This window comes from Sphingomonas sp. (assembly GCF_050725575.1).
Taxonomy (GTDB): Bacteria; Pseudomonadota; Alphaproteobacteria; order Sphingomonadales; family Sphingomonadaceae; genus Sphingomonas.
In genome coordinates, this window is sequence record NZ_JBOHHW010000023.1 from 1 (window position 1) to 54,135 (window position 54,135).

The window sequence follows — 54,135 nt, forward strand, 5'->3', positions numbered from 1 at the left end:
AGGCGGTGCGCGTCTACCACCCGGTTGCCAGCGAAGCGCCGGTGATCGTGCGCTACAAGCGCGAAGTGCGCCCCGACATCACCGCCGCGCTGCAATGGATGCGCGCGCGGCGCCCCGGACGCTGGGCACGGCCTACCCCGCCGCCTGAGAAGGATCATAAGTCCGCTGCGGACATCCTCAAGGCGATGGATCGTGTCGGCGACCTGGCATTGCCCGAATATCGCGAGGTGCTGCGCAGCCATGCACGGGAATAGTCTCGCGATCGGCGCGCATATGCGTGCCTTCACGCGCAATCCGCTCGCCCATGCCCGCTTCACCTATCGCTGGGGAGAAGGCGCGCTGAAGGGCGTCCTTGGCCCGCGCGAGTGGCAGCGCGAGGTGATGGAGGTGATCGGGAAACATCTCGACAACCCGGAGACCCGCCACACACCCTGCCGCATCGCCCGAGCCTCGGGCCACGGCATCGGCAAGTCCGCGCTGATCGCGATGCTGATCAAATGGGGCCTCGATACCGGCGTGGACACCCGCGTCGTCATCACCGCCAACACCGAGACCCAGCTCGAGAAGAAACAGCATATGAAAGCGCGCGGGCTCGCCTCGCCCGACGATGCCGATGCACTGGCGCTGACCTTCGCCGAACCGGTCATGCCGCGCGAGGAATGGCCCGAAATCTACCGCCAGGTGCGCGAACTCACCGAGGAGGAGGAAGCCGCGGAGCTGTACGCCGAGTTATTTCCCGATCGCTGGCGGTAACAAACTCCTCCCCGGCACGGGGAGGTGGCGCGCGAAGCGCGACGGAGGGGGTGCGCCGGTAGCGTTACGCTTGTGGAGAGCCCCCTCCACCACGCCGCTTCGCGTCGCGGTCCCCCTCCCCGTCCCGGGGAGGAGCTCAGGACCGCGCCGGAGAAACTCTCCGCGTCTCCGCGCATCCGCGTGAACCCCCTTCTGACTGCCTCAACGCAAACGCCATGACAGTCGATCCGACCGGATCAAACACCCTCTCAGCGCTCAAAAGCGACCTCCCACACCCCCTTTACGCTGCACCGCAATATTTTTCTCGCTCGACCACTGGATTATATAAGGAAGCTTATTATATGCGCAGTCATGAGCGATACACTCGGATTCCTGATCAGCGACGTTTCGCGCCTGATGCGGCGGCGTTTCGATGAACGCGCACGCATGATCGGCGTGACGCGCGCGCAGTGGCGCACCCTGTTCACCGTGTCGCGCAACGAAGGCGCCAATCAGGGCGGGCTGGCCGACATCCTCGAAGTCGAGCCGATCACCTTGTGCCGGATGATCGACCGGCTGGAGGAATCCGGCCTGGTCGAACGCCGCCGCGATCCCGCCGACCGCCGCGCCTGGCAAATCTTCCTCACCCCCAAGGCGCTGCCGCTGCTCGGCCAGTTGCGCACGATCGGCGAAGACATGTTCGCGCATGCGCTTGAAGGCGTCACCCCGGAAGCACGCGACCAATTGGTCGCCGCGCTGACCCTGATCCAGAATAATTTGAACGACGCCCCCCGGGGCAAGGAGGCCAGCCATGGCTGATGCAGACCCAGTGATCGACCGCAACGCGGCCACCGAAATCGAGATTTCCGCAATCGAGCCCGTCATCGAGCCGGCGCCGGCCAAGCGCCGCAACCGTCTGCGCCCGTTGCTGATGTTCAGCGTACCGCTGCTGATCCTCGCGATCGGCGGCTATTTCTGGCTGACCTCGGGCCGCTATGTCTCGACCGACAATGCCTATGTGAAGCAGGACATGGTTTCGATCAGCCCGGACGTGTCGGGCCGCATCGTGCAGGTCGCGGTGGCGGAGAACCAGCGCGTCAAGGCCGGCGACCTGCTGTTCCGCATCGATCCGGAGCCCTATCGCATCGCGCTGGCACAGGCCGACGCGGCGATCGCCAATGCCCGGGTCCAGGTCAGCACCATGTCGACCGATGTCGGCGGCGCCGATGCCGATATCGAAAGCGCGCGCGCCGACATCATCCTCTCCCAGGCCACTTATGATCGCCAGGTCGCGCTGATGAAGCAGGGCTTCACCACCCGCGCCAGCCTCGACGCGGCGTCGCATGAGCTCGCCGCGAGCCGGGCCAAGCTCGCCACGGCGCAGGCCGCGGTCGCGCGAGCCCGCAGCCAGCTCGGCAGCGGTACCGCCGCAACCGGCGCGCCGGCCGCGATCCAGGCCGCCATGGCGCAGCGCGACCAGGCCGCGCTCAACCTCGCCCGCACTGAAGTCCGCGCGCCCAGCGACGGCATCGTCAGCCAGACCGGCCGCCTGCAGGTCGGCAACATCACGCCGAGCGGCGTGCCCGCGCTGAGCATCGTGGTCAATCAGGGCACCTGGGTCGAGGCGAACTTCAAGGAAACCGACCTCAACCACATGGCGGTCGGCCAGCCGGCCGAGATCAGCCTCGACGCCTATCCCGGGCTCAAGGTCAAAGGCCATGTCGCCAGCATCGGCGCCGGCACCGGATCGCAATTCTCGGTCCTCCCGGCACAGAATGCCACCGGCAACTGGGTCAAGGTCACGCAGCGCGTGCCGGTGCGCGTCGCGATCGACGGCAACCCGGCGCGGGCGATGATCGCCGGGCTCAGCGCCGACGTGTCGATCGACACCAAGACCCATGGCTGAGACCGTGCCCGGTACGCCGCTGCTGCCCGTCCGGCAGCGCGGCCTGCTGACCGTTGGCGTGATGGGGGCGATGATCATGCAGATCCTCGACACCACCATCGCCAATGTCGCCTTGCCGCATATGCAGACCAGCCTTGGCGCGACCGTCGATACCGTCACCTGGGTGCTGACCAGCTATATCGTCGCCTCGGCGATCGCCATTCCGGCGACCGGCTGGCTCTCCGGCCGGTTCGGCTCGCGCAACCTGTTCCTGTTCGCGGTCGGCGGCTTCATCGTCGCGTCGATGCTGTGCGGCACCGCCGTCAGCCTGGAGGAGATGGTCGCGTTCCGCATCCTCCAGGGCATCACCGCGGCCTTTATTGGCCCGCTGTCGCAAACCGCGATGCTCGACATCAACGCGCCCGAGAACCAGGCCAAGGCGATGTCGGTCTGGGGCATGGGCGTGATGGTCGGCCCCATCATGGGCCCCGTGATCGGCGGCTGGCTGACCGAAAGCTATAATTGGCGCTGGGTGTTCTACGTCAATCTGCCGATCGGCATCGCGACGTTTGCGATCCTCTGGTTCCTCCTGCCCTCGCGCCCGCGCGAAACCCGCTCGTTCGATATTACCGGCTTCGCGCTGATCGGCATCGCCGTCGCCAGCTTCCAGCTGATGCTTGACCGCGGCCAGCAGGAGGACTGGTTCTCCAGCTGGGAAATCATCGTCGAGGGCGGCGTCGCGATGGCCGCGCTGTGGATGGGCATCGTCCACCTCGCGACCGCGAACAAGCCCTTGTTCGACCGTGCGCTGTTCAAGAACCGCAACCTGATCGTCGGCATGTTCTTCATGGTGGTGATCGGCATCTCGACCATGGCGCCGATGGCGCTGCTCCCGCCGATGCTGCAATCGCTGTTCGGCTATCCGGTGATCGATACCGGCCTGATGCTGGCGCCGCGCGGGGTCGGCGTGCTGCTCTCGATGGCGCTGGCCGCGCGGTTGATGGGCAAGGTCGATACGCGCATCGTGATTGCGGTCGGGCTGGTCATCTTCGCCTTCTCGCTCAGGCAAATGGCGGGCTGGTCGCTGGAAATGGATTTCTGGCCGGTGATCACCAGCGGCTTCATCCAGGGGATCGGCATGGGCCTCGTGTTCATGCCGCTCAACTCGCTCGCCTTCGCCACGCTCAGCGGCGCGTACCGCACCGACGGCGCCAGCCTGCTCAACCTGATGCGCAGCATCGGCCAGTCGGCGGGCATTTCGATGGTCACCACCCTGCTCGCGCGCAACATCCAGCAAAGCCATGCCGATTTGAGCAGCCATATCACCGCGACGACCATTCCAGCACTCGATCTCGGCGCGCTCGACCGCTTCGGCAGCTTGTCCGACGCCGTGTTCGGCTTCGCCGACGGCATGATCAACCAGCAGGCGGCGATGGTCGCCTATATCGACGATTTCTACCTGATGGCCGGGATTTCGATCGCCGTGGTGCCGCTCGTCTTCCTGCTGTCCAAGCCGAAGGGCAAGATGGAAGCGGTCCACGCGGAATAGACGGCTTGCGAGGGGCACGCGAGCCATTCGATTCAACCATGGCACGGGATCGAGCATGTCATCCCTTGCCGGACTTGAGCCGGCGCGCTCTTTCTCAGTGTCGGAACCAGTATGCAGGGCGCAACCTTCGCACTCCCCCTTCCGTTCGCCCTGAGCTTGTCGAAGGGCCGTTCCTCCTTCTCTTATGTGGCTGAAGAAGAACGGTGCTTCGACAAGCTCAGCACGAACGGAAGAGAGGTGCGTCCACCTAATCCAAAACCGCTCAGCCCAGCATCGTCGCAATGAACGCCGCGATCGGCGGCGATTCCTCAAAGGTCGGGACGTCGTCGGCGATCACCACCCAGGGCTGCTTGCGCTTGACCCACATATGCAGGCGCGGGCTGAGCCGGTTGCTCTCGTCCAGCGTGCCGGCGCGCAAGACGACCAGCCCCGGCCGCGCGCTGTTGGTGTTGAAGATGCGCGTATGACAGGTGCCGCACAGCCGCTGATGCGATTCATGCCCGCTCGGATTGATGAAGCGATACTCGATCACCGGCCCGGTGACGCTGATCGCGCCGTCCGGCAACAGCGCACTCTGGGTGAACGCGCCGCCCGCCCAGCTCTGGCAGAGCAGGCAATGGCAGCAATAGATCGCCGGCGCCGCATCGACCGCCAGCACATAGCGAACCGCACCGCAATGACATCCGCCTTCCACCGTCATGTCGAGCCCCTCACTGCCCCGCTCACCTGCCCGGCTCGGCCCGCCACTGCCAGATCATCGCCAGCACCGAACCGAACAGCGCGATCGCCATATCCTTCTGGGCATCCCACATATCGCCCTGCTGGCCATTATACTCATTGGCCAGATCGGACGCGACGATGATGGTCAGCAGCCATTCGAAAATCTCGTACAGCGCACTGACCGCGCCGACGAACAGGAACGCATTCCACAGCGCCGCCCGCCAGCGCGCGCCGGTGTAGCGCCAGCTGATCTCGGCATAGAGCGGGACGGCGCACAGGCCGAAGGTCAGGTGCACCAGCCGGTCGAAATTGTTGCGCGTCATCCCGAATACGTCGCTGACGCTGTGCCCGGTCAGCGCCATCGCCCAGCGATCATAAGGAACATTCGAATAGGCGTAGCGGCCCGCCAATGTGTGCAGCAGGAAAAACGCGACCACCGCCAGCACCGCGCGATTGGACAGCGGCCAGCGCGACAGCAGGGCCGGCGCGGCGAGGATCAGCAATATGGTCGGAATATGCTGAAGCGGCGCGATCCCCGGATAGGGCTGGTTGATGTTCGCCAGCACCACCGCCGCGGCCAGCAGCAGGACCATGCGGAGCTGCGGCCGCGGCAGCGACCGCCAGCGCGCCGCATAGCCCGGCAATCAGGCCGCCTTCTTCAAATGCCGCCGCCCGAGCAGCTCCGCGATCTGCACCGCGTTGAGCGCGGCCCCTTTGCGCAGATTGTCGCTGACGCACCACAGGGTCAGGCCGTTCTCGACCGTCGAATCCTCGCGTACGCGGCTGACAAAGGTGGCGAATTCACCGACGCATTCGATCGGCGTGATATAGCCGCCATCTTCGCGCTTATCGATCAGCATCACGCCCGGCGCCTCGCGCAGGATGCCTTGCGCCTGCTCGGCCGACATCTCGTCCTCGAACTCGATATTGATCGCTTCGCTATGGCCGACGAACACCGGCACGCGCACGCAGGTCGCGACCAGCCTGATCTTCGGATCGAGGATCTTCTTGGTCTCGACCACCATCTTCCACTCTTCCTTGGTCGACCCGTCGTCGAGGAAGCTGTCGATGTGCGGGATCACGTTGAACGCGATCTGCTTGGTGAATTTATGCGGCTCGGCCGGATCGCCGACAAAGATGTTGCGGCTCTGCTCGAACAGCTCGTCCATGCCCTGCTTGCCCGCGCCGGAGACCGACTGATAGGTCGCGACGACGACGCGCTTGATCCGCGCCACATCGTGCAACGGCTTCAGCACCACGACCATCTGCGCGGTCGAGCAGTTCGGGTTGGCGATGATGTTTTTGCGCAGATAGCCGTCGATCGCTTCCGGATTCACTTCCGGCACGATCAGCGGCACATCGGGGTCCATGCGGTAGAGCGACGAATTGTCGATCACCGTGCAGCCCGCCTTGGCCGCGATCGGCGCATAGACCGCGGTCGCTTCCGATCCGATCGCGAACAGCGCCATGTCCCAGCCATTCCAGTCGAAATGCTCGATATTCTGGACCTTGAACTGCTTTCCGGTGTCGCCGTAATCGACCATCAGCCCCTGGCTGCGCGACGACGCCACGACGGCGATCTCATCCGCCGGAAACTCGCGCTCCGCGAGGATGTTGAGCATCTCGCGCCCGACATTCCCCGTCGCGCCTGCGACTACTACCCGGTAACCCATATTCGCTCCAATCCATCAGCACGGGCGCGGTACTCCCGCTACCCCCGGCACGCAAGCAAGCAGCGCATCCCTTGCTCCTCCCCGGCACGGGGAGGATTAGCGCTTGTTCTTCACTTCACGATCAAGGAACTTCAGGATCGTCGTCCACACATGAATATCCCGCCCGGCGCTATGCGTCTTGCCGGGATAGAGCATCATCTCGAACGGCACATTCTCCGCCTGCATCTTCGCGGCAAAGGCGGTTGTGTTGTCGAGCACGACATTGTCGTCGGCCATGCCGTGGATCAGCAGCAGCGGATCGGTGATCTTCGCCGCATCGTCGATCGCATCCGATTTCGCATAGGCTTTCGCGTCCTTGATCGGATCGCCCATATAGCGTTCGGTATAATGCGTGTCGTACAATTCCCATTTGGTCACCGGCGCGCCGGACACGCCCGCGGCATAGACGCCCGGATTGGCCTCGAGCATCTTGAGCGTCATGTACCCGCCATACGACCAGCCATAGGTCGCGATCTTGCCGGCATCGACGAACGGCTGCTGCTTCAGCCACGTCGCGCCGGTCAGCTGATCCTCGACCTCGACCGATCCCATGGCGCGGAAGATCTGGTCTTCGAACGCGGTGCCGCGATTGGCCGATCCGCGATTGTCGATCTGGAACACGATCCAGCCCTGCGACACGAGATACTGGTGCAGCGGCGTGCCCCAGTTGCGGCTGACGGTCTGCGCGTGCGGGCCGCCATAATGTTCGAAGAACACGGGATATTTCCGGCCCGGTTCAAGCACCGGGGTCAGCATCTCATAATGAAGATCGCTGCCGTCGGCTGCCTTCAGCGTCCCGAAGGTCGGCACGCGGTGCTGCTGGAGGAACGGGAAATAGGGATGCCCGGCAACGATCGGATTCTCGTTGATCCATGACAGCAGCAGTCCCTCGGGATTGGCGAGATAAGTCTGGGTCGGCTGGCTGGGATTGGAGCGCGACACGATCATGCGTGTGGCACCCACATCCATCGTCGCGCTGTGCCACCAGCCCGGATTGGTGCGCCGCGAGATGAAATTCGGACGCGCGATATCGACCGTATAGACGTGCTGTTCGAGCACGTCGTCCTTGTTGCCGGTAAAGAAGATACGCCCCTTCGCCTCGTCAAACCCGATCAGGCCGGTGACGACCCAGGGCCCCTTGGTCAGCTGAGTCCATGTGCCGCCCTTGAAGAGATAGAGATGCGCATAGCCGTCGCGCTCCGAGGTCCAGATCAGGCCGCCATCCTTGAGCGGGCGATAGCCGTCGCTGAGGTTGACCCAGCTCCTCGGCCCCGATTTTTCGCTGAACAGCACGGTCGACTTGCCCGTCGCGGGATCGACCCGAAGCATGTCGAGCACGGTCTGGTCACGGTTCTGGCGCTGCACCAGCAACGACCGGCCATCCGGGGTCCAGTCGACCCGCGCGAGGTAGATGTCGGTTTCCGCGCCAAGATCGACCTTCACCCGGCCCGACCCGTCGGCGTTCATCACGTACAGCTCGACCAGCACGTTCGGCGTGCCCGCGGCGGGATAGCGCTGGTCGAACACCTTGGTGCCGTTCGCGCCGATCGCGGCGCGCGTGACCACGCCGACCGGCGCCTCGTCGAACTTCTCGACCGCAAGGCGCTTGTCGCCCGGCGACCACCAATAACCGGTGCGGCGGCCGATTTCTTCCTGGGCGACGAACTCCGCCTCGCCCCAATGCACCGTGCCGGCGCCATCATGGGTCAGCGCCAGCTCCCTGCCCGTCGCCGAGCCCCCAAGCGGCTGAACGAACAGATTCTGGTCGCGCACGAAGCTGACAAAGCCGCCCGCGGGGCTGATCTTCGGGTTGAGCTCGCCGCCTGCCGTGGCGGTCAGCCGGGTGACCTGGCCGTCGAGGCTGGCGAGGTAGAGATCGCCATCGAGCGGCACGAGGATCGACTTGCCGTCGGGCGACCATTCATAGGCGACAATCCCTTTCGCGGCGCCGATCCGCGCGCGTTCGCGCTGCATCTTCTCGGCCTCGGACAGTTCCGCGCCGGTGCCGAATTTCTTCGAATCGACCAGCATCCATTCCTTGCCCGTGCGCGTATCGCGCGCCCACAGGTCGTACCGATCCTTCTCGGCCGGCCGCGGGCGCAGCGAGGTCAGCAGGCCTCCGTCGGGCGAGAGCTTGAGCAGCTTGGGCTGCGATCCCGCCAGGTCGGGCGACGCAAAGACGCGCTCCAGCGTCAGCTTCTGCGCCATAACCGCCTCCGCTGCGGCCGGTGCCGTGGGCTCAGCGGCCATGGCGGGGACAGCCATCGCGGCAAGCATGACGCCGGCGAGCGTCCATGGTTTCGGCATCATCCATCTCCAGTCCCGATTTCTCTGCGCCGGCGCGAATGGCGGCGGATGCGGCGTTATTACGAGCGCCGGACGTTGCGTAAAGGGACCTGTGAGGCACTCAGGCGGCGAGCGCCTTGCGGCGCACCGGCAGCAAGCGCCGCGAGATGATCGATCGCCACGCCCATTCGACCGGCGCAATCACATGGTCGCGCAAATACCAGTTGGCCGCCCACAGCAGCAGCGCATTCACCGCCAGCGCCGTCAGCATCAGCGCCATCCAGCCTTGCTTTCCATACAGCCCAAGCGCGAACGGCGGATAGATCACCCACAGGCAAATCACGCTCTGCAGGATATAGAGGGTTAGCGCCGTCCGCCCCGCCGCCTCGAACGGCCTGAGCAGCTTCATGCCGGAAGCCGTGCCAAGCAGCAGATGGACCAGCCCGATATGGCCAAGCGTGGTCGCCAGCCGGGTCACTTCGCTGGTGGCAACGATCGGGTGCGGATAGGCGTCGAACTGAACCTCCCAATAGGCCGCGATGGCGCGGCCGGTCAGGCCGATCGCATAAGCGGCCAGCGTCATCACCAGGTAGAAACGGCGTGATCTCTGGCCCTGGATGATGCCCCATTTGAACAGGGCGGCGCCAATCAGCATCGTGCCGGCCGCCTCCCACACGAACAACGGCTCCAGAAACTCTCCCCGGCCGATGCCATCGGACATGCCCCACAGGAACAGCATCGTGGCCCACGCGCTCGTCGCCCAGGTCATGAAAGTACCGGTCGCGTCCGCGCGCCTCTTATCTTCCAGCGCGACGCGCGCGCGCTCTTCCGCCCTGCCCTTCGCCAGCGCGGCGTCGTTGCTGGCCTGGCTGGCAACCTGCCTGGCTTGCTCGGCGGTCAGTGTCTGCCCGGCATCCCGCTTGGCCTGCAGCTGGACGACCTCGATCCGCGACTGCTGCTCCGCGTACAGGCTGCCTCCCCCGAAAATGAGCAGGCCGAACGCCATGACCAGGCCGAAGCCGAGCAACGCTGCCGGGGGCAGGCGACGAAACAGAAAGGCGACCATCGCCGCGATGCCATAGGTGTGAAGGATGTCGCCGGGCCAGAGCAGGATGAAGATATGCACCAGGCCAAACAGGAACAGGACGAAATTGCGCAGATAATAGCGCCGCATCACGATACCGTCGCCGAACAGCACGCGGCCCGCGGTGCGAAACACGCCTCCGGATCCGGTGACGGACGCATCGATCGCGGTCGCGGCCCGGTCGGTCAGGATCACCATGCCGACCCCGAACAGCATCTCGAGCATGCAGCGCGCCGTCCCGTCGGCGAAGATCTCGCGCAACCACCACGCGACCTGATCCGCGCCGCTCCAGCCGAGATGACGGAAATCGCCGAACGACGCCCACAGCGACCCGCCCATATCGTTGATGTTCATGAACAGGATGCCGAGGATCGCGATCCCGCGCAGGATATCCAGGCTCGCGACGCGCGGCGCGCCATCAGGCTCGGCTGCGGTGGTCATCGTCGCTTCGCTCATCGCTGTTCCCCGCACCATCCCCGCCGGATAGGCGAACCCGACGGTGTATTGCAAACGCAAAGCAGTGCGTGATCGCCTGCGCCGCCCGGTGTCGTACGAGAGGTTGAAACCGGCGCCGTCCGGGCTAAGGTCGGGCGATGGATTACCCCGATGAACCGGAAAACCGCACCTGGGTCGATACGCTGCGGGAGAAATGGATCTACGGCTTCGGCATTCTGTTCCTGCTGACCTGGATCGCCATGCTCTATTTCATGTTCCACGACGTGATGTAGCGCGCACCTCAGCCGTGGCGGCGGAAACAGTCCGCCAGATGGTCGTCGACCACACCCACCGCCTGCATCCAGGCATAGACGATCACTGGCCCGACAAACTTGAACCCCCGCTTCTTGAGCGCCTTTGACATCTCCTCCGACAGCGGCGTCTTGGTCGGCACATGCACGCCGTCACCGATGATCGGTTCGCCGCCCGCCATGTCCCAGACAAAGTCGGAGAAATCCTCGCCCGCCTCGCGCATCGCCAGATAGGCGCGCGCATTGCCGATCGTCGCGACGATCTTGGACCGCGATCGGATGATGCGCGGGTCGACCACCAGCCGCTCGATATCCGCCTCGCCGAAACGCGCGACGATGTCGGGATCGAAGCCCTGGAACAGCTCGCGAAACGCATCGCGCTTGCGCAGGATGATGCTCCAGGACAGCCCGGCCTGGAATCCGTCGAGCATCAGCTTTTCCCACAAGGCGCGGCTGTCGCGCTCCGGCACGCCCCATTCCTCGTCATGATAGGCGCGCATCATCGGGTCGTTATCGGCCCAGGGGCAACGATGGGGCATGGGCAGTCCTGAGTTGATGGCCTGAGGTTGATGGCCTGACAGTGATGGCAACTCGCCGCGCCGTTCCGGCTGGCCGACGGATCGGATTGGCGCGGCTTGACGGCATTGCTTAGTGGGCCGAGCAACGTCCAGCAATATCGATGGGGGAAGTCCGTGGCATCATGGTCCCGACGCAGTGCGCCGGCCGCCTTTTTATCCGCATTGGTCATCATGGCCGGCGCGGCGGCAACCGCCTGCGCCTATTGGCCGGGATTGATGACCTGGGACGCGATCCGCCAATATGACCAGGCGACCAGCGGCGCGTTCGACGACTGGCATCCACCGGCAATGGAGTGGCTGTGGCGGCAACTCGTGCCGATCCATGACGGGCCGGCGCCAATGCTGGTCCTCCAGCTGCTGCTGTTCTGGGGTGGCCTGACGCTGTTCGCCCGCTGGGCCTTGAAGCAGCGGCGGCCCGGACTGGCGGTGGCTTTGGCGGCATGCGGGTTGCTGCCGATCTCGCTCGCCCTGACAGGTGCGGTGCTGAAGGACTGCCTGATGGCGGGGGCCTTGATATCCGCCACCGGCCTGTTGGCCTGGCAGCCTTATGCAACGCGCCCCGCCCTGCGCGTGCTGGTGCCCGTCCTCGGCATCCTGCTGTTGCTGTTCGCCTCGATGCTGCGCTTCAACGCGTTCCTCGCCACGGTACCGATCTTCGTCGCGCTCATGCCTCAGGCCGCGCGCGCAGGCCGGCTGCGGTTCGCCGGCACGACGGTGATCGCGGCGTTGCTGATGATTGCAGCCCTGCCAGTCGCCAACCGCCTGATCGGTGCGCAGTCGAGCGGGGTCGAAATGTCGCTGGTCATCTTCGACCTCGGCGGCATTACGGAACATGCCGGCGTCGACGCCTTTCCGCCGGTCGGCGTGATCGATCCGGTGGCGGTCAACCATTATTGCTATTCGCCGGTCAAATGGGACCCTTATTCCTGGTGGGTCGACGAACCCTGCGCGATCGGCTTCGCCGACGTACGCGCAGCGATCGCCGCACGGCACGAAAGCCCTTATGGATTCCTCGCCAAGGCGATCCTGGCGCATCCCGTCGCCTATGCGCAGCACCGCCTGGCCCATTTCAACATCAACACGCGCTTCCTCGTCCATGACGAGATCGAGCGACCGGTGCAGGTCGACTCCGCTCCCAATGACTGGGGCTACAGGGTCCACCCCAGCCCACTCCTGTCGGCAATCGACGGCATCGTCCTGGTCAGCGCGCATACGCCGCTGGATTGGCCGATCGTCTGGCTGGCGCTGGCGTTCGGCGTCCTGACCATCGCGAGCCGGCTGCCGTCGCGCGGTATCGTCATCCCGGTTGCGCTGTCCGCCCTGCTCTATGGGCTGGGCTATGGCGTGTTCAGCGTCGCAGCGGAGCTGCGTTATCATCTGTGGACCATGCTCGCGACCGCCATTGCGCTGGCGATCACGAGCGCCGATCTGACGCGCGGGAACGCCAGCGTGTCGCGTCAGCGGCTGTTCTGGGGGTTCTTGCCCGCCCTGCTCGTCACTGCGCTGTGCATTGCCTGGCGCTTGGTCCCCGCCCTGTAACGCGAACGGGGCGCGGAAGCTTTCGCTTCCACGCCCCGCGTGATGTCTGAGACTGTCGCGCCAGATTACTCGGCGGCGACGGTGCCCTTGGCCGGACGCGTGTCGCGACGCTCGGCGATACGCGCCGACTTGCCGGTGCGGCCACGCAGATAATAGAGCTTCGCACGACGCACGGCGCCCTTGCGGACGACTTCGATCGAATCGATGTTCGGCGAATAGAGCGGGAAGACGCGCTCGACGCCCTCACCGAATGAAATCTTACGCACGGTGAAGTTCGACCCCATGCCCTTGTTCGAGCGCGCGATGCACACGCCCTCATAGTTCTGAACGCGGGTGCGTTCGCCTTCGACCACCTTCACGCCGACCTTCAGCGTATCGCCGGGGCGGAATTCAGGGATTTTCTTCGCCTCGAGGAACTTGGCGATATTCTCGGCTTCGATCGTCTGGATGAGATTCATCTCATTCGTCCTTCGTCTTCGCGTGCGCGCCAGAGGGCGACTGAACCCGAGCACCGATATGGCGCTCCCAAAGGTCCGGCCGCCTTAGCCGTGTCTCGGTCTCGGCCATCGACTTTCGCCAGGCCGCGATCCTCGCATGATCCCCCGATCGCAGCACTTCGGGGATCGTGCGCCCTTCCCACATCGGTGGTCGGGTGTAATGCGGGTATTCAAGCAGCCCCGTTTCGAAGCTCTCGTCCACACCGCTGGAAGCCGCGCCCATTACGCCGGGAAGCAGCCGAATGCAAGCGTCGAGCAACACCAGCGCCCCCATCTCCCCGCCCGACAGGATATAGTCGCCGATCGACACCTCCTCGACGCCGCGCGCGTCGAAGATACGCTCGTCAAATCCCTCGAACCGCCCGCACAGGATCGTGACGCCGGGGCCCTCGGCGAGCTGCCGGACCCGCGCCTGGCTGAGCGGCGCACCGCGCGGGGTCATGGCGAGGATCGGCCGGTCGCGAGGCACGCTGTCGATCGCCGCGGCGAGCACATCGACCCGCAGCACCATCCCTGCCCCGCCCCCGGCCGGCGTGTCGTCCACGGTACGATGCTTGTCGATCGCGAAGTCGCGGATATTGACCGCGTCGAGCGTCCATTTGCCCTCGCCCAGCGCGCGGCCGGCCAGCGACAGGCCAAGCGGTCCGGGAAACATTTCCGGATAGAGCGTCAGAATGGTTGCAGCGAAGGTCATGCGTCTTTCCAGGCTCTGACGATGGCGCGCGATATCAGCCAGGCGACCGGAACGCCGATCGGAATCGCGAGATAAAAGACGAATAGCATGAACACGCCACCCAGTTCACCGCTACAGGACAATTGGTGCGGATCGCAAGGCGCCCGGAACAGCACATCACGGCAAAACATATAGCCAAACGGCAGCATCGCCACCGCCGATGCCGCGAGCGTCACGAGCCAGAACCGCGCGCACAGTCCAAACAGGCACAAGATCAGCGTAGCCATCGCGGCAATGATCACCGACGGGATCGCAATAAAAGCGACCACGATGGCGAGGAGCAGGACCAGCATTTTGTTACGCCTATCGAGGAACCTTCGCTCTCGCCAGCACTTGAATAGAATAATGGACGATTGCATCATCATCGGCGCGGGCCCGGCGGGGCTGACCGCGGCGATCTACCTCGCCCGATTCCACCTTTCGACCCGGCTGTTCGACTGCGGCAGCAGCCGGGCCGCATTGATTCCCCGCACGCAAAACCATGCGGGCTATCCAGGCGGCATCAAGGGCAGCGACCTGCTCACGCTGATGCTGGAACAGGCGGAGAGCTTCGGTGCGCGGCGCGAGACTGCCGCAGTGACCGCGATCGTGCCGATTGCCGACGGATTCGAAGTCTTGGTCGATGATACCATCTTCCGCGCGCGCAGCGTGTTGCTGGCAACCGGCGTGGTGAACCATCGACCCGATATGCCCATCGCCGCGCATGACGATGCGCTGGCGCGCGGCCTGCTGCGCTATTGCCCGATCTGCGATGGCTATGAAGTGACGGACAAGCGTGTCGGCGTGATCGGCACCGGCGATCACGGCATGCGCGAAGCCCTGTTCCTGCGTGGCTTCACCACTGACGTGATGCTGATCGCGCCGGGTGCAACGCATGATCTGGACCAGCAATGCCGCGCAAGGCTGGATGCCGCGGGCATCGCTTATGTTGATGGCCCCTGCGCGCCGATCCGCATCGCGGGCGACGAGATCATCGTGACAACGGCTGCAGGCGAGCAGGTCTTCGACAGCATCTACCCCGCGCTCGGTTCGCATATCCGGTCGGAACTGGCGGTGGCGGCAGGGGCTCGTGCCTCGAAGGACGGGTGCCTGGAGGTCGATGCACATCAACGCACCAGCGTCCCGGGCCTGTTCGCGGCCGGCGATGTGGTGAAAGGGCTGGACCAGATCAGCCATGCGATGGGCGAGGCTGGCGTCGCGGCAACCACGATCCGCAACCTGCTCGACGAACAGCGCCCGATCAGGCGCTGAGGCGCCCCCTACTCAGCGCCTGGGCCCAGTCTTCGCGTCCTTCGCGCGCCGCCTTGGCTGCGGCGGCTTCATGGTCATAGTCGACCGCAACGAACTCGATTCCGCCATGCTCGATAATCGCATAGCGTGCCCGCGGGTCGCCGACCTCGACACGGTACGGCCAGGGGCGGTCGTCATCGAATGCCTGCAGGCCGACGCTGCCGGGATTGGCGACGATCCGCCCGTCGGCAAGCGTGACGGCACGCGGCAAATGGGTATGACCGCAGAGCAGGAAGGCCTCAGGGCGCGCGCCAGTTCGCGTAACGATCTCGTCGTCGTCGGCCTCGCGCATCCCGGCCGGCCCGACGCTGTGCAGGAAATGCTCGATATCGCTGGCGGGCGTGCCGTGACACATGAAAATCTCGGGCGACCAGGCCAGCGTCGCGGGCTGGGCGGCGATCCAGGTCATATGCCGCTCACTCAGCACATCGTGCGCATGAAGGTCGCTTGCGCCCATTCGTTCGCGCTTGAGCGTCAGCAACTGCCGTTCGTGATTGCCGGCGATGGTCGACCAATCCTTGCGCATCAACCGCTCGGCGGTCTCAACCGGCCAGAGCGGCCCCGACAGGCTATCGCCAAGGTTGAGGAACACATCGCACCCGCGCCGCTCGGCAGCCGCAATCACCGCCTCAAGCGCGGGCAGATTGCCATGAATGTCGGACAGGACGGCAATGCGGCTCAGGAGATGAAGTCCTCGGCCACGACCAGCCGCGCGCCATCCCATTCGGGCACGGCATCGACGTTCATCGGCACCATGAAGCGCTTGCCGCCATCACGCTCGATCTCGATCACGTCGCCAGCGCCGAAATCGTCGATCGCCACAACCGTGCCGAGCGCCTCACCGCCAGCGGAAAATGCCGGCAGGCCGAGCAGGTCGGCATGATAATATTCACCCTCGGCGAGCGGCGGCAGCGCCGAGCGCGGGACGGTGAGTTCGGTCCCACGCATCGCCTCGGCGGCATTGCGATCGGTCACCTCGGCGATGCGCGCGATCGTGCCGTTGCTGCCATGGCGCGTCGACTTGAGCGTCAGCGCGCCATTGTTGAAGCTTTTGTACGACGTCAGGTCCTCGGTGAAGACTTTCAGCCGCACCTCCCCCGTCACGCCGTGTGCGCCGATGATGACGGCAAGCGTGACGGGGCGGTCGGTGGACATCAGCCCTCGGCAGGCTTCTGTGCGGATTCACCCTCGACGGCATCGACGCTGTCACCGGCGTCGCTGTTCGGCGTCGCCTCGTTGACGGCAGCCGGTGCTTCTTCAGCAGCAGGCGCCTCTTCGGCGGCCGGTGCTTCAACCGCAGGAGCTTCTTCCGCGGTCGCTTCAACCACGGCTTCGGCTTCCGGCGTCGGCTCTTCGGTCGCGGCTTCGACCTCAGCGGCGATCACTGCCTCGGCTTCTTCATTGCTGTCGGCAACTGGTGCTGCCTCGGGCTCAGGAGCCGGCGCCGGAGCGGCGGCTGCCGCTGCTGCGGCTTCCTCGGCTTCTGCTGCCTTGGTCGCACGCTCTTCGGCGCGCTCGGTGGCCTTCTCGCCCGGCTTCGCTTTGTTCGGGTTGTTGCGTGCAGGGCGCTCGCGCACGCCGGCGACGTCGAGGAAGCGCGCAACGCGATCGGTCGGCTGTGCGCCGACGCTCAGCCAATGCTTCGCACGGTCGGCGTCGAGCTTGACGCGCTCGGGCGAATCCTTCGCAAGCAGCGGGTTGTAGGTGCCGAGCTTCTCGATGAAGCGGCCGTCACGCGGGCTGCGCGCATCGGCTACGATGATCTTGTAATAAGGGCGCTTCTTGGAGCCGCCACGCGACAGACGAATGCTGAGTGCCATTGTAATTGTCTTCCTTGATTGATCGAATGTTGATCGGGTTATTTTTTCTTGTTGAGCAGATTTTCAAAACCGGGAGGCAGCTTGGCCTGACCGCCGCCAAGGCCGGGGAGCCCGCCACCGCCAGCGCCGCCGAGCATGTTGCCGAGGCCGCCCAGGCCACCGGCACCACCGGCGCCACCCATGCCGCCGCCGCCCATGCCGCCTTTGCCGAACATCGCCGCCATGCCCTTCAAGCCGCCCATCTTGCGGATCTTCTTCATCGCGGTGGACATTTCGAGATGCATTTTCAGCAGCTTGTTGACGTCCTGCACAGTCGTCCCGCTGCCCTTGGCGATGCGGATCTTGCGCTTGGCGTTGATCACCTCCGGCTTGGTGCGCTCTTTTTGCGTCATCGACGTGATCATTGCGTCCATGCGCAGCAGGATACGTTCATCGACCGCGCCCGAGGTCATCGCCGCCTGGGCTTTTTTCATGCCGGGGATCATGCCAGCGAGCGCGCCGAGGCCGCCCATGCGGCGCATCTGTGCGAGCTGATTACGCAGATCGTCCATGTCGAACTGGCCCTTGGCCAGTTTCGCCGCCATCTTCTCGGCGTCTTCCTGCTGGATGACTTCCGCCGCGCGCTCGACCAGGCCGACCACGTCGCCCATGCCGAGAATGCGGCCGGCGACCCGGCTGGGATGGAATGCCTCAAGCGCGTCGAGCTTTTCGCCCATGCCGGCGAACTTGATCGGCTTGCCGGTAACCGCGCGCATCGACAGCGCCGCACCGCCGCGCGCGTCGCCGTCCATGCGGGTCAGCACCACGCCGGTCAGCGGCACCTGGTCGGAGAAGCTCTTCGCGACGTTGACCGCGTCCTGGCCGGTCAGCGCATCGACGACGAGCAGGATTTCGGCTGGCTTCGCGACGTCAGCGACGGCGCGCATCTCGTCCATCAGCGCCTGATCGACGTGGAGGCGGCCCGCAGTATCGAGCATCAGGACGTCATAGCCCTGCAGCTTGGCGGCCTGCAGTGCGCGCCGCGCGATATCGACCGGCTGCTGGCCCTGCACGATCGGCAGCGTCGCGACCTCGGCCTGAGTGCCAAGCGTCGCAAGCTGTTCCTGTGCATTCGGGCGATTGACGTCGAGCGACGCCATCAGCACTTTCTTGCGCTCGCGGCCCGCCAGACGCTTGGCGATCTTCGCTGTGGTGGTGGTCTTGCCCGAGCCCTGCAGGCCGACCATCATGATCACTGCCGGCGGGGTGACCCCCAGTTCCAGCTCGGACGAATCCGAGCCGAGCATCTCGACCAGCGCATCATTGACGATCTTGACGACCTGCTGCCCCGGCGTGACCGAGCGCAGCACATTCTGGCCGACCGCGAGTTCAGTGACCTTGTCGACGAAATCGCGCGCCACTGGCAGCGCGACATCAGCCTCGAGCAGGGCAACGCGAACCTCGCGCATCGCTGCGCGCACGTCCGCCTCGGTCAGCGCACCGCGCCCCCGCAGTCGATCGAACACACCGCCAAGGCGGTCGCTCAGGCTTTCAAACATCAACAAACTCCGTTGCCGATCGCGGCCATCCCCGGCAAAACGCAAGAAACGCCGGCGGACGAAACCTCGTCAGCCAGCGTATGACCGTCCCTAATGGTGGACGGTGCCCCTGCGTCAGTGCGGGAACGGGTGGGCCTATACGCGGCGCTGCCCGCAAAGGCAACCCATGCACATTGGCCATGCACATTGGCCATGCACATTGGCCATAGGCGCCAGCCCCAGCTTAACGTCTTCTACACCCGATCCGTGACATGAGAATGCCCTGCAGGAACATGAATTGGGGCACACCGGCATGGCGCTGGATTCAAGCGAAGAGATTACCGAAACGCCGATTTCGGCCCGGCGCGAATTGCTGAGCGGCGCAATCACGGTTGCCGCGATCCTGCTGTTCGTCGGCACCGGCAGCGCCGTGCTGTCGAGCACTCTGAAGCATTATTTCGCCGGCGGCGGCGGCACTGATCAGACCCTGGTCATCGCCCTGCTGCTGAATGTCGCCCTGATCCTGTTCGGCTGGCGGCGCCACCGTGAGCTGAGCATCGAGGTGACAATCCGCGCCGCCGCCGAAGAACGCGCACAGCAACTCGCCTCAAAGGACCCGCTGACCGGCTTCCTCAACCGCCGCAGCCTCGCCGAGGAAGGCGCCGCCATGTTCGTGCGCGCCGAACGCCGGCAAAAGGCGATGGCGATGCTGATGCTCGACCTCGACCATTTCAAGACGGTCAACGACATGCACGGCCACGCCATCGGCGATGCGCTGCTGCGCCAGGTCGCGGTCGAGATCGCCTCGGCAATGCCCTCGATCGCGCTCACCGCGCGCTTCGGCGGCGACGAATTCGCCTGCGCCTTCCTGTTCGATCCGGCGCATCCCGACACGGTCGAGCGGATCGCCGAAAAACTGATCAGCCGCCTCGCCCAGCCTTTCCATGCCGAGGGCCTGCAGCTCCATATCAGCGCCTCGGTCGGCGTCGCGCGGTCGGATTTCGATTGCGCCAGCATCGATGCACTGATGCGCTCCGCCGATATCGCAATGTATGCGGCGAAGAATTCGGGCCGCAACCGCTATGCCTGGTTCGACCTGTCGATGGAGCGCGAACTACAGGCGCGCAACGAGCTGGAAAGCGGCCTGCGCGCCGCGATTCCACGGCTGGAAATCGTGCCTTATTTCGAACAGCAGATCGACCTGACCACCGGCCGGCTCGGCGGGTTCGAGGTGCTTGCGCGCTGGGAACACCCGACCCGCGGCCTGATCGTGCCCGACAAGTTCATCCCGATCGCCGAGGAAACCGGCATGATCGCCGATCTGTCGCTGTCGATCATGCGCCAGGCGTTCGTCGCGGCGAAGGACTGGGATCCCGGCCTGTCGCTGTCGGTCAACATCTCGCCCTGGCAGCTCAAGGATGCCTGGCTGGCGCAGAAGATCATCAAGGTGCTGACCGAAACCGGCTTCCCGGCCAGCCGGCTGGAGATCGAGATCACCGAAAGCTCGCTGTTCGACAATCTCGCTTTGGCGCAGTCGATTGTGGGTTCATTGAAGAATCAGGGCATTCGCCTCGCGCTCGACGATTTCGGTACCGGCTATTCCTCGCTCGCGCATCTACGCGCCCTGCCGTTCGACCGGATCAAGATCGACAAGAGCTTCGTGATGTCGATCAACGACAATTCGGAAAGCGCCGCGATCGTCAATGCGATCACCCGGCTCGGCGACAGCCTCAACCTGCCGATTACCGCAGAAGGGATTGAGGATGCCTCGATCGAGGAGCGGCTGCGCGCGCTGGGCTGCTCAAAGGGCCAGGGCTATCTTTATGGCCGGCCGCTGAGTGTCGCCAATGTGCGGCGACTGCTGGCCGAGAAAAGGCTGCTGCGTCATGCCTTGCCACTTGAGACCAAACCCGCCGCGGTCACCAACCAGCGTCTGGCTGGCTGAGATAGTCCAGTTCCTCGGGCGTCGACTCGCGCCCGAGCGCGGCATTGCGTGACGGGAAGCGGCCGAAGCGGGCGATCACCGCTTCATGTTCGCGCGCATAGGTCAAATTCTCCTCATCCCCCAGCCGTTCGAACCACATGAGGCTCTTGGCCTGAACCGCCCGATCCTCGCTGTGCATCATCGGCATGTAGAGAAAGGCGCGGCGCTCGACCGGCAACCCATCGTCCCAGGCAAGGATGATCGCGCGTTTGGTCAGTTTGAGTGCCAGCGCATCGGCCGCAAACGCCCCCGCCGTGCCGCGGTGAATGTTACGGGAGAATTGATCGAGCAGGATGATGGCGGCAAGCAGCGTGTCCGGATCGTTGCCCCAGCCCGCCGCGTCGCTCGCCACCACCCGCTCGCGCAAGGCGCCGAACCGCTCGGCAATAGTGCGATCGAGCGCCTCGTCCCGGGCGAAACGCTTCTCGGGCGGCACGTCTTCGAACCAGAAGCGGAGCACGTCGTGAGCCGCGTCGTGGACTTCGCCCGGCTTCGCACCTAGATCACCGCTCATGTCCCATCTCCCCGGCCCCGTGGCTGAACCCCATATTGTCAGTCTGGGCTGCCGCTTGAACATAGCGGAGAGCGAAACGATCCGTGCATTGGTCGACGGGCGCGATATGGTCGTCGTCAACAGCTGCGCCGTGACCAACACTGCGGTGCGACAGACGCGCAACGCGATCCGCCGCGCGCGTCGTGATCGACCCGGTGCGCAGATCGTCGTCACCGGCTGCGCCGCGCAGATCGACCCGGCGGGATTTGCCGCCATGCCCGAGGTCGACCGGGTAATCGGCAATGCCGAGAAACTCTCAGCGGAAGCTTGGCAAGCCTACGATCCGGTGGTGGTGGGCGACATCATGCAGGTGCGCGAGACCGCCCCTCACCTCGGCACCGGGTTTGCCGCCCATGCCCGCGCCTTTGTCGAGGTGCAGAATGGCTGCGACCATCGCTGTACCTTCTGTGCGATCCCCTATGGCCGCGGCAATAGCCGCTCAGTGCCGGCGGGCGCAGTGATCGACCGGATCGCCGGGCTGGTCGACGCCGGTCACCGCGAGGTCGTGCTGACCGGGGTCGATCTCACCAGCTATGGCCCCGACCTGCCCGGCGCGCCGAGCCTCGGCCTGCTGGTCGAGCGCATCCTGCGCCATGTCCCCGCGCTTGAGCGGCTCCGTTTGTCGTCGCTCGACTCGATCGAGATCGACGACCGGCTGTTCGAGCTGATCACTGGCGAGGCGCGGATCATGCCGCATGTGCATCTCTCCTTTCAGGCAGGTGACGACATGATCCTCAAGCGGATGAAGCGCCGTCACAATCGCGCGCAATCGGTGGCGGCGGTCGCGCGGCTCAAGGCGGCGCGTCCCGAGATCGCGATCGGCGCTGACCTGATCGCCGGCTTCCCGACTGAAACCGAGGCGATGTTCGCCAATACATTGGCGCTGATCGACGATTGCGACGTGGTTCATGCGCACATCTTCCCCTATTCGCCGCGCACGGGCACGCCGGCGGCCAGGATGCCGCAGGTCACCGCCGATGTGCGCAAGGCACGCGCGGCGTTGTTGAGAGCGGCTGGTGAGCGACGCCGTTCGGCATGGCTCCAGGGGCTGGTCGGAACGACGCAGACGGTGCTGGTGGAACGCCCCGGCGATCGCGGGCATTCGCCACATTTCGCAGAAATACGCTTTCCCCTCCCCGTTCGCACTGCGGTGGGACGTGTGGCTTCGATCCTCATCACAGCAAGCGATGGCAAGACATTGACCGGAATTCCCGCATGAGCACCAATAGCTGGCACGAAAAACTGCTTGGCGGCTTCAAACGCACCTCGGACCGCCTGCTCGGCAATCTCGCCGGGCTCGGCGCGGCGCGGCTCGACGACGCGACGCTCGACGATATCGAGGAAGCGCTGATCGCCTCCGACCTCGGTCCCGAAACGTCAGCACGAATCCGCGCCCGCCTCACTGAGGGGCAGTATGAGCGCAATATGGAGGAGCTCGGCATCCGCCTGGTTGTCGCCGAGGAAATCGAGAAGGTGCTGGCCAGAGTCGCCAAGCCGCTCGAGATCGAGGCGTTCCCGCGCCCGCAGGTGATCCTGGTCATCGGCGTCAACGGATCGGGCAAGACAACCACCATCGCTAAGCTCGCGCATCTGCTGATGGAGCAGGATTATGGCGTGATGCTCGCCGCCGGCGACACGTTCCGGGCCGCCGCGATCGGCCAGCTTGCGACCTGGGCCGAACGTGTCGGCGTGCCGATCATCAGCGGCAAGGAAGGCGGCGACGCGGCTGGGATCGTCTATGAGGCGGTCAAGCAGGCGACCGCGACCGGCATCGACGTGCTGATCGTCGACACCGCCGGGCGGCTGCAGAACAAGCGCGAGCTGATGGACGAACTGTCCAAGATCCGCCGCGTGCTTGGTCGGCTCAACCCGGCGGCGCCGCATGACGTGGTGCTGGTGCTCGACGCGACGACCGGGCAGAATGCGCTCAACCAGATTGAAGTGTTTCAGAAGGACGCCGGCGTGACCGGCCTGGTGATGACCAAGCTCGACGGTACCGCGCGCGGCGGCGTCCTGGTCGCGGCGGCGGAAAAATACGGCTTGCCGATCCATGCGATCGGCGTTGGGGAGAGCATGGGCGACCTGCGCCCGTTCGATGCGAACGAGGTTGCGCGGATCATCGCCGGTGTGGAAGGAGCGGTGAAATGACCAGTTCAACCCGTCCCAAGATCGGTGCCGGCCTGCGCCTTGCCATCGATATCGGCCCGCTCGCCGTGTTCTTCCTCGTCAACACGCTGGCCGGCGGCCCTGCGCTCGCCAAGCTGCTTGCTGCGACCGCCGCGTTCATGGTGGCAAGCGTGGTCGCGATGATCGTGTCGCGCGTGAAGACCGGCCATATCTCGCCGATGCTGTGGATTTCCGGCACGCTGGTGCTCGTGTTCGGCGGGCTGACGCTCTATTTCCACGACGGCACCTTCATCAAGATGAAGCCGACCTTCGTCTATTCGATGTTCGCCGCGACCCTCGCCTTCGGCCTGGCCACCGGCCGCCCCCTGCTGCAGCAATTGCTCGACACCGCCTATCCCGGCGTCGATGCCGCCGGCTGGCGCCAGCTGACGATCAACTGGGCGATCTTCTTCGTGTTCATGGCAGTGCTCAATGAGAGCGTGTGGCGCTACACCGCGCCGCTCAGCACTGACGATCCCGCCTTCTGGGCCGGGTTCAAACTGTGGGGCGCAGTGCCGCTGACGCTGATCTTCGCCTTTGCCAATGTGCCGATGCTGATGAAGCACGGCCTGAAGGTCGGTGAGGAAGAAACGCCGCCGATACCGCCCGAAGGCTGAAGGGCCGTACGACCGGGAGATATGGGACACCGGTAATGTCCCGTATCTCTGAGCCAGCGCCTTTGCTGGATCCAATAATATCGTTGTATATCAGTTATTTAATCCGATATCGGTTCATCAAGACAAACGAAAAGGGCCCCGGTTTCCCGAAGCCCCTCACCGTGTCGAGGATTAGTTGGATCAGCCGACCGCAGCGTCGTAGCGCTTGCCGGCCTCGTCCCAGTTCACCACGTCCCACCATGATTTCAGATAGGCGGCGCGGTCATTGCGATAAGTCAGGTAATAGGCGTGCTCCCACACGTCATTGCCGAGGATCGGGGTGCCCTTGTCCTTGGCGTCGTCCATCAGGGGATTGTCCTGATTGGGCGTGGAGGTGACCTTCAGCGCGCCCGACGTGTCGACGATCACCCAGGCCCAGCCCGAACCGAACTGGCCTGCGCCCTTGGTGTTGAATTCTTCCTTGAGCTTGTCGAGACCACCGAACGCCTCGATCGCCGCGGCCAGCTTGCCCGACGGCGTGCCGCCGCCCGGAGTCATGATCTTCCAGAAGAAGTCATGGTTCCAGAAACCACCGCCATTGTTGCGCACCAGCGGCGGCTGGGTCGAGATCACGGCGAGGATTTCCTCGATCGTCTTGCCGGCCAGCGCCGGGTCCTTCTCGACGCCCTCATTGAGCTTGTCGGTATAGGCCTTGTGATGCTTGTCGTGATGGAACTTCATCGTCTCTTCGTTGATGGTCGGCTCCAGCGCATCATAGGCGTAGGGCAGCGGGGGCAGTTCGAAAGCCATCGGTAAACTCCATCATCAAAGGGTGCCGCCCGTCCAACGAGCGTCGCGCGAGCTAGTTCAGTCAGCCGGCGGATTTTATCAATCGTTACGTGTAAAAAACGATCTTTTTCCTGATCCGGCACGGCCATCGGGCAAGGAGCGCGACGGCGCCCTCTAGATGGGAGGAGGGCCGCGAGGGACAAGACACGCACTGATCGGAAATGCCGATCACTGCGACGATCAAATTGCCTCAGTCGTCGCGGGATTGCCCGGCAGAGATCAGCCCGTGCCGCTTGAGCGCGTGGCGAAGCTGGTCATAGCTCAGCCCAAGCCCCTCGGCGGTCGACCGCTGGTTGAAGCGATGTTCGGCCAGCGCCTTGGCCAGCAGGTCGCGCTCGAACCGGGCGATGCGTGATTTGAAGTCGGATTCGACCTCGGCATTCCCCTCCGCCTCACGCGTTGCGGGCGGTCCGGCTTCTTCCGCGCCTTGAACGGCCGAAACGGGCACCGTCGCCGGACGCCGGGCGCTGGCGGGCTGATAGGGGGAGTGGAACGGATCGAACTCGATCGTCTCGATCGGCCCGCCCAGTTCCCAGCGATAGACCGCACGCTCGACGACATTGCGCAGTTCGCGGACATTGCCCGGCCATTGATAATCGACCAGCGCATCGATCGCCTGCGGACCGAACCCGGGCCAGTCGTCACGCCCCATCTCCGCCGCCATGCGCCGGCCGAAATGATCCGCCAGCACCATCACGTCGCCGGGACGCGCGCGGAGCGGCGGCAGCGTCACCACTTCGAAACTCAACCGGTCGAGCAAATCCGCACGGAATTGGTTGCGCTCGACCTTTTCGGGCAAATGCTCGTTGGTCGCAGCGACAATGCGGACATCGACCCGCAACGGCCGCGATGAGCCGATCCGCGTGATTTCGCCATATTCCACCGCGCGCAGCAGGCGTTCCTGCGCGCCCATCGACAAGGTGCCGAGTTCGTCGAGGAACAGCGTGCCGCCATCGGCTTCCTCGAAGCGCCCCACGCGCGCCTTGGTCGCACCGGTAAAGGCGCCTGCTTCATGTCCGAACAATTCGGCCTCGATCAGCGTCTCGGGCAACGCGGCGCAGTTCATCACCACCAGCGGTTGATCCCAACGCGGGCTGAGCCGATGAAGCCGCTCGGCGACCAGTTCCTTGCCGGTCCCGCGCTCGCCGATGACCAGCACCGGCCGGTCGAGCGCGGCGGCACGGCTCGCGCGCTCGAGCACGTCGAGAAACTCGGTCGACTGACCAATGACCTGAGTGGTGCGCTCCATGCCCAACGCTTGGCGTAAATTCCCAAGCCTTGGCAAGATATAAAATGAGACGCTGAACGAAATGACAGAAAAAGGGCGGATTTACGTCGATTTCGAAACTGGCACGGCTCCTGCAATGCTCTGAGCAACCGCTGATGGGCGGCACCAGTCAACGCCTCAACAGGGCCCAAGTTTAGGAAATTTCGCCATGAATAACGAGTATAACCCCCGCAACGCCCGCCACACCGTCGCAGCGATCGTCTGCACCATCGTCTGCAGCTCGGCGTTCGTGCTCAGCGCGGTTGCTCCGGCCCAGGCCGTGACCGCCCCCACTCATCAGATCGCCGCTCGCGCCTAATCCGGGCGGCGCTGCCGGGGTGGTCCAACGCCCCTTGCATCATCCCGGCACCCCTTTCTTCCAGTCAATCGGCCCAGTATCCCGGCCAGCGTATCTTCTAAGGAGTTTCTTCCGATGGGCATTTTCTCCCGCACGCGCGACATCATCGCGGCGAACTTCACCGACCTGCTCGACAAGGCGGAAGACCCGTCGAAGATGATCCGCATGATCATCCTCGAAATGGAGGAAACCCTGGTCGAGGTTCGCGCCTCTGCCGCGCGCACCATCGCCGATCAGAAGGAAATGCGCCGCCATATCTCGAAGCTGAACACGCTGCAGGAAAGCTGGACCGAAAAGGCCGAGCTGGCATTGTCGAAGGACCGTGAGGACCTCGCCAAGGCAGCCCTGGTCGAACGCCAGAAGGCAGCCGACATGGCCGACCAGCTCGGTGCCGAGATCGGCGTGCTTGACGATGCGCTGCGCGCTTCGGAAGAGGATATCGCCAAGCTGCAGAACAAGCTGCGCGAGGCACGGACCCGGCAGAACTCGATCGTCACCCGGCTGGAAAGCGCCAACAACCGCTTCAAGCTGCGCGACATGTATGCCGGCCCCAAAATCCAGGACGCGTTCTCGCGCTTCGAGGTGATGGAACGCCGCGTCGACTTCGCCGAAGGCCGTGCCGATGCGCTCAGCCTGGGTGCGCCGAAGAGCCTGGACGAGGAAATCGCCGAGCTAAGGTCAGCCGAAAAGGTCGATGCCGATCTCGCCGCGCTGAAGGCTCGCATGGGTAAGGACGGCTGAGATGGAAGGCTTCATCGTAGCAATCTCGATCGTATCGGTCGTCATCGGGCTGCCCTGGCTGATCCTCCATTATATTACACGGTGGAAGACGGCGCCCAAGATCACGCAGGAGGATGAGAAGCTGCTTGACGAGATGCATTATCTCGCCCGCCGCCTCGAAGACCGGCTCAACACCGTCGAACGCATCGTTGCCGCCGACAATCCCGACTGGAAGCCCGGCCTGCCGAGCGCGCCCAGCTCCGATTACGAAATCACCAGGAGGAACTGAAATGTCCGCCAGCCGCACCAAATTCTATCTCGACAAGCAGAACCGCAAATGGCTCGGCGTCTGCTCCGGGATCGCCGATTATACCGGGGTCGATGTCACCTGGGTCCGGATCGGCACCGTCGTCCTGACCATGGCCGGTGGCTTCCCCTGGACTCTGATCGCTTACTGGCTGGCCGCCTGGATGGCCGATGCCAAGCCTTACGGCCTGTACGACACGCCGGAGGATGCGAAATTCTGGCAAGGTGTGCGCTCGAACCCGAAGCGCTCCACCGCCGAAGTCCGCTCGACCTTCCGCGATATCGACCGCCGGCTCGCCGACATCGAGATGCACTATACGAGCCGCAACAGCCGGCTCGCCAACGAGATCGACAGCCTGCGCTAAGGCGCAGATCGATCCGGGGCTGATCAGGGAGAACGACAATGAGTTGGGGTGGACCGGGTTTCGTGATCGCGCTGGTCGCGATCTCAACCGCCGGATGGATCATCAACAACTGGATCCGTGCCCGTCACGGCTATCCGATGGAAGATGAATGGTCGGGCAAGAAGAGCCATCGCACGGACGTGGCGGCCGACGCCGAACGCAAGATCGGCCTGCTCTCGGGCGAGAATGAGCGCCTGACCGGACAGATCAGCCGCCTGGAGGAACGGATCGCCGTCCTCGAACGCATCGCCACCGACCCTGCCGATCGCACTGCCCGCGAAATCGACTCACTGCGCTGACATAGGAATACGATCATGAATGTATCTCAGTTCATCCCGGTCATCTCCGCCATCGGCCCGATCATCGCGATCGTGTCAGTCGCCGGCGTGCTGGGCTGGGTGTTCACCACCTGGATGCGCATCCGCCACGGCTATCCGCTGGACGGGGGATGGGGCCAGGCGATCTATCCCAAGACCGACCAGGAATCGGTCGAACGCATCCGCCTGCTCAGCCAGGAAAATGGCCAGCTGCGCGCCGAGATCGGCTCGATCAAGGACCGGCTCGCCAATGTCGAACGGATCGTCACCGACGGCGCGCACAGCCTTGATCGCGAGATCGAAAGCCTGCGCACCAAGGCGAACTGAGGAGCAACGACAATGAATCTCGCGCTGTTGATCCCCATTCTCGGCATTTCCTGCGGTCTGTTCGCGATCATCGGCGGCGTCTTCATCAAGCCCTGGTTCGCTTACAAGAACCGCCAGATGGAGCTCGAGGCCAAGATGATCGCTGAAAAAGCAGCGCAATACGCCTCGCAGACCAGCAGCCTGGAACAACGTGTCCGCGTGCTGGAACGTATCATCACCGATCGCGGCATCGAACTCGCCGATGAAATCGACCGGCTGCGCGACGACAGCGCGCCGCTCAACTGAACTCTCGTGAAAGGAACCAAGAAGTGCTTATCGTCTTCGCAGTGTTCGCCGTCATCGCCGGTGTCGGCGTGTATCTGACCGAACGTGTCGACCGCCCGTTGCGCCGCCAGGAACGCGAAGCCCGCAACGTCCAGTAATCGGCCGGCGGTGATCCGCAGCTCCAAAAACTAGAAAACGACGGAGACTCCCCATGAATCCATTTGAAATGGTCGTCCTGATCGTGATCGTGGTCACGATCGGCAAAGTGCTCCAGGCCCGTTTCGGCGGTGTACGCAACAAGCGTGGACATGAATTCGGCCCGGGGCGCGACGACGGCGCGACCGAAAACGAAAACCGGCGACTGCGCGAGGAACTCACGGCGATGAAAGATCGCCTCGCGGTTCTCGAACGCCTCGCCACGGACAGCAACGACAGCGGCGCCCGTCTCGATCGCGAGATCGAGAAGCTCCGCGATCGTCCTTAACCCAAGGAGCAGGGATCATGAACGATCCAAACTTCTACATCATCTTGTCCGCCGCGGCGCTGGCCGGGCTCGGTATGCTGACCCTGGCGGCCCTTAACGGCTGGCGCGGCTGGCTTGCCCTCAAGCAGCAGGAACTTCGGGCGCACGGGGAATTCCATCCCGCCGCCCCGGTACCGAACGCAAGCGCCCGGATCGAGATCGCGGACCTCAAGGAACGCATCCGCAAGCTCGAAGCGATCGCCGCCGGCGTGGATCTCTGAAGACCGTCCCGTTCCCCGGCGGCCGGGGAACGGGAGGTTGGCATGGCGGGCCACCAAGCTATAGCCGTCGCCATGGCCAGCCTTTCCGACCTGCAAGACGAATATAGCTTCCTCGATGCCGATGATCGGTATCGCCTGTTGATCGACCTGGGCCGCACGCTCGAGCCGATGCCGGAAGCCCTCAAGACCGATGCGACCATGGTTCGAGGCTGTTCCGCCTCGGTTTGGGTCTACCCCATGGTGCGCGAGGACGGCACGCTGCACTTTCTCGCGGATTCGAATGCCGCCATCACCAAAGGCATTATCGCGCTGGTGTTGCTGACGGTGCAGGACATGTTGCCGGCGGCGATCCTCGCCACCGACATCGGGCGCGAACTCGCCCCGTTCGACCTGAAGAATCAGCTCAGTTCGAACCGCACCCAGGGAATTCCGAACATGATCGCGCTGATCGTCGAAACCGCGCGGCGTTATGCCGCGGGCTGATCAGCGAGCCGCGGCTGTCTTTGGCGGCGTGGGATAAGGCACGAATTCACCCAGGCCAACCGAACCACTCGACATCCGCGACGACCGATCAACCAGTTGTAGGATATCAATGCTGCAGAGCTGGCTGGAATGGGTGTTGCTGACGAGAATATCGTCATCATCGAGAAACGCCGCGCTGCCGTTTACCCGGTTGACGTAAAGCGTGCCGTTCCGGCCGGTATAGACGATTGCCGTCTTGTCGATGATCTCGCTCGACTGAATGTCGAGCAAGCGGATGCAATCCACTGGCTTTCCGGCGACGCGGCCGTCGAGCAGCTTGGCCAGCTTGGCTTCCGGGCTCAGTCGTTCGGCCTGAGCGACGCCGCCGGCCATCAGCCCGGTCGCGAGCGCCGCTCCGGCGAGAAGAAGGTGAATCGAGCGCATGCCAAAAACTCCTGTCATTATGTCGACTGGTAACATGGTCAGCCTGAACCATGGCTGACCGATGACCTTTATCCCTTAAGACGGAGTGCCGACACGATTTCCTCAATATCCTGACGGGCCGGGACGATCTTCCATTCTCCCGGATTGGCGCCATCGACTATCGTCACGGCGCCGCGCGGACAGACGCCCAGGCATTTGACTTCAACCACGCCGAACTTGCCTTTGCGTCCTTTGCCGACGCCAAGTTCCTTGCGCAGCGCCTTGGCCAGCGAGGTGCGCCCCTTGGGGCCAAATCCGCCATCGAGCCGCTTCGAACATTTCCGGCATACCAACAACGCTGTGGCCCAGTCGGAGCGCACCGATTTCACGCCCGCGCCTTTCAATCGGCCGGCTTCCACTCCCGCGCTTCCTCGGCGAGACGCAGCACTTCGTACGCAGCTTGAATCGCCTGAAAACGCCTCGCGGCCTCGGCATCGCCGGGGCGCAGATCGGGATGATTCTCCTTGGCGAGCTTGCGCCACGCCAACCGTATCGCAGTGAAATCGGCATCGGGGTCAAGTTCGAACAGTTCGAGCGCGCGCATCTCGTCGCGCGACCGGCTGCCGTCGCCCGGTCCAGCCCAGCCATGATGCCTGGATTCGGTATAGCCGTCGGCAGTCGCCCGCTCGGCCGCTTCACGCTCAGCGGCTTCCTCGGCGGTCAGCCCTTCGAAATAATTCCAGCCGCGATTATACTCACCGGCATGTTCCTGGCAGAAATACCAACGCTCCGGGCTGTTGGGCGATTTCGGCGCGGGGCAATTGCCCGGCTCCTCGCAGCCATGCCGGTCGCACAGCCGTACGGTGGTCGCCTCACTGCCTGCCGTGCCGTAGCCACGCCAGCGCGGGAAACCCCAGTCGACCGATCGAGAAGAAGAACGCGCCATCGCCGCACGACATAGGCTGCGCGCGCGAGAGCGCAACCCGGGGCGTCAGTTTAGGATCTGGAACTTCACACGCTGCACGCTACCGCCGCAGCCGAGCCCGCCATCGGGGCGGAAACTCTTCTCATATTTCGCGGTGGCGAGCGTTTGCTTTCCGGCCTTGGTGAAGACGAAGGGCGGATAAGAGACGATCGCACGTTCGTTGAGCACCTTGCCGTCGGCCGCGACGTCGAACTGCACTTGAGTCCAGCCCTCGAAGCCCCATTGCTGCGCTTCGACAGGAAAAGTGCCGCCGGCGTGCAGGAAGCGCGGTGGCGCATCGATCAGGGCGCATTGATTGGCCGCCAGGCCGGAGCTTGCGAATGCGGCGCGCGCCGCATCGACATTGCCATTCGCCTGCTCGAGCGACGCGAGCCGGACCAATGCACCGACGCGAAGCGGATGGTTGGCGGGCAGACCGGATTCGCCCCCGACCTGCTTCAGCACGGCGATCGCGCCTGCTTCATCGAAGCTTCGCAGAGTGTCGGCCAGCATCAACCGCCCGGCCGACAGCGCCTCGGGATTGTCGGCATAGGCCGGCGATGACAGCGCGGTCATTGCGGTACGAGCAACAGTCCTGGGCTTCCAGCTTTCGGCATGTGCCTTGGCCCAGGTCAGATGGTCGACCGCCAGCCGCGCCGCGCCCTTGACTCCATTGGCATCGAGAATCGACAGAGCGCGGGTCGCGGCGGCATAGCTTTCGTCCCGTGTCGCAACCGCGTTGTGCGCGATCGCATAGAGCAGCGGCACCAATGTGAGTGTATTTGGTCCTTCCGTCGCTTCAATTTTTGCGACCTCAGCCTTCAGCTTGGGAAAGGCAGCGGCTTCCGATCCGGCCTCGAACGCCGGCAGGGCTACCTTCTTCGCCGTCAGCCAGCGCACCAGTTCGCCATTGAGATAGTCGTCGATGGACGGTCGCGTGAAGGCGGTCGAGCAACGCAGTTCGACACGCGCGCGCGCCCGGAAAAATGCCGGCATTTCCTTCATCTGCTGGGGATTGAACGACCAGCCACGCGCCGCGCGCGCGAATTCGAGGGCAACCGCGCCGCCGCCGGCGGCATAGACCGGGTACGCGGCATGAACCACGCCGTCGTCAGCCACCGAAAATTCGACAACGGCAACATCGTCGGGCTTCAACCCGCCTTCACCACCGCAATCCGGCACTTTCATCTGTGAACCGGGGTCGAAACTGCCCTTGCTGAGGCGCCCGGCACCGGTCATCGCCATATAGCGACGCGCTTCCTCAGTCTTGCCGGCGAGCAGCGCCGCGATCGCATAATTGGACCGCGAGGCGACATCGTACAGATCGGTCTTCGATGTCAGACCGCCAAGCAGCTTGACCGACTCCCCGGCCTCCGCCTGCGCCGCGGCAAAATTGCCCTGGTTCAACAGCAATTGGCTTTTGACCCGCTTCAGTATCGCCCTGCTCCTGGCCTCAATCGTCAGCGGCGCGATAAACGCCTCCGCCCGAGCCATATCCCGCGCTGCGGCATCGGGGTCGGTAAAGATTTCGGTGTCGATCAATCCACGGAACACGGCGATATGTTCTCCGGCATTCGGCGCAATCGCCTCTGCCCGCCGATAGGCATCAGCTGCACTGGCGTAATCGAGTGAGACTTCAGCGATCCGCGCCAGATTTGCCCAGGCCCTGAAGCGATCTTCCTGCAACGTCGCATCGTTCGCCGGCAAACCGGCAAGGCCGGTGCGCGCCACAGCGACCGCTTCGTCGTCACGCGACAATCCGATCAGCGCAGTGCTCTTGCGGACGGAAATGATCGCAAGGCTGCGCTTGTTGTTGGGAATGCGTTTCTCCAGCGCCTCCCATGCCGCCAACGCTTCGGCATGATTGCCCGCGTCCTGCAGTGCCGTCGCCGCGTCGAAATCCTGCTGCACGGTGCGCTTCGCGGAGATTGCCCGGGGTATGGATACCGGCCCGGATGTTGGCCCTGGAGTCGGCACTGCGGCCTGTGCCGCGATCAACAGAATTCCCAGCATCAGTCCCACCTTTGTTACGCTGCCGGATATACCCTATGGTCGGCACGCAACACCAGCGGCGTTTCAGTCGGATTGACTGCGTATCCGCTCGCCGAAGATAAGGAGAGCGGCGAGCAGCAACACCGCCGGCGCGGCGACCACGATCCCGCCATGACGGAGCGCCAATACGGCCCCTGCTACAGCGCCGACGACCAGCGCGATCCACAAAGCGAGCCACGGCATCGCCTCATGTATCTGCCCCGCACCAGTCGCTGCTGCCGCCAAGCGCTCACCAATCCGCGCCAGCGCGCCAGTCATATAGGTCACGCCGAAGCGAACCTCGCCATCCGCCATGAACACGGCATTCGCGCTGCCCATCGCAAGGACCATCAGCGGCGCGGCGGCCGCGGGTCGCCCCACCGCATGCAACACGGCGGCGGCGGCCAGAAGCAGCGCTTCGACCAGCAACAACAGGGTGGTGCGCTTCCTGCCGGCGCGCGCGCCAATGATATTGCCCGCAGCCACGCCCGTCACGAATAGCGCGACCAATCCCGCCGCGAAGCCGACCTCACGCCATGCGCCTTGCGCCACCGACACGGCGAGGCGAGTCGAATTACCGCTCATGAACGACACGAAGAACTGACCGATCGTTGTAAAGGCAACGGCATCGACAAAGCCGGCGACGCCGGCCAGCATCAGGGCAAGCGTCAATCCGGACCGGTCAAGCTGCGTCATGGCACCGCGATAGCAGCACCACCGCGTTCGATCCAAGCGGGTGTTTGCCGTTCCGCGCCAACTTCAGTGAAAAAATGCCAGAGGGTCTGTAAGCCGGGTTCTGTCCTCGCCCAAAGGCGATGTGCGACCATTCCTCTAGGCCCGCATTTGCATACGGGCTCAAGCAACCAACCCGGGCGACGAGCTGAAACAAAGCTCATGTGCCGCCCCTATTCGGTCTTGCTCCCGGTGGGGTTTGCCGTGCCGCCCCTGTTACCAGGCGCGCGGTGCGCTTTTACCGCACCCTTTCACCATGACGTGGCCGAAGCCGTCGCCGTCTGCTCTCTGTGGCACTGTCCCTGGGGTCACCCCCGCCGGGCGTTACCCGGCACCGTCGTTTCGTGGAGCCCGGACTTTCCTCGGCGTGCTTGCGCACGACGCGGCCGCCCAACCCTCTGGCGCGACGGCCTTACTCGTCCCCTTGCGGTTTTGGCAACAGCAGCGCGAGCAGGATGCAGCGGCACTCGCCGTCAATCTCGCCATCGATCAGTTCGGGGCGGAAGCGGCGCTGGAAAGCGACCACCGCGGCAAGCTTGTCGACGACGTCATAGCCGAAGCGTTCCAGCGCAAGCAGGAAGCCGGCATCGGTCCACCCCGGATCCATCAGGTTCTTCGAGGGCCGCGGCAGCGCGAGCCGGACCTTTGCCAGCCGCGCCCAGGGGAATAGTTCGCCCGGATCCTGCTTGCGCATCGGCGCGATGTCGGAATGACCGACGACATTGCCGCGCGTGATGCCGTGGCGTTCCTTGATCTCATGGACCAGCGGGATCAGCGCGTCGATCTGCTCCTCCGGGAAGGGACGATAGCCCCATTCATGCCCCGGATTGACGATCTCGATACCGATGCTCGCGCTGTTGACGTCGGTGATGTGCCGCCAGTGCGACTTGCCGGCATGCCAGGCGCGCTTGTCCTCCGCGACCATGCGCAAGATCGTGCCGTCTTCCTTGACCAGATAGTGCGCGGACACCTTGGCCTCCGGGTCGGTCAGCCGGGCGATCGCCGATTCCGCGTCATTCATGCCGGTATAATGCAGCACGATCATTGACACCGGCAGCGCCCGGTCATCGAAATTGGGTGACGGCGCTTCGATCATGCTCATGGCGTATCCCCTGCCCTTGCCGTCCGGATGGTGACGATCGCGACGCCCAGCATCGCGATTGCCCCACCGCTCAGCATAAGCACGGTCAGCGGCGTTCCGAAATACCAGGATGCGGCAAAGACCGTCACGACCGGCGCCGCCAGAGTCAGCGGCGTGACGATGCTGACCGGATGGCGCTGCAGCAGCCAGGACATCGATCCCTGTCCGATCACGGTCGATCCCAGCGCGGAGAATGCGATCCAGCCCAGGGTGTGCAGCGGCAGATCGGGGATCGCGCGCATCGCGGCGGGCTCGACGAACCAGGCCAGCGTGCCCAGCGTGATCGATCCCCAAAAGCCGATCCAGGCATAGATGGTCAGCACCGGCACCCCGATCAGATAGCGCTGGATCAGCGAACAGATCGCCCAGATGAAGCTGCCGATCGCGGTCAGCGCAATGCCGGGCAACTCGCGCGCGGCTGCGGGATCGAACACCAGCAGCAGCACCCCTGCGAAAGACAGCGCGATGCCGGCGATGCGCGGCAAGCGGATCCGTTCGCGAAACACCAGGATTGCGAGCAGCAACGAAAATGGCACGCCCAATTGTCCGGCGATCGCCAGCGCGCCGACATTGTCGGAAATGGCAAGCGACAGGTTGATGAAAATGTAGAAAATGCCGCCCGAGAGGATCCCGAGCACTGTCAGCAACCGCATCTTGCCCGGCACGATGCGAAGCGCGCTGCCGCATACCACAAGGACGATCAGCTGACGCAGAAATCCCGCGGTCAGGGGCGAGATTGCCGTCACCGCCATCTTCACGGCGATGACGTTCAGGCCCCATAATATGTTCATCACCAGCACGACCAGAAGGTCATGCGCGCCAAAGCTGACGGCTTTTGGTTGCGGGGCGGTCATCGCCGTCGCTTGCGGCGAGAGACCGGTAAAGTAAACCGCTCTCAGGCGCGCGCAGCAACACTGCAGGGCATGACGCCGGTCGGTTCATACAGGCCGCGATAGTCCGGCGACGGCCGGAAGGCGTCGGTCTGGCCGATCACCGTCTCGCCCGCACCGAGCACCAGCAAACCGCCCGGCCGCATGACCTGAGCAAGGCGGTCGAGCACCTGGGTGCGCAGCGTTGGCGAGAGATACAGCAGGACGTTACGGCACAGGATCACATCGAAACGCCCGATCGGCAGCGGATCGGCGACGAGGTTGAGGCGGCGAAACGAGATACGGCGGACCAGATCGGTCCGGGCGACCCAATCTTCACCAACCGTATCGAACCAGCGCATCATGCGTCGCACGGGCAGGCCGCGCTGTATCTCGAATTGCGAGAAACGCCCGGCGCGCGCGCGCGCAATCGCGCTTTCCGACACGTCGGTCGCGACGATCTCGGGCGATTGTACGCCTTTTGTATCTTCCTGCTCGGCGAACAGCATCGCCAGTGACAAGGGCTCCTGCCCCATCGAGCAACCGGCGGACCAGACGCGCAGGCGCCGTCCCGGGCTCTCGGCGCGCATCACGTCGAGCGCCGGGGGAATCATGTCGAGCACCGCCGCGTCGCGGAAGAACGAGCTTTCCTGATTGAGCAGCGCATCGACCACCTGGTCGGCGACCAGCGGATCACGTCCGTCGACGATCGCGCCGGCGAGTTGATCGAGCGTGGTCAGCCCACGTTCGCGCAGCACTGGTTTCAGCGCGGTTTCGATCCGCCATTCGCGATTGGCCGCAATTTGCTGCCCGGTGCGCTGTTCAAGCAAGGCGGCAAAGATATGCATCGCGCCGGTCGGCCGGACGGACGACAAGGGCGTGGCCGAGCGAGGACCGGGGGGCATGGGCAGCAGCATCAGGGCCGCCGCCGCATCGCGATCAGGCGACCGATCTCGTCCGGCGGCAGGATCGCATTGGCGCCGCCCGCACTGGCGATCGCGCCGGGCATGCCCCACACGACCGAACTCGCCTGATCCTGCACGACGACGCAGCCACCGGCGTCGGCCAGCCGCTTCGCGCCCTCGCTGCCGTCCCGGCCCATGCCGCTCAGCACGATCGCCAGCGCGCGCGGTCCATAGACCTCGGCCAGGCTTTCGAACATCGGATCGACCGAGGGCATGCATCCGCTTTTCACCGCTTCACGTGTCAGACGAACCGCCGCAGTCCCCTCGCCGAGATTGACCAGCCGGAGATGACCGTCACCCGGGGCAATCACCACCCGGCCCGGGCGAATGCGCAAGCAATCGGTGGCGACCTCGCACGGGCGCCCGGCGAGCACCGCCACTTGCGCCGCGAAATAGGGCATGAAGGATTCGGGCAGATGCTGGGTGATCAGGATCGGCAGCGGGAAGCTGACCGGAATCTCGCGCAGCAACAGGCTGAGCGCATGAATGCCGCCGGTCGACGCCCCGATCGCAACGATGTCGAAACCGCCGCTCTCGCTCCGCGCCGACACGGTCGGCATCACGTTGACCGCGACGTCGTCGATCTCGAGCAGGCGTGTCAGCTTGTCGGCCAACACCTCGGCAAAGCGGCCGGCAAAGGTGCCGACGCCCGGCTTCACCAGCGTATCCGCTGCACCCAGCGCCAGCGCCTGGACCGTCGCGGCGGCGCCCTCATCACAAGATGATGAAACCACCAGCACCTTCGCCCCGCTGCTCAGCGCGATCAGGTCGGGCAAGGCGGTGAGACCATCGATTCCCGGCATGTCGATATCGAGCAGGATCGCATCGATGTGATTGGTCTTGAGAAAGGCCATGGCGGCCTGCGCATTGGGCACCGATCCGGCCACCGCGAAACGGCGGCTGCCCTCGATCATGCGGCCGATCACCGCGCGCGCGACGGCCGAATCATCGACGATCAGGATGCGGGGTACGCGGCCGGCGCCGCGCGCATCGGCACGGGGCGGCTGGGCCTCGATGGGCGGGCTGTGCATGGCGGCGGCCGCGTCAGGCCATGCCGACGATCTGGAGCTTGCTTTCCAGCGTCTCGCGATCGAACGGCTTCATCACATATTCGTCGGCGCCGGCCTCAATCGCGGCACGGATATGCGCCATGCCGTTCTCGGTCGTGCAGAACACCACCTTGGGCCGGTGCGTCACGGCGCTGTCGCGCAGTGCGCGCAGGAAATCCATCCCGCTCATCACTGGCATATTCCAGTCGAGCAGGACCACATCGGGCGCTGAGGCCAGGCAGGAATCGAGCGCCTCGCGGCCGTCGCCGGCCTCCGACACGTTGAAGTTCAACGTTTCGAGAATGTGCCGGGCGACCTTGCGGATCACCTTCGAATCATCAACCACCAGACACGTCTTCATGTGCACATCCTGTCCCGCTCACGTCCCAGTTTGACGGAAACCCGTAAGCGTCGCGTTAATTTGTAAGAATCGGCAACTGGCACTCACGCCGCCAGCGCGTTCAGCCCGGGGATCAGCGCGCGCAGGTCGATCGCGAGGATCGCCTCCCCATCGCGCTCGACAATGCCGCATCCGGTCGCACGCCACCCGCCATCGAGGACGATGCCCGACGACAAGGGCGCAAGATCGAACGGCGCGACATCCTCCAGCGAATCGACCAGCACGGCATAATGATGACCGTCTGCTAATGTGATGATCGCGCGCGTGGCCGGCACCGCGGCGGGCGCCACGCCCAGTGCGGCGCGGGTATCGATTACCGTCACGACGCGGCTGCGCAGCGCGGCCAGGCCGAGGACCTGCGTCGTGGCGCGCGGCACGGGAATCACGTCGCCGATATCGACAACCGATTCGACTTGCCCGGATTCGATCGCCACCGCGCGGCCGGCGATATGCGCAATCAGGAATAATTGAGTCATCGGCCGCGCCCTCCTGCTCTTTCAGCCAGCGCGGCGAGCAGCGCACCCCGGTCGTAGCGATAGATGCTGTCGTCATTCGCGCCGTTCGCGGAGCGATCCTGGCGCAGGCGCACCACCGGCGCTGTACCGATCTGCGCCGGCGCGCCGCTGTCCATGGTCAGGACCACCGCGGCGGCCTCGCCCGGCTTGAGCTTTGTCGCCACCTTGTATCCGGCCCCTTCCAGCGCCGGCTTCAGGAAGGTGGTCATCCACACCGTATCCGCACCATCGATCAGGCACAAAGGCGGGCTTTCCTGGTCATGCTCCTCGCCATGCGTCGCGAACAGCCAGTGCACGTCGAGCAGTTCGATCTGTTCGCCGTCAAGCGCCACCACGCCCGCCACCGGCCCAACGTCGCGCGCCGCCGCAATCGTGTCGGGCAAGATTACGATGTCGAGCGCATCGGCGATCGCATAACCGATCTCCATCGCGCCGTCGCGCAGCCGCAGTACCGACACGTCGAGACGGTTGCCGATGTCCCCTTGCGTCGCCAGCGGAATGATCCGGCCGTCGATCGAGAGCCGCAATCGGCCCGCCGCGAAGCGGATCGCATCGGCCGAAACCGGCTCGACGCGGTCGATCACTGACAAGGGTACCAGGCGGCGAACGCCGTCGAGATCGTCGAACAGCAGGGCCGATGGGCGCTCGGCCTCGATCACTTCGGGCTCATCGTCATCGGCCGAAATCTCGCGGTGGAAGGCCAGCCCGGCAGCAGAGGCGATGCCGGTGCAATCGAGCAACAGCATCGGCAGGCCGCTGTCGGGCAATGTCTGTCCGGCATAAAGCCCGGTTGCCATCACCGCCGGTGCGGCCGGCTTGATCACCAACTCCTCATGATCGAGCACCGAATCGACCGCCAGCGCATAGCTGCCGCCGACCACCCCGACGATCACCAGCATCGACGGCGGTGTGTGCGCCGCGGCCATGCCGAGCGTCCCGGTCAGGTCGACCAGCGGCATGCGCCGCTCGCGCACCGTTGCCGCCGGCGTATCGCCAAGCATGTCGATGCGGATCGCATCGCCGCCGACACGCACGATTTCCTCGATCGCCTGGCGCGAAATCGCGAACCGCTGATCGCCGACGCCGACGCCAATGGTCGAGATGATCGACAGGGTCAGCGGCACATGGATGGCGATGCGCAGGCCCCGGCCCGGGCTGTTGTCGAGATCGATGCGGCCGCCAATCTGTTCGATATTAGCGCGCACCACATCCATGCCGACGCCGCGGCCGGAGATCGACGTCGCTTCGTCCTTGGTCGACAGCCCGGCTTCGAACACCAGATCGAGCTTGGCCTTGTCGCTCAGCGCGCGCAGCTCGCGTTCCGAACGGCCGGTCCCGGCGATCTTGGCGATCAGCCGGTCGGTATCGATGCCCTGGCCGTCATCGCTGATCTCGATGATGATCTGATTGCCCGACTGCCGCGCCGCGACCGTCAGCCGGCCGCTCTCGCGCTTGCCCAGCGCGCGCCGCTGCACCGGCGTCTCGATGCCGTGATCGATCGAATTGCGCACCATATGGACGAGCGGATCGCGCATCATCTCGATCATTTCGCGGTCGAGCTCGACGTCCGCGCCCTCGACATGGAGCGTTACTGACTTGCCCAGTTCCGCCGCGGTATCGCGCACCATCCGCGGCAGCGCGGAAAACAGCGCGTCGATCTTCTGCATGCGCGTCCGGGTCACAGTGTCGCGCATTTCCGCGACGGTCAGCGACAGGCGTTCGAGCGCCGCCTCGACCGCCGGGTCGGCGCCGTCATCGCGCAAGCGGCGCGCCAGTTCGTTGCGCGCCAGCACCATGTCGGACATGCCCGACATCATCCGGTCGAGCAGGTCGACATTAAGGCGCACACTGCGCGATGGCGCACGCTGCGCCACCGGGATCGACGCCTGGACCACCGATGCCGCCCCCTGGTCTCCCTGGTCAAGCGCCGCGATCAGCAAATCCTCGCCGGTATCGTCAAGCGCCGCGCCGGCATCGATTGCCTCGACGATCTCACCGATCCGGTCGACGATCGCGAGCACCGCATTGACCAGCGCGGTATCGGGTTCGCGCGCGCCCGACCGCACCGCCGCCAGCACATCCTCAGCGGCGTGGCTGAGCCGGGCAAGCCGCGGCAGATCGAGAAAGCCGCAGCTTCCCTTCACCGTATGGACGAAGCGAAAAATCGCATCGAGCCGGTTACGGTCTGAAGGGTCGCTTTCCCACGCAATGATCTCACCGGAAAGCGCTTCCAGCGTCTCTCGCGTCTCGGCGATAAATTCTTGAAGCAGATCGTCCATGTGTCCCCGCGCGGCTGCGGCCGGACCATGGTATAAAAGCAGTTAAAGAGGCGTTATTGTCCGGGCCGATGACCAACACGGCAAAAATTCTCATGGTGCTGCTGGCCATCTCCGTCGCCGCCCTGGCCGGCTTCATGCTGGGCCGTCACGGCCGGGGCGACGTTTATGAACAACGCCGGCTGGGGGTGATGCAGACAATCGCCCGTCAGGCCGGGCCGGGCCAGATGCTGCTGGTCGGCGACAGCATCGTCGAAATGCAGGCGCTGCCACCGCTGTGCGGCCTCACGGCGATCAATGCCGGGATCAGCGGCGCGCGATCCACCGATCTGGTCGATTTCGCTGAGTCCGCGATCGCCCTGACCAGGCCATCGAAAATCGTGTTCGCGGTCGGCGTCAATGATTTGCGCCACGGAACCGGCCTTGACGCCTGGACCGCCCGGACGACCGAACTGATCGGGTTATGGCCCGGCAAGCCGATCATTGTCGGTATCACGCCGCTCAAGGACAGGGACCGCACGACGGCGGAGCGGATGAATGACGTCCTGCGTCACCTCGCAAAAGCACGCGGCGGGGTATTCGTTACCGGACTGACATCGCAGGAGACGTTCGACGGCGTGCATCCCTCGCCTGCCGGTGCGAAGGCCTGGCAAGCGCGGATCGACGGAGCGTGCGGCGGCGTCTGACGCCGCTTGGCAAGCTCAAATCACCCCGACAGCGCCCTAGCCAACCTTGAACGATGCCCCGAACAACAGCACCGGATCCGCTGGATCCGACACCTGCACCTTGCCGCCGCCCTCGGCGACCAGCGCATGGACGAGATAGGCGGCCGCCGCACGCGGGGTGATGATCGCATCCCCGGTCGCGCCGGTCAGGGCGTTGCGCAATTCCTGGTCGAGCACGATGCGCGGCCCATCGGCGCGCACGACGATCTCGACCTGCCCGGCGACGCTTTCCGCCCCGACATCAAGCTGCCCGCCGCGGATCAGCGCGTCGCCCGCGATCAGCGCCAGGTTGAGCAGCGCCTTGATCGCCGGCTTGGGCAAGGTCGCGTCCTCGACCAGCCAGCCGAGCTTGACGCGGTGATTGTCGCTGAACAGCCCTTCGATCGCCGCCCGCGCCTCACGCGAATCCACCGTTTCGCCGAATCCGCCGGCAGCGCCAAAGGCAAGCCGGAAGAATTTCAGCTTGTTGGCCGAGGCACGCGCGCTTTCGTTGAGCAATTCCAGGCAGCGCTGGCGCATCTCCGGGTCATGCTCGTCGGCGAGCAGCTCAAGCCCGTTGTTGAGCGCGCCGACCGGGCTGAGCAGATCGTGGCATAGTCGCGAGCAGAGCAGGCTGGCGAAATCGACCGGACTGATGGTCATGTATAAATCCGCTTTCGGGAATAATGGCTTGATCGCCCTTCTGGCGACGCGAGCCCTTGTGCGCAACCCATGGCGCCCGTTCATCGCTGCGGCCTGCCGACGGGTGAGATCGGCCGGACGCGACTTTCATGCATGCAGCCGGCCCGTGCGGACGCCCACTAGCCATCCCTGATGCTCAACACGGCACGAATGGCGACCTGGCGACGGCAGGTCAGGCGGCCGGAATGGCGCGTTCCGATTCAGGTTCGGGCCGGGGCTGAACCGGTACGGCATCGGAAATGCCCTTTGTCACCACGAACTTCGCCTTCACCGCACCCGCAACGACCGAAAACTCCGCGCCTTTGACACCGCCCTGGCCGCGGCCCTGTGGATCGACCGGAAAGCTGAACTCATCGCGTTGCGGGACATAGCCATGCTGAATCCATTCATAGCGGATGCGCATGCGCCCCTGCTCGACCCCGAGATAGACCAGCCGCCGCATTTCGGCATTTTTCAAATCAGGCGCCGGTCCTTCCACCAAGGTCAGCCCGGGATCCTTCTCCTTCACCGGACGGCTCCAGATCGTCGGCATGCCATAGTGAACGGAAAGATCGACAAACCATTCCTTGTTGCCGCCGCTGTCGATGCGCAGACCGACCGTGTCGCCGGGATGGATCAGATTGCCGAGCAAGCCATGATACGCGCGAAAGCCGCCATTTTGCGGGACATAATAGGACCATTGCTGATCCTGCGATTTCCCCTTGTAGACGAGCAAGGTCTCGTCGATCGCAAAGCCGAACGGCAACCCCATACCGCCGGCCATGCTGCTCTTGAAAGGACGGGAAAGCCGATAGGCCGGCTGGGCCTCCACGATCGTCTCGACGTAGAATTCCTGGCCCGGCGTCACTTCCACCACCGCGCCGATGGACGGCGTCGCGATGACGAACTGCTTGAACGGCGCCGATGGCGCGGGCGTCGCGCCGATCAAGAAAAGGGTCAGGCCCGCCGCAATGATCCGCATCTTCCCCGCCCCCGATCGATCCGCCTGTCCTCTTTTTGTTCTCGCATAAAAATAGCGTAAGACAAGCGAAAAAACGACACCCGCATCCTCGCGGAAAATGGTATTCGGGATTGGCTAGGCGTTCCCGGATGTTGCCCGACGCCGGCGCGGCAATCGACGCGCAGCATATAGAGCGGAATTCGTCGTCGAGCTGCGGCCCGGCATTTGCGTCCCGACGATATCCTGCGGATGCTGTGGTATGATCAGGCGATCGAGAACGCAGCAAGCCTGGCCAGCATCACGCCCGGCTCATCCACCATAACAGAGACATATATCATGCCCCCATCTCCTTAGACTCTGGAGCCGGACCCCCTGTATTTTTTGGAAATGAAACCAAAAAGATCTTTTTATGAACGAACGCACCAAGTAAATATCGAAATAATTAATTTATTAAAAGTATCAACGACGCATAAATCGCACATCCCCATACTGACATTTATCGAGTTTACATTCTCTGTAACTCCAGAAATTCTTCTATCTTTTAATAGATAATTTATATAGCATATTTCCAATAATACTAAATACCAAAAATATAAACACAAATGCAATAACAATGATTGAATAATTAAATAAAACAATAAATAACGCAGAAATCATAGAAATTATGAAAGAAAATATCGCCAGTATTTTATATCCAATGTGGGACACATCACATCCTTAGTTACAGTATTTCAATGTACTCCACCAACCATATAGCGCAATGCCACTGCCCACCCATCTGGTCACAGTGCCTGCACTCAAAGCAAATGGCGATATCGGCGTCGGCACGATACCAACCACTGCAAGGCCCGCGCCAGTAAAAGCTATCGCTCCCCCCGCTGCAGTGATTCCTTTCGAATTCAAGCAAGCTTTCTGCTTAGCTGTAAGTGGTATTATTTTTGGGTCTTGAGGCTTAGCCTGAGTATCCTTTGACATAATTACCTGACCAGGCCCAACCCAGGCAATGGTGGATAAATTATTCATTGCAGAAAATCCACTGCGTACAAATACATAATTCGCCAAACTTACCACCACATCACCGCCAACAATTGGCGATCCACCGTTATAGCAGTTATCGCAAACCCAGCTTCCTCCATATGTAGTAAGAGTAGTTCCACCACTATTACAGCTTGACCGAGAAATCTTCGATCCAGTGCAATACACCGTTCCTTCCGGGTCAACGGAATTAATCGGATCGCTACCAACGTAATTATACCAGTTGACGCCGTCATCATAACCGATCGGATCGGCCTGCATGAACCTACCAAGGGTGGCGGAATAGAGCCGCGCCTTGTAATAATAGAGGCCGATCTCCGACAACCATGCTTGGCCAGTATACTGAAACCGACCGATATTGCTTGATCCCGGAATACCATATTCATCATAAGTGTTCGCGCCGATCAACGCACCCGTGCCATCAGTCACCGCGATCACGCTGCCGCGCTCATCGGCATGCAGCCAGCGCCGATCGCTCAAGCCCGACCCTTCATACCACGCGATCGGCTCGTCGGTGCCAGGACCATAGACATAGCGCCGCAGCAATGTGCCGACTTGATCATACTCGGCAGCAATATTGCCACCATCATAGAGGAACCGGGTCGAGGTGCTCGCGCTATAGCCCGAGAGACGGCCAAGCCCGTCATAATATGCGCTGAACCCGCTTGCTCCATTCAACAGGTTTTCCGAGGTGTAAGCATAAGCCGTCGAACCCGAGCTGGTCAGATTGCCGCGTGCGTCATATCCCAACACCTCCGAGCCCGATGTCTTTAACTGATTGAGGCCGTTGACCGTATAGGTCCGATCAGCATTGACCGCCCCGCGCCACGCATAAACATCGTTCGAACGCGTCGTGCCGGCAATCTGGCTGGCCGAATTATAGCCGAATCCCAGCGTCAGATCATTAGCCGTCCCAGAAAGATTCTGCGTGAGTGACGACAATCGCGAGATTGGATCGAGCGCGTAGCTCGTGGTCGTCCCGTTACCCCGCGTAAGACTCGTGCGCAGCCCCAGGTCGTCATAAGCATAAGTCGCCAGCACCCCGGCGCCGGAGGTCGCGCCATTCTGCCGGATCGCCGTCACATTGCCGGTCACGTCATAATCATAATTGACATAATCGGCGCCACCCCAGTTCGATACGGTCCGCCTGCCCGCCAGATCATAGTCATAGGTCATCGTTCCGTAAGGTTGCCCTTCGGATCGCAGCCGGCCCAGCGCGTCATAGGTCAGGCTGAGTTGCACGCTCCCCTTCTGTATCTGGGTCGCCCGGCCGAGGAGATCATAAGTGTAGCTGACATCGACCTCGGATGCCGGCAGATCCTTCAGCGTCACCCGGCTCAGCGCGTCATAGCTGAACGCAATCGAAGTCCCGTCCCTCAGCCTCCGGCTCGTCACATTGCTGGCCGCATCATAGCCAAGCTGCTCATAGTCCGTGGACGAGCTGACGCCGGCGCCTGCCGTCGTCACTGGATAGCGCGTCTTCAGCAGGCGATCGAATCCATCATATTCGTAAGTTGTTTTATTTCCTTCGGCATCAGTCAGCGTCGCAGCTCGATCATTATCGGTATAGCTGACAGTCGCGTCATCCCCCTGATCGCCCGTGGCATAAGCGCGTTGCGTTTTCGTCACTCGGCCGGCAGCATCATAACTGGTCTTGGTGATCCGATCGGCGCCTCCGCTCCCCGCGACACCTGGTACGCAAGCCGAACTCAGCGACGTCGCCCAAGTCGCGCTATTCATGCGTTGGGCAGTGCAGTCCGGCCGACCAAGAGCATCATAGCCATATTCCGTCACACCATAAATGGCGCCGCCCGCCGTCAGAACGTCTTTCACCTTGCGACCATTGGCATAGCTGCTGGTGATTTGTTGAGCCGAGACGAACCCCGCCCAATCCGGGTCGGTCACGCCATTTACCGTGCCGCTCTCGCCGATTGTTACCTGACCATCCGCATTATAGGTCATCTTTGTCGCGCGCCGCTTGCGTGCGCCAGTTCCGTCAGGATCCGGAAAGATTGTACCGATCAGCGCGCGCCTAGCATCGTAACGATAGTAGACGGTATCCGCATTACCCGGGAGCGGGTTATCGACACTGGTAATATTACCTATATTGTCATAGCCTGCGACGACCGTCGCAACCAGCGAGGCGTCGCCTGCACCATTGCCTCTAGCTACTGGAAGAATGTTGCTTGGCGCACTAGACGAACCCTGTTGATAAGCGATAAATGTCTTTGCCTCATCCGCACCACCACTGCATGATGCAGTGGTCCGGCAGGTAGAGACAGACGTCAATGATGCAATAGGGTTTGTCGCCTGAATAATTGCGCCAGCGCTATTCTTATACCAGGCATAAATACCTGTATAACCATATCGCGTCTCTGGTCGGACGCCGCCGGTGGTTGCGGCCGGAAGTGTTACGGCAGCAACGAATCCGGTCCCGGCATCATAGCCATAATTGGTAATGGCGCCGCGTTCGTCGGTTGTCGTAATCGGCTGATTGCATGTTTTGACATTCGAGCAAGTCGCATCGAAAGTCGCGGCGGTCGCGATATCAGGTATAGCAGAGCCCGGCTTGGCGATTTTTAACGCTTGAACGACATTGCCACGCGCATCATAGCTGTATTGAATTTTATTTCCTTCTGGCGCGACAGCCTGTTTAAGCCTTCCTTTCGTATCATAACTATAGCTGGTGATATGACCCAACTCATCTGTCACCGAAGTCGGAAGACCAACTGTTACATCAGAGACAACAGTGCGCGTCGATGAGTCAGGATTAGTGACGACTGCAGTCATCGTGCTACCCGACGAAGAGAAGACGTAGCCCCATGTCAATCCGTCGGCCACGATGGATGAAACATTTCCCGCTCCATCGTAGGCAACCGTTATGTTATCAATCGAGCTTTCAGACCTACGAATACTCGAAACTCTCCCTGAATTTGTTGAGTACTGCGTCGTTTTACCAAGAGAATCGGTCGTACTGCTCGTTCCAAAAACAAGTGTAGGCCACGCACCCGACAATGTGCAGCTATCTGCCACGGGGTCGCAATACTCACTTCCCATGTTGATCAGATAGACTTTTGACGGAACCAAATTTCTATCTGCAGCATATTCTACCTTGAGCGCATAACCGTTGGACGACGTAAGCGTCTTGAGCCTCAGCATACTTCGCAGTGGACCCAAAACGGTAAGAAACTGGCGGTAATAAAAGGAAAGGACCTCGCCATCCGGCTTGGTGATCGTGGTGGCCACCGCGAGGGTTCCGGTGGTGAAATAGCGAAACGTGCTAGCGCTATGGTCGAACGGACTGTCCGACAGAGCGATCACTGTGCCATCTCCCAGTGTAAGCGTGTAGGAACCAGATCCTCCGGTCAGTGTCTCGGGGCCGCCATCGCTGTTCGTATATACTCCTCCCGCGACGTCAAAACCGATCGATCGCATGCCGACAGAAGCTACAACCGAAGTTGATCCTGCAACTTTGTAGAGCGCGTAGCGTGTCGAGTCCGTCCAGGAGCTCCCCTGCACAAATTGTCGCGCGAAGGACAGGCCACGCTGATTTGTTCCAATGGTGATCGCAAGGTCCGAAACATTTAATGCCCCCGTCGCGAGGTTCACATTGTTTCGATCCACAACCTGTCTGGCGGGAAGCGTCGGAACGTCGGTCTGTGCCAGAGCCGGAACTGCCATCCCTGACCCCAGAATTGTTGAAAGTGCGAGAACCGCCCGGCGCATACGCAACCGCCGACGCTTGACATTAGCCGAGTTCATCATGTGAGATTTCCCTGTTCGAAAGATATGACGCTACTGCTTGCCGTCCGCGAGCACGCTTACGGCACGCCAGTCACCTTGACGTTCTTGCGGTTGTCGGCCCTGTCGAGAGTGTAATTGGTCACCACGCCATTATTGACCGTGCCCGAGCGCTCGACCTTCACCAACCGTCCCTTGGCATCATAGGTATAGTTGATCGCCTCCGACGCACCGGCCATGCCACTGAGCGCAGTTAGTCCCGCTGCGATCGCGGCTCCTGTTGCCACCAGAACAATCGTGGATTTGCGAACCATATTTCGTTTCCCGTTAGCTGACGCGCATCGCTCCGAACAAATAAAGAACATTTGAAATCCAACAATGCAAGCAAAGGCCATTTTGCCATCGCATTTTCGCGCACGAAGCCCTGATAATGCGCGTTTATCACTGTCCGACTGCTGAAGCTTCGCGTCCGCGACTCGGTAGCCCCAAGTGAGAGTACATGCCTCTCCACGCCGGGCCACAAGATGAAAATCCCGGAAAGCACGACAATCGCGGTCATATCGGATGTATCGCGAACTGAGACAACCGACCCGGTCCTCAGTTCATGTCTGCATCAGAACAGTGCCCCAATAACTGCACCGCCAGTCGCCGCCGCCGCGCTCCCCGTCGCGACCACATGTATGGCTCGATTCAAATCGCAATCCGGCTTCGTCATCCTTGCTCTTCGCCAGATACTTTGCATCGAACAGACCGAGTCAGCAGATCATGACCCCCACCCCGGCCATTTCCCGATTTTCCCGCAGCGCATGCGAAAAACTCCCGTATCGCTCCATCAAAATTCCCGCAGAAATTCCCGCAGAGTCCCGCAGCACCCCCAAAAAAGCATTTTCCCGCAGAACTCCCGTCACTGCGGGAATTTGGCGCGACGACGGGCCCATTTAATCCCGCCCGAAATTGCCCGCGTCCCGTCCGCCGGCCCGATACACCATCGCCCGAATCAAAATTGTTCGAGCGCGACCGGCTCGAATGCGCCGACCGCGACGCTCCGCCACAACCGCGCCTCGTCCCCGGTCAGGATGAGCCAATAGGCGCCATCGCCCATCGCCGCCTCGGCATCGCGCACCGAGGGGATCGGCGTGCCCGACGGGTGCGAGTGATAATGCCCGATCATCCGCGGCCCGCCGGTGCGTGCGGCGCGATGCGCGGCGAACAGGGCGGCGGGATCGATCTCGAACCGGCGCGCCGGGTCGGGTGCGACATTGGCAGCCGCCTCGGCGCCCTCGATCCTTTCGCACGAGCCGAACAGCAGCCCGCAAATCTCCGCCTCCGGCGAGGCGCGCGCCTCGTTTAGCAGTCTATGCAGGAGAGTGCTTGAAATCGCGATTCCCATGCCCACATCGCTAGAACATGAGTTCGGGGGTTTCCATCATCGAAGCGCGCATCTCGACCGAGGCCGATGGCTGGCGGATCGATCGCGCGCTTGCCGAAGCGGTGCCGACCCTGTCGCGCGAGCGGCTGAAGGCGCTGTTGTCCTCCGGCGCGGTAAGTGATTCCAGCGGCGCACTAATCCGCGACCCAGCGCGCAAGGCGGTCGGCGGCACAGTGTTCACTGTGGCGGTTCCCGATGCGACGCCGTCGCATAACGAAGCGCAGCAGATCGCGCTCAACATCGTTTACGAGGACGAATATCTGATCGTGATCGACAAGCAGGCCGGGCTGGTCGTCCATCCCGCGGCGGGCAACCCGGACGGGACGCTGGTCAACGCGCTGCTGCATTACTGCGCGGGCAATCTCTCTGGTATCGGCGGGGTCGCACGGCCGGGAATCGTCCACCGCATCGACAAGGATACGTCGGGGCTGATGGTCGCGGCCAAGACCGACCGGGCGCATGAAGGGCTGGCCCGGCAGTTTCACGATCACTCGATCGACCGCCGCTACAAGGCGATCGTCTCAGGGCGCCCGACCCGGCTCGAGGGCACGATCGATGCGCCGCTCGCGCGCTCGCCGAGCAACCGCAAGAAGGTCGCGATCGTGCCCGGCGGCAAGCGCGCGGTGACGCATTACACGACGCTGAAGATGCTCAAGGATGCCGCGCTGGTCGAGTGCCGGCTCGAGACCGGTCGGACCCATCAGGTGCGCGTGCACATGGCGTCGCTCGGTCACCCCTTGATTGGCGACCCGGTTTATGGTAGAACAAAACAAGCTCATCGAGCAATTCTGGAAACCCTGAATTTCCATCGGCAGGCGTTGCATGCCGCCCGATTGGGGTTCATTCACCCAGTGAAAAGTAACGCTTTGGCGTTCGATAGCGAAATGCCTGCGGATATGCAGGAACTGTACGATACACTCTGCGTCTAATTCGGTTCAGCGTCCGTGCAGCCTTTTCAAGGTAACGGACCGATAATTAAGGGAGATCAGATCATGGCAAACCGCAGCAACGTGCCAGCAACGGTCCCCGCCCTTGGCGGCGAGGCGAGCCTCAACCGCTATCTGTCGGAAATCAAGAAATTCCCCATCCTCGCGCCCGAGCAGGAATATATGCTCGCCAAGCGCTTTGAGGAGCATGGCGACACTGACGCGGCGGCACAGCTCGTCACGTCGCATCTCCGCCTCGTCGCGAAGATCGCGATGGGCTATCGCGGCTATGGCCTGCCCGTGTCCGAGCTGATCTCGGAGGGCAATATCGGCCTGATGCAGGGTGTGAAGAAATTCGAGCCCGACCGGGGCTTCCGTCTCGCCACCTATGCGATGTGGTGGATCCGCGCCTCGATCCAGGAATATATCCTGCGTTCGTGGAGCCTGGTGAAGATGGGCACCACCGCCGCGCAGAAGAAATTGTTCTTCAACCTGCGCCGCATGAAATCGAAGCTCGACGCGTTCGAGGATGGCGATCTCACGCCGGAACATCTCTCCAAGATCGCGACCGACCTGGGCGTGACCGAGGAAGAGGTCACCAGCATGAACCGCCGCATGTCGATGGGCGGCGATACCTCGCTCAACGTGCCGATGCGCGAGGATGGCGAGGGCCAGTGGCAGGATTGGCTGCAGGACGATGCGCCCTTGCAGGACACCGTCGTGGCGGAAGCGCAGGAAGCCGATGTGCGGCATGAAATGCTCACCTCCGCGATGGGCGACCTCAACGAGCGCGAGAAGCATATCCTGACCGAACGCCGGCTGACCGACGACCCCAAGACGCTCGAGGAATTGAGCCAGGTCTATAATGTCAGCCGCGAACGCGTCCGCCAGATCGAGGTGCGCGCGTTCGAGAAGCTGCAAAAGGCCATGATGCGCCTTGCCGGCGACAAGCGGATGCTGGCGGCCGCCTGACCGATCTCCCCTCCCGGCCCGTGCGTGAATCCTGGGCGGGAGGGGGTTGATCCGGGGCCGGGTGCGGCACGAAGCCCCTTCCCCCACGGCCTGTGATCCGGCATTCCGCTAGCGTAATGACTGATCCGACACGCCCCGATTTTCCGGACACCGATCCCGCACCGTCATCCGGCACGCCGATCCGCATCACGCGCGCCGCGACGACCTTGCCAGCCGAAGAGAGTGACCCCATCCCCGCCCGCCGGTCCGCCAAACGTCATTCGCTGTTCCGGCGCATTGTCACGATCGCCGTCAAGGCCGTCCTGTGCTTCGTGCTGGTCTCGGTCCTGTGGGTGCTCCTCTATCGCTTCGTCGCGCCGCCGATCACCTTCACCATGGTCGGCGACATGATCGGCGGGCACAGCGTGACCAAGGGCTGGATGCCGCTGGCGAAGATCGACCCGAACATGGCGCGCGCCGCGATCGCCGGCGAGGATGCCCGGTTCTGCACCCATCGCGGCTTCGACATCGCTGCGATCGAGCAGGCCTATAAGCGCAACGCCAAGGGCGGTCGAATCCGCGGCGGATCGACAATCAGCCAGCAGACCGCGAAGAATGTCTTCCTGATCCAGGGTGGCGGCTATCCGCGCAAGGCGCTGGAGGCCTATTTCACCGTGCTTATCGAAAATCTCTGGGGGAAAAGGCGGATCATGGAGGTCTATCTCAATGTCGCCGAAACCGGGATCGGCACCTACGGCGTCAACGCCGGGTCGCTGCGTTATTTCGGCCATGACGCATCGGACCTGAGCCCGGCCGAAGCGGGCCGGATCGCCGCCGTCCTGCCCTTGCCCAAGAAACGCGCCGCAATCGCCCCGCGCGGCTTCACCAAGCGCCACGGCAATTCGATCACCCGCTGGGTCGGCGTGGTGCGCAACGACGGGCTGGATGCCTGCTTGCGCTAACCGGACGAGTTTGCGGCATCGACAGCCGCCATCCGGAACCTCCGCCGTTTGCAACCACCTATTCCGCCGGCTTGTCTGCCGCCTTCTGTGCTGCGTCACCAACCTTCTGGGCACCCTCGCCGACGTCCTTCGCAGCCGACTGGATCGCATCGGTCCTGATGCCGTCATTCTTGCCCTGGTTGAACAAATAGAAGGCGCCGATCGCGACCGCGATCAGCAAGATAACGGCGATCAGAATGCCGCCGCCGCCACCGCGGCGCTCGATGATCGTGGTGTGCGGGGTTTCGGTTACACGGTCTTCAGTCATCACATCTCTCCCTGAACCAGGAAGAGAACGGCGCGCCGCATGTGATTGTTCCGGGATCAGAAGGGCAACTTGAACCCCGGCGGCAACGACATGCCGCTGGTCAGCTTGGACATTTCACCGCTCGATGCGGTGTCTGCCTTGCCGCGCGCATCGTTGAACGCCGCGACGATCAGATCCTCGAGCATCTGCTTCTCGCTCGGCACGAGCAGCGAATCGTCAATCGCGATGCCGATGATCCGCCCCTTGGCGGAGGCGCGAACCTTGACCAGCCCGCCGCCCGACGCCCCCTCGACCTCGATCGTGTCGAGATTGGCCTGCGCCTTTTCCAGTTCGGCCTGGACGTTCTGCGCCATGGCCATGATGTCTTCGATGCTCTTCATGCTTCGTTACTCCGTATCTCTGTTGTCCAGCTGTCCAGCTCCGCGTCGGGAAATGCCTCGAACGCTGCCTTCACCACCGGGGTCTCCAATATTGCCGCGCGCTCCGCGGCCGCGGCCGCCAGCTTCACTTCGTTGAGCGTCGGTTCGCCCGGCACGTCTTCGGCAGAAACGCGCCATTGCTTGCCGGTGATCCGCTTCAGCTCCAGCGTCAGTTCGCGCACGAAATCCGCCGGCATCGGCCGCGCCGAACTGAGCACGAGCTCACCCGGAGCGTAACGCACCAGGCTCGCGCTATGGCTGAGCCGCGCCGCCAGCGCCGCCTCGCCCTGATCGTCGAGCATTCCGACAAGGCCGACGAAATTCTCGGGCAAGGACGATCCGCTCGCCCCGCTCGAAACGGGTGTCGGCGCTGCCGGCGCCGCAGCGGCAGCCGGCACGGGGCCGCCCGCGGCCAATTGCCGCGCCAGCTCGCCCGGATCGGGCAGCGTCGATGCATGGACAACGCGCAACAGCGCCATCTCGCATGCCTCGATCGGCAGGGCTGCACGTGCCACCTCATCATGGCCCTTGAGGAGCAGCTGCCACAGCCGGTGCAGCGCAGCGAATGACAAGCCGCCCGCCCATTCCTCCTGGGCCTCACGCTCCTCGACCGCTTGTCCCGCATCGGGCGCGGTGCCGAGCTTGACCA

Annotated in this window: 60 protein-coding genes, 1 other RNA gene and 2 pseudogenes (1 of these 63 only partly in view); 26 read left to right on the forward strand and 37 right to left on the reverse strand. The window is 63.3% G+C overall.

Annotation, left to right across the window (positions count from 1 at the left end):
- From ACRECS_RS15580 to ACRECS_RS15600, 5 genes and pseudogenes are all read left to right on the forward strand, one after another.
- Positions 1–254: pseudogene (locus tag ACRECS_RS15580) on the forward strand (hypothetical protein); the annotation flags it as partial.
- Positions 241–753: a hypothetical protein gene (locus tag ACRECS_RS15585; protein WP_431583870.1), complete on the forward strand. Its 513-nt coding sequence runs from the start codon at positions 241–243 to the stop codon at positions 751–753. The pseudogene ACRECS_RS15580 and the gene ACRECS_RS15585, both read left to right, overlap by 14 nt.
- Positions 754–1,104: 351 nt before the next feature.
- Positions 1,105–1,551, forward strand: coding sequence for a MarR family winged helix-turn-helix transcriptional regulator (locus ACRECS_RS15590; protein WP_431583871.1), 447 nt, complete (start codon positions 1,105–1,107; stop codon positions 1,549–1,551).
- Positions 1,544–2,638 carry an HlyD family secretion protein gene (locus ACRECS_RS15595; RefSeq protein ID WP_431583872.1) on the forward strand — a complete coding sequence of 365 codons (1,095 nt, stop codon included), beginning with the start codon at positions 1,544–1,546 and terminating at the stop codon, positions 2,636–2,638. Before ACRECS_RS15590 ends, ACRECS_RS15595 begins: the two co-directional genes overlap by 8 nt.
- Positions 2,631–4,166 (forward strand): DHA2 family efflux MFS transporter permease subunit, encoded by a 1,536-nt coding sequence (locus tag ACRECS_RS15600; RefSeq protein WP_431583873.1) that lies wholly within the window; start codon positions 2,631–2,633, stop codon positions 4,164–4,166. Before ACRECS_RS15595 ends, ACRECS_RS15600 begins: the two co-directional genes overlap by 8 nt.
- 262 nt (positions 4,167–4,428) lie before the next feature.
- Here ACRECS_RS15600 and ACRECS_RS15605 read toward each other — a convergent pair whose 3' ends face one another.
- The 5 genes from ACRECS_RS15605 to ACRECS_RS15625 all read right to left on the reverse strand — a co-directional run bounded on the left by ACRECS_RS15605 (position 4,429) and on the right by ACRECS_RS15625 (position 10,424).
- Complete coding sequence (locus ACRECS_RS15605; protein ID WP_431583874.1) at positions 4,429–4,866, reverse strand: GFA family protein; 438 nt, start codon at positions 4,864–4,866, stop codon at positions 4,429–4,431.
- A 22-nt stretch (positions 4,867–4,888) separates the two neighbouring features.
- Positions 4,889–5,479 carry a DUF2238 domain-containing protein gene (locus tag ACRECS_RS15610; RefSeq protein ID WP_431583944.1) on the reverse strand — a complete coding sequence of 197 codons (591 nt, stop codon included), beginning with the start codon at positions 5,477–5,479 and terminating at the stop codon, positions 4,889–4,891.
- Positions 5,480–5,530: 51 nt separating this feature from the next.
- Positions 5,531–6,559, reverse strand: a complete 1,029-nt coding sequence (locus ACRECS_RS15615; RefSeq protein WP_431583875.1) for an aspartate-semialdehyde dehydrogenase — start codon at positions 6,557–6,559, stop codon at positions 5,531–5,533.
- Between the two features lie 96 nt (positions 6,560–6,655).
- On the reverse strand, positions 6,656–8,905 hold the full coding sequence (locus ACRECS_RS15620) for a S9 family peptidase (RefSeq protein WP_431583876.1): 2,250 nt from the start codon (positions 8,903–8,905) through the stop codon (positions 6,656–6,658).
- Between the two features lie 100 nt (positions 8,906–9,005).
- The gene (locus tag ACRECS_RS15625) at positions 9,006–10,424 is read right to left on the reverse strand and encodes a DUF418 domain-containing protein (protein ID WP_431583877.1); all 1,419 of its coding nucleotides are present in this window, start codon (positions 10,422–10,424) and stop codon (positions 9,006–9,008) included.
- 137 nt (positions 10,425–10,561) lie between these two features.
- On the opposite strand from ACRECS_RS15625, the gene ACRECS_RS15630 reads away from it, so the two are divergent.
- Positions 10,562–10,696, forward strand: a complete 135-nt coding sequence (locus ACRECS_RS15630) for a hypothetical protein (protein ID WP_431583878.1) — start codon at positions 10,562–10,564, stop codon at positions 10,694–10,696.
- Between the two features lie 8 nt (positions 10,697–10,704).
- On the opposite strand, the gene ACRECS_RS15635 is transcribed toward ACRECS_RS15630, so the two are convergent.
- A complete protein-coding gene (locus ACRECS_RS15635) occupies positions 10,705–11,253 on the reverse strand; it encodes a DNA-3-methyladenine glycosylase I (protein ID WP_431583879.1) in 549 nt (182 codons plus the stop codon).
- Between the two features lie 153 nt (positions 11,254–11,406).
- On the opposite strand from ACRECS_RS15635, the gene ACRECS_RS15640 reads away from it, so the two are divergent.
- Positions 11,407–12,831, forward strand: coding sequence for a hypothetical protein (locus tag ACRECS_RS15640; RefSeq protein WP_431583880.1), 1,425 nt, complete (start codon positions 11,407–11,409; stop codon positions 12,829–12,831).
- A gap of 65 nt (positions 12,832–12,896) precedes the next feature.
- On the opposite strand, the gene rplS is transcribed toward ACRECS_RS15640, so the two are convergent.
- Genes rplS through ACRECS_RS15655 form a run of 3 tightly spaced genes read right to left on the reverse strand, consistent with a single transcriptional unit; the run spans position 12,897 to position 14,354 of the window.
- Entirely contained in the window at positions 12,897–13,289 is a 393-nt protein-coding gene (gene rplS / locus ACRECS_RS15645) for a 50S ribosomal protein L19 (RefSeq protein ID WP_431583881.1), read from the reverse strand.
- 1 nt (position 13,290) lies between these two features.
- Entirely contained in the window at positions 13,291–14,022 is a 732-nt protein-coding gene (trmD, locus tag ACRECS_RS15650) for a tRNA (guanosine(37)-N1)-methyltransferase TrmD (RefSeq protein WP_431583882.1), read from the reverse strand.
- Positions 14,019–14,354 carry a hypothetical protein gene (locus ACRECS_RS15655; protein WP_431583883.1) on the reverse strand — a complete coding sequence of 112 codons (336 nt, stop codon included), beginning with the start codon at positions 14,352–14,354 and terminating at the stop codon, positions 14,019–14,021. The genes trmD and ACRECS_RS15655 overlap by 4 nt, the downstream gene beginning before the upstream one ends.
- Positions 14,355–14,406: 52 nt before the next feature.
- On the opposite strand from ACRECS_RS15655, the gene ACRECS_RS15660 reads away from it, so the two are divergent.
- Positions 14,407–15,312, forward strand: a complete 906-nt coding sequence (locus ACRECS_RS15660; protein ID WP_431583884.1) for an NAD(P)/FAD-dependent oxidoreductase — start codon at positions 14,407–14,409, stop codon at positions 15,310–15,312.
- Here the strand turns inward: ACRECS_RS15660 and ACRECS_RS15665 are convergent.
- The 4 genes and pseudogenes from ACRECS_RS15665 to ffh all read right to left on the reverse strand — a co-directional run bounded on the left by ACRECS_RS15665 (position 15,302) and on the right by ffh (position 18,709).
- Positions 15,302–16,075 (reverse strand): metallophosphoesterase family protein, encoded by a 774-nt coding sequence (locus tag ACRECS_RS15665; RefSeq protein WP_431583885.1) that lies wholly within the window; start codon positions 16,073–16,075, stop codon positions 15,302–15,304. The two genes, ACRECS_RS15660 and ACRECS_RS15665, sit on opposite strands and share 11 nt — an antisense overlap.
- Positions 16,030–16,506: a ribosome maturation factor RimM gene (gene rimM, locus ACRECS_RS15670; RefSeq protein ID WP_431583886.1), complete on the reverse strand. Its 477-nt coding sequence runs from the start codon at positions 16,504–16,506 to the stop codon at positions 16,030–16,032. The genes ACRECS_RS15665 and rimM overlap by 46 nt, the downstream gene beginning before the upstream one ends.
- Positions 16,507–16,694: 188 nt before the next feature.
- Positions 16,695–17,171: pseudogene (gene rpsP, locus ACRECS_RS15675) on the reverse strand (30S ribosomal protein S16); the annotation flags it as partial.
- A gap of 38 nt (positions 17,172–17,209) precedes the next feature.
- Entirely contained in the window at positions 17,210–18,709 is a 1,500-nt protein-coding gene (ffh, locus tag ACRECS_RS15680; RefSeq protein ID WP_431583887.1) for a signal recognition particle protein, read from the reverse strand.
- Positions 18,710–19,001: 292 nt separating this feature from the next.
- On the opposite strand from ffh, the gene ACRECS_RS15685 reads away from it, so the two are divergent.
- On the forward strand, positions 19,002–20,633 hold the full coding sequence (locus tag ACRECS_RS15685; RefSeq protein WP_431583888.1) for a putative bifunctional diguanylate cyclase/phosphodiesterase: 1,632 nt from the start codon (positions 19,002–19,004) through the stop codon (positions 20,631–20,633).
- On the opposite strand, the gene ACRECS_RS15690 is transcribed toward ACRECS_RS15685, so the two are convergent.
- Complete coding sequence (locus ACRECS_RS15690) at positions 20,608–21,186, reverse strand: DUF924 family protein (RefSeq protein ID WP_431583889.1); 579 nt, start codon at positions 21,184–21,186, stop codon at positions 20,608–20,610. The two genes, ACRECS_RS15685 and ACRECS_RS15690, sit on opposite strands and share 26 nt — an antisense overlap.
- Here ACRECS_RS15690 and mtaB point away from each other — a divergent pair.
- The 3 genes from mtaB to ACRECS_RS15705 are packed head-to-tail and all read left to right on the forward strand — an operon-like array spanning position 21,185 to position 24,008.
- Positions 21,185–22,444, forward strand: a complete 1,260-nt coding sequence (gene mtaB, locus ACRECS_RS15695) for a tRNA (N(6)-L-threonylcarbamoyladenosine(37)-C(2))-methylthiotransferase MtaB (RefSeq protein WP_431583890.1) — start codon at positions 21,185–21,187, stop codon at positions 22,442–22,444. The genes ACRECS_RS15690 and mtaB overlap by 2 nt on opposite strands.
- Positions 22,441–23,373: a signal recognition particle-docking protein FtsY gene (gene ftsY / locus ACRECS_RS15700; RefSeq protein WP_431583891.1), complete on the forward strand. Its 933-nt coding sequence runs from the start codon at positions 22,441–22,443 to the stop codon at positions 23,371–23,373. Before mtaB ends, ftsY begins: the two co-directional genes overlap by 4 nt.
- On the forward strand, positions 23,370–24,008 hold the full coding sequence (locus ACRECS_RS15705; protein ID WP_431583892.1) for a septation protein A: 639 nt from the start codon (positions 23,370–23,372) through the stop codon (positions 24,006–24,008). The genes ftsY and ACRECS_RS15705 overlap by 4 nt, the downstream gene beginning before the upstream one ends.
- Positions 24,009–24,188: 180 nt before the next feature.
- Here the strand turns inward: ACRECS_RS15705 and ACRECS_RS15710 are convergent, their stop codons facing one another.
- Together ACRECS_RS15710 and pspF are read right to left on the reverse strand one after the other, a co-directional pair.
- Positions 24,189–24,797: a superoxide dismutase gene (locus tag ACRECS_RS15710; protein ID WP_431583893.1), complete on the reverse strand. Its 609-nt coding sequence runs from the start codon at positions 24,795–24,797 to the stop codon at positions 24,189–24,191.
- Between the two features lie 229 nt (positions 24,798–25,026).
- A complete protein-coding gene (gene pspF / locus ACRECS_RS15715; protein ID WP_431583894.1) occupies positions 25,027–26,085 on the reverse strand; it encodes a phage shock protein operon transcriptional activator in 1,059 nt (352 codons plus the stop codon).
- A 187-nt stretch (positions 26,086–26,272) separates the two neighbouring features.
- Here pspF and ACRECS_RS15720 point away from each other — a divergent pair, with 187 nt between their 5' ends.
- From ACRECS_RS15720 to ACRECS_RS15765, 10 genes are all read left to right on the forward strand, one after another.
- Positions 26,273–26,422 (forward strand): hypothetical protein, encoded by a 150-nt coding sequence (locus tag ACRECS_RS15720; RefSeq protein WP_431583895.1) that lies wholly within the window; start codon positions 26,273–26,275, stop codon positions 26,420–26,422.
- A 114-nt stretch (positions 26,423–26,536) separates the two neighbouring features.
- Entirely contained in the window at positions 26,537–27,202 is a 666-nt protein-coding gene (pspA, locus tag ACRECS_RS15725) for a phage shock protein PspA (protein ID WP_431583896.1), read from the forward strand.
- A 1-nt stretch (position 27,203) separates the two neighbouring features.
- A complete protein-coding gene (gene pspB / locus ACRECS_RS15730) occupies positions 27,204–27,470 on the forward strand; it encodes an envelope stress response membrane protein PspB (protein WP_431583897.1) in 267 nt (88 codons plus the stop codon).
- Between the two features lies 1 nt (position 27,471).
- Positions 27,472–27,852 (forward strand): envelope stress response membrane protein PspC, encoded by a 381-nt coding sequence (gene pspC / locus ACRECS_RS15735; RefSeq protein ID WP_431583898.1) that lies wholly within the window; start codon positions 27,472–27,474, stop codon positions 27,850–27,852.
- Between the two features lie 38 nt (positions 27,853–27,890).
- Positions 27,891–28,190 carry a hypothetical protein gene (locus ACRECS_RS15740; protein ID WP_431583899.1) on the forward strand — a complete coding sequence of 100 codons (300 nt, stop codon included), beginning with the start codon at positions 27,891–27,893 and terminating at the stop codon, positions 28,188–28,190.
- Between the two features lie 15 nt (positions 28,191–28,205).
- A complete protein-coding gene (locus ACRECS_RS15745) occupies positions 28,206–28,535 on the forward strand; it encodes a hypothetical protein (protein ID WP_431583900.1) in 330 nt (109 codons plus the stop codon).
- A 12-nt stretch (positions 28,536–28,547) separates the two neighbouring features.
- Complete coding sequence (locus ACRECS_RS15750; RefSeq protein ID WP_431583901.1) at positions 28,548–28,820, forward strand: hypothetical protein; 273 nt, start codon at positions 28,548–28,550, stop codon at positions 28,818–28,820.
- Between the two features lie 190 nt (positions 28,821–29,010).
- Positions 29,011–29,283: a hypothetical protein gene (locus tag ACRECS_RS15755; RefSeq protein WP_431583902.1), complete on the forward strand. Its 273-nt coding sequence runs from the start codon at positions 29,011–29,013 to the stop codon at positions 29,281–29,283.
- A gap of 17 nt (positions 29,284–29,300) precedes the next feature.
- Positions 29,301–29,543 carry a hypothetical protein gene (locus ACRECS_RS15760; protein WP_187763282.1) on the forward strand — a complete coding sequence of 81 codons (243 nt, stop codon included), beginning with the start codon at positions 29,301–29,303 and terminating at the stop codon, positions 29,541–29,543.
- A 72-nt stretch (positions 29,544–29,615) separates the two neighbouring features.
- The gene (locus tag ACRECS_RS15765; RefSeq protein ID WP_431583945.1) at positions 29,616–30,026 is read left to right on the forward strand and encodes a SufE family protein; all 411 of its coding nucleotides are present in this window, start codon (positions 29,616–29,618) and stop codon (positions 30,024–30,026) included.
- On the opposite strand, the gene ACRECS_RS15770 is transcribed toward ACRECS_RS15765, so the two are convergent.
- The 13 genes from ACRECS_RS15770 to ACRECS_RS15830 all read right to left on the reverse strand — a co-directional run bounded on the left by ACRECS_RS15770 (position 30,027) and on the right by ACRECS_RS15830 (position 41,373).
- A complete protein-coding gene (locus ACRECS_RS15770; protein WP_431583903.1) occupies positions 30,027–30,449 on the reverse strand; it encodes a hypothetical protein in 423 nt (140 codons plus the stop codon). It lies immediately after the preceding gene.
- Positions 30,450–30,517: 68 nt separating this feature from the next.
- The gene (locus tag ACRECS_RS15775; protein ID WP_431583904.1) at positions 30,518–30,817 is read right to left on the reverse strand and encodes a hypothetical protein; all 300 of its coding nucleotides are present in this window, start codon (positions 30,815–30,817) and stop codon (positions 30,518–30,520) included.
- An 11-nt stretch (positions 30,818–30,828) separates the two neighbouring features.
- Positions 30,829–31,374, reverse strand: coding sequence for a J domain-containing protein (locus ACRECS_RS15780; protein ID WP_431583905.1), 546 nt, complete (start codon positions 31,372–31,374; stop codon positions 30,829–30,831).
- A 45-nt stretch (positions 31,375–31,419) separates the two neighbouring features.
- Positions 31,420–33,405, reverse strand: a complete 1,986-nt coding sequence (locus ACRECS_RS15785) for a hypothetical protein (protein WP_431583906.1) — start codon at positions 33,403–33,405, stop codon at positions 31,420–31,422.
- A gap of 63 nt (positions 33,406–33,468) precedes the next feature.
- On the reverse strand, positions 33,469–34,119 hold the full coding sequence (locus ACRECS_RS15790; protein ID WP_431583907.1) for a YoaK family protein: 651 nt from the start codon (positions 34,117–34,119) through the stop codon (positions 33,469–33,471).
- Positions 34,120–34,192: 73 nt separating this feature from the next.
- Positions 34,193–34,557: RNase P RNA component class A (rnpB, locus tag ACRECS_RS15795), an RNA gene on the reverse strand.
- Positions 34,558–34,567: 10 nt separating this feature from the next.
- Positions 34,568–35,257 (reverse strand): N-acetylmuramoyl-L-alanine amidase, encoded by a 690-nt coding sequence (locus ACRECS_RS15800; RefSeq protein WP_431583908.1) that lies wholly within the window; start codon positions 35,255–35,257, stop codon positions 34,568–34,570.
- Entirely contained in the window at positions 35,254–36,150 is an 897-nt protein-coding gene (locus tag ACRECS_RS15805; RefSeq protein WP_431583909.1) for a DMT family transporter, read from the reverse strand. The genes ACRECS_RS15800 and ACRECS_RS15805 overlap by 4 nt, the downstream gene beginning before the upstream one ends.
- Positions 36,151–36,191: 41 nt before the next feature.
- On the reverse strand, positions 36,192–37,013 hold the full coding sequence (locus ACRECS_RS15810) for a CheR family methyltransferase (RefSeq protein WP_431583946.1): 822 nt from the start codon (positions 37,011–37,013) through the stop codon (positions 36,192–36,194).
- A gap of 68 nt (positions 37,014–37,081) precedes the next feature.
- Positions 37,082–38,161 carry a chemotaxis protein CheB gene (locus ACRECS_RS15815; protein ID WP_431583910.1) on the reverse strand — a complete coding sequence of 360 codons (1,080 nt, stop codon included), beginning with the start codon at positions 38,159–38,161 and terminating at the stop codon, positions 37,082–37,084.
- Positions 38,162–38,174: 13 nt separating this feature from the next.
- Positions 38,175–38,540 carry a response regulator gene (locus ACRECS_RS15820; RefSeq protein ID WP_431583911.1) on the reverse strand — a complete coding sequence of 122 codons (366 nt, stop codon included), beginning with the start codon at positions 38,538–38,540 and terminating at the stop codon, positions 38,175–38,177.
- Between the two features lie 83 nt (positions 38,541–38,623).
- A complete protein-coding gene (locus ACRECS_RS15825; protein WP_431583912.1) occupies positions 38,624–39,055 on the reverse strand; it encodes a chemotaxis protein CheW in 432 nt (143 codons plus the stop codon).
- A complete protein-coding gene (locus tag ACRECS_RS15830) occupies positions 39,052–41,373 on the reverse strand; it encodes a chemotaxis protein CheA (RefSeq protein ID WP_431583913.1) in 2,322 nt (773 codons plus the stop codon). Before ACRECS_RS15830 ends, ACRECS_RS15825 begins: the two co-directional genes overlap by 4 nt.
- Positions 41,374–41,429: 56 nt before the next feature.
- On the opposite strand from ACRECS_RS15830, the gene ACRECS_RS15835 reads away from it, so the two are divergent.
- The gene (locus tag ACRECS_RS15835) at positions 41,430–42,056 is read left to right on the forward strand and encodes an SGNH/GDSL hydrolase family protein (RefSeq protein ID WP_431583914.1); all 627 of its coding nucleotides are present in this window, start codon (positions 41,430–41,432) and stop codon (positions 42,054–42,056) included.
- A gap of 36 nt (positions 42,057–42,092) precedes the next feature.
- On the opposite strand, the gene ACRECS_RS15840 is transcribed toward ACRECS_RS15835, so the two are convergent.
- From ACRECS_RS15840 to ACRECS_RS15860, 5 genes are all read right to left on the reverse strand, one after another.
- The gene (locus ACRECS_RS15840; protein WP_431583915.1) at positions 42,093–42,737 is read right to left on the reverse strand and encodes a histidine phosphotransferase family protein; all 645 of its coding nucleotides are present in this window, start codon (positions 42,735–42,737) and stop codon (positions 42,093–42,095) included.
- 211 nt (positions 42,738–42,948) lie between these two features.
- On the reverse strand, positions 42,949–43,737 hold the full coding sequence (locus ACRECS_RS15845; protein ID WP_431583916.1) for a hypothetical protein: 789 nt from the start codon (positions 43,735–43,737) through the stop codon (positions 42,949–42,951).
- Positions 43,738–44,433: 696 nt separating this feature from the next.
- Positions 44,434–48,516, reverse strand: a complete 4,083-nt coding sequence (locus ACRECS_RS15850) for an RHS repeat domain-containing protein (protein ID WP_431583917.1) — start codon at positions 48,514–48,516, stop codon at positions 44,434–44,436.
- A gap of 56 nt (positions 48,517–48,572) precedes the next feature.
- Positions 48,573–48,806 carry a hypothetical protein gene (locus ACRECS_RS15855; protein WP_431583918.1) on the reverse strand — a complete coding sequence of 78 codons (234 nt, stop codon included), beginning with the start codon at positions 48,804–48,806 and terminating at the stop codon, positions 48,573–48,575.
- Between the two features lie 683 nt (positions 48,807–49,489).
- Positions 49,490–49,882 carry a Mov34/MPN/PAD-1 family protein gene (locus ACRECS_RS15860; protein WP_431583919.1) on the reverse strand — a complete coding sequence of 131 codons (393 nt, stop codon included), beginning with the start codon at positions 49,880–49,882 and terminating at the stop codon, positions 49,490–49,492.
- Between the two features lie 17 nt (positions 49,883–49,899).
- Here ACRECS_RS15860 and ACRECS_RS15865 point away from each other — a divergent pair, with 17 nt between their 5' ends.
- The 3 genes from ACRECS_RS15865 (at position 49,900) to mtgA (ending at position 52,760) form a co-directional block, all read left to right on the forward strand.
- Entirely contained in the window at positions 49,900–50,850 is a 951-nt protein-coding gene (locus tag ACRECS_RS15865) for an RluA family pseudouridine synthase (protein WP_431583920.1), read from the forward strand.
- A gap of 63 nt (positions 50,851–50,913) precedes the next feature.
- Positions 50,914–51,819 (forward strand): RNA polymerase sigma factor RpoH, encoded by a 906-nt coding sequence (gene rpoH / locus ACRECS_RS15870; RefSeq protein WP_187763268.1) that lies wholly within the window; start codon positions 50,914–50,916, stop codon positions 51,817–51,819.
- Between the two features lie 116 nt (positions 51,820–51,935).
- On the forward strand, positions 51,936–52,760 hold the full coding sequence (gene mtgA, locus ACRECS_RS15875; RefSeq protein ID WP_431583921.1) for a monofunctional biosynthetic peptidoglycan transglycosylase: 825 nt from the start codon (positions 51,936–51,938) through the stop codon (positions 52,758–52,760).
- Between the two features lie 58 nt (positions 52,761–52,818).
- On the opposite strand, the gene ACRECS_RS15880 is transcribed toward mtgA, so the two are convergent.
- The 3 genes in view from ACRECS_RS15880 to ACRECS_RS15890 are tightly spaced (at most 56 nt apart) and all read right to left on the reverse strand, a layout consistent with a single transcriptional unit that may run on beyond the window.
- On the reverse strand, positions 52,819–53,067 hold the full coding sequence (locus ACRECS_RS15880) for a hypothetical protein (RefSeq protein ID WP_431583922.1): 249 nt from the start codon (positions 53,065–53,067) through the stop codon (positions 52,819–52,821).
- Between the two features lie 56 nt (positions 53,068–53,123).
- A complete protein-coding gene (locus ACRECS_RS15885; protein ID WP_431583923.1) occupies positions 53,124–53,447 on the reverse strand; it encodes a YbaB/EbfC family nucleoid-associated protein in 324 nt (107 codons plus the stop codon).
- Positions 53,444–54,135, reverse strand: partial view of a DNA polymerase III subunit gamma/tau gene (locus ACRECS_RS15890; RefSeq protein ID WP_431583924.1) — the 3' portion only. Its footprint extends 952 nt past the window's final position; the window shows 692 of its 1,644 coding nt (coding positions 953–1,644); its start codon lies off the right edge, out of view; the stop codon is at positions 53,444–53,446. The genes ACRECS_RS15885 and ACRECS_RS15890 overlap by 4 nt, the downstream gene beginning before the upstream one ends.

What these genes read in the sequence shown, in the direction of transcription:
- ACRECS_RS15585 (WP_431583870.1), top strand. Translation starts at nt 241, where the DNA reads ATGCACGGGAATAGTCTCGCGATCGGCGCGCATATGCGTGCCTTCACG.
- ACRECS_RS15590 (WP_431583871.1), top strand. Translation starts at nt 1,105, where the DNA reads ATGAGCGATACACTCGGATTCCTGATCAGCGACGTTTCGCGCCTGATG.
- ACRECS_RS15595 (WP_431583872.1), top strand. Translation starts at nt 1,544, where the DNA reads ATGGCTGATGCAGACCCAGTGATCGACCGCAACGCGGCCACCGAAATC.
- ACRECS_RS15600 (WP_431583873.1), top strand. Translation starts at nt 2,631, where the DNA reads ATGGCTGAGACCGTGCCCGGTACGCCGCTGCTGCCCGTCCGGCAGCGC.
- ACRECS_RS15605 (WP_431583874.1), bottom strand. Translation starts at nt 4,866, where the DNA reads ATGACGGTGGAAGGCGGATGTCATTGCGGTGCGGTTCGCTATGTGCTG.
- ACRECS_RS15610 (WP_431583944.1), bottom strand. Translation starts at nt 5,479, where the DNA reads ATGGTCCTGCTGCTGGCCGCGGCGGTGGTGCTGGCGAACATCAACCAG.
- ACRECS_RS15615 (WP_431583875.1), bottom strand. Translation starts at nt 6,559, where the DNA reads ATGGGTTACCGGGTAGTAGTCGCAGGCGCGACGGGGAATGTCGGGCGC.
- ACRECS_RS15620 (WP_431583876.1), bottom strand. Translation starts at nt 8,905, where the DNA reads ATGCCGAAACCATGGACGCTCGCCGGCGTCATGCTTGCCGCGATGGCT.
- ACRECS_RS15625 (WP_431583877.1), bottom strand. Translation starts at nt 10,424, where the DNA reads ATGAGCGAAGCGACGATGACCACCGCAGCCGAGCCTGATGGCGCGCCG.
- ACRECS_RS15630 (WP_431583878.1), top strand. Translation starts at nt 10,562, where the DNA reads ATGGATTACCCCGATGAACCGGAAAACCGCACCTGGGTCGATACGCTG.
- ACRECS_RS15635 (WP_431583879.1), bottom strand. Translation starts at nt 11,253, where the DNA reads ATGCCCCATCGTTGCCCCTGGGCCGATAACGACCCGATGATGCGCGCC.
- rplS (WP_431583881.1), bottom strand. Translation starts at nt 13,289, where the DNA reads ATGAATCTCATCCAGACGATCGAAGCCGAGAATATCGCCAAGTTCCTC.
- trmD (WP_431583882.1), bottom strand. Translation starts at nt 14,022, where the DNA reads ATGACCTTCGCTGCAACCATTCTGACGCTCTATCCGGAAATGTTTCCC.
- ACRECS_RS15655 (WP_431583883.1), bottom strand. Translation starts at nt 14,354, where the DNA reads ATGCTGGTCCTGCTCCTCGCCATCGTGGTCGCTTTTATTGCGATCCCG.
- ACRECS_RS15660 (WP_431583884.1), top strand. Translation starts at nt 14,407, where the DNA reads ATGGACGATTGCATCATCATCGGCGCGGGCCCGGCGGGGCTGACCGCG.
- ACRECS_RS15665 (WP_431583885.1), bottom strand. Translation starts at nt 16,075, where the DNA reads ATGGGATGGCGCGCGGCTGGTCGTGGCCGAGGACTTCATCTCCTGAGC.
- rimM (WP_431583886.1), bottom strand. Translation starts at nt 16,506, where the DNA reads ATGTCCACCGACCGCCCCGTCACGCTTGCCGTCATCATCGGCGCACAC.
- ffh (WP_431583887.1), bottom strand. Translation starts at nt 18,709, where the DNA reads ATGTTTGAAAGCCTGAGCGACCGCCTTGGCGGTGTGTTCGATCGACTG.
- ACRECS_RS15685 (WP_431583888.1), top strand. Translation starts at nt 19,002, where the DNA reads ATGGCGCTGGATTCAAGCGAAGAGATTACCGAAACGCCGATTTCGGCC.
- mtaB (WP_431583890.1), top strand. Translation starts at nt 21,185, where the DNA reads ATGTCCCATCTCCCCGGCCCCGTGGCTGAACCCCATATTGTCAGTCTG.
- ACRECS_RS15690 (WP_431583889.1), bottom strand. Translation starts at nt 21,186, where the DNA reads ATGAGCGGTGATCTAGGTGCGAAGCCGGGCGAAGTCCACGACGCGGCT.
- ftsY (WP_431583891.1), top strand. Translation starts at nt 22,441, where the DNA reads ATGAGCACCAATAGCTGGCACGAAAAACTGCTTGGCGGCTTCAAACGC.
- ACRECS_RS15705 (WP_431583892.1), top strand. Translation starts at nt 23,370, where the DNA reads ATGACCAGTTCAACCCGTCCCAAGATCGGTGCCGGCCTGCGCCTTGCC.
- ACRECS_RS15710 (WP_431583893.1), bottom strand. Translation starts at nt 24,797, where the DNA reads ATGGCTTTCGAACTGCCCCCGCTGCCCTACGCCTATGATGCGCTGGAG.
- pspF (WP_431583894.1), bottom strand. Translation starts at nt 26,085, where the DNA reads ATGGAGCGCACCACTCAGGTCATTGGTCAGTCGACCGAGTTTCTCGAC.
- ACRECS_RS15720 (WP_431583895.1), top strand. Translation starts at nt 26,273, where the DNA reads ATGAATAACGAGTATAACCCCCGCAACGCCCGCCACACCGTCGCAGCG.
- pspA (WP_431583896.1), top strand. Translation starts at nt 26,537, where the DNA reads ATGGGCATTTTCTCCCGCACGCGCGACATCATCGCGGCGAACTTCACC.
- pspB (WP_431583897.1), top strand. Translation starts at nt 27,204, where the DNA reads ATGGAAGGCTTCATCGTAGCAATCTCGATCGTATCGGTCGTCATCGGG.
- pspC (WP_431583898.1), top strand. Translation starts at nt 27,472, where the DNA reads ATGTCCGCCAGCCGCACCAAATTCTATCTCGACAAGCAGAACCGCAAA.
- ACRECS_RS15740 (WP_431583899.1), top strand. Translation starts at nt 27,891, where the DNA reads ATGAGTTGGGGTGGACCGGGTTTCGTGATCGCGCTGGTCGCGATCTCA.
- ACRECS_RS15745 (WP_431583900.1), top strand. Translation starts at nt 28,206, where the DNA reads ATGAATGTATCTCAGTTCATCCCGGTCATCTCCGCCATCGGCCCGATC.
- ACRECS_RS15750 (WP_431583901.1), top strand. Translation starts at nt 28,548, where the DNA reads ATGAATCTCGCGCTGTTGATCCCCATTCTCGGCATTTCCTGCGGTCTG.
- ACRECS_RS15755 (WP_431583902.1), top strand. Translation starts at nt 29,011, where the DNA reads ATGAATCCATTTGAAATGGTCGTCCTGATCGTGATCGTGGTCACGATC.
- ACRECS_RS15760 (WP_187763282.1), top strand. Translation starts at nt 29,301, where the DNA reads ATGAACGATCCAAACTTCTACATCATCTTGTCCGCCGCGGCGCTGGCC.
- ACRECS_RS15765 (WP_431583945.1), top strand. Translation starts at nt 29,616, where the DNA reads ATGGCCAGCCTTTCCGACCTGCAAGACGAATATAGCTTCCTCGATGCC.
- ACRECS_RS15770 (WP_431583903.1), bottom strand. Translation starts at nt 30,449, where the DNA reads ATGCGCTCGATTCACCTTCTTCTCGCCGGAGCGGCGCTCGCGACCGGG.
- ACRECS_RS15780 (WP_431583905.1), bottom strand. Translation starts at nt 31,374, where the DNA reads ATGGCGCGTTCTTCTTCTCGATCGGTCGACTGGGGTTTCCCGCGCTGG.
- ACRECS_RS15785 (WP_431583906.1), bottom strand. Translation starts at nt 33,405, where the DNA reads ATGCTGGGAATTCTGTTGATCGCGGCACAGGCCGCAGTGCCGACTCCA.
- ACRECS_RS15790 (WP_431583907.1), bottom strand. Translation starts at nt 34,119, where the DNA reads ATGACGCAGCTTGACCGGTCCGGATTGACGCTTGCCCTGATGCTGGCC.
- ACRECS_RS15800 (WP_431583908.1), bottom strand. Translation starts at nt 35,257, where the DNA reads ATGAGCATGATCGAAGCGCCGTCACCCAATTTCGATGACCGGGCGCTG.
- ACRECS_RS15805 (WP_431583909.1), bottom strand. Translation starts at nt 36,150, where the DNA reads ATGACCGCCCCGCAACCAAAAGCCGTCAGCTTTGGCGCGCATGACCTT.
- ACRECS_RS15810 (WP_431583946.1), bottom strand. Translation starts at nt 37,013, where the DNA reads ATGCATATCTTTGCCGCCTTGCTTGAACAGCGCACCGGGCAGCAAATT.
- ACRECS_RS15815 (WP_431583910.1), bottom strand. Translation starts at nt 38,161, where the DNA reads ATGCACAGCCCGCCCATCGAGGCCCAGCCGCCCCGTGCCGATGCGCGC.
- ACRECS_RS15820 (WP_431583911.1), bottom strand. Translation starts at nt 38,540, where the DNA reads ATGAAGACGTGTCTGGTGGTTGATGATTCGAAGGTGATCCGCAAGGTC.
- ACRECS_RS15825 (WP_431583912.1), bottom strand. Translation starts at nt 39,055, where the DNA reads ATGACTCAATTATTCCTGATTGCGCATATCGCCGGCCGCGCGGTGGCG.
- ACRECS_RS15830 (WP_431583913.1), bottom strand. Translation starts at nt 41,373, where the DNA reads ATGGACGATCTGCTTCAAGAATTTATCGCCGAGACGCGAGAGACGCTG.
- ACRECS_RS15840 (WP_431583915.1), bottom strand. Translation starts at nt 42,737, where the DNA reads ATGACCATCAGTCCGGTCGATTTCGCCAGCCTGCTCTGCTCGCGACTA.
- ACRECS_RS15845 (WP_431583916.1), bottom strand. Translation starts at nt 43,737, where the DNA reads ATGCGGATCATTGCGGCGGGCCTGACCCTTTTCTTGATCGGCGCGACG.
- ACRECS_RS15850 (WP_431583917.1), bottom strand. Translation starts at nt 48,516, where the DNA reads ATGATGAACTCGGCTAATGTCAAGCGTCGGCGGTTGCGTATGCGCCGG.
- ACRECS_RS15855 (WP_431583918.1), bottom strand. Translation starts at nt 48,806, where the DNA reads ATGGTTCGCAAATCCACGATTGTTCTGGTGGCAACAGGAGCCGCGATC.
- ACRECS_RS15860 (WP_431583919.1), bottom strand. Translation starts at nt 49,882, where the DNA reads ATGGGAATCGCGATTTCAAGCACTCTCCTGCATAGACTGCTAAACGAG.
- ACRECS_RS15865 (WP_431583920.1), top strand. Translation starts at nt 49,900, where the DNA reads ATGAGTTCGGGGGTTTCCATCATCGAAGCGCGCATCTCGACCGAGGCC.
- rpoH (WP_187763268.1), top strand. Translation starts at nt 50,914, where the DNA reads ATGGCAAACCGCAGCAACGTGCCAGCAACGGTCCCCGCCCTTGGCGGC.
- mtgA (WP_431583921.1), top strand. Translation starts at nt 51,936, where the DNA reads ATGACTGATCCGACACGCCCCGATTTTCCGGACACCGATCCCGCACCG.
- ACRECS_RS15880 (WP_431583922.1), bottom strand. Translation starts at nt 53,067, where the DNA reads ATGACTGAAGACCGTGTAACCGAAACCCCGCACACCACGATCATCGAG.
- ACRECS_RS15885 (WP_431583923.1), bottom strand. Translation starts at nt 53,447, where the DNA reads ATGAAGAGCATCGAAGACATCATGGCCATGGCGCAGAACGTCCAGGCC.